Source organism: Dongia deserti (assembly GCF_003574735.1).
GTDB lineage: Bacteria > Pseudomonadota > Alphaproteobacteria > Dongiales > Dongiaceae > Dongia_A > Dongia_A deserti.
In genome coordinates, this window is record NZ_QORW01000031.1 from 1 (window position 1) to 41022 (window position 41022).

The following is a 41022-nucleotide window of genomic DNA, read 5'->3' on the forward strand; positions in this document are numbered from 1 at the left end:
ATGCCAATGCGGATAAGCTTATCCATGGACGGCTCCCTTCAATGAGATCTGCAACGACCTCATTCTGGCACATCGATGCCGCGCGGGGGCCGTCCACACCATCACGAGTTTGCCTGAAGCGACGCGGTCTCTCGCAACGAAGCTCGTAGATGGTCGGACCAAGTCCGACCATGACGGCTGTGCCGTCACTTGATCCACACCGCGCTGCTGGCGCTGTTGCCGTTGCGGTCGGTGACCGTCACGCGCACCTGGCCGCGGCCATCGGGGTGCCATTGCGCCTGGCGGCGGTAGGGCTGTGACTCGATCGGCAATCCGTTCACCAGCCAGCGCAATGGCAATGCGCCGCCATTGGCTTGCAGTGTCAGGGCCGGCAGAGGCTGTTCCCTCGGCGCCAGTTCGAGCGTTGCGCCGTCGACGGGATAGGAAATCTGCACCGCTTTGGTCGATGCGATGGTGTTGGGCGCGGCGCCGGGGCGAACTCGGAACGTGCGCAGGTTGGCCGGCAGGCTGGCATTGTCGGCGGCGATCACGTCGGCAGGCACTTTCTCGGGCAGCGCGGATGGCCCTTGTGGCAGCAGATCGAAGGCCTCGAACAGGATCGGCGCTGCGTTGGCGCGGCCCATGCGCCCGGCCGAGAAGGTGCCGTCCGGCCGGCCTACCCAGACGCCGATCGTGTAGTCGCGCGTGTAGCCGACCGCCCACGCGTCGCGGAAGCCGAAGGATGTGCCGGTCTTGTAGGCGATCGGCTGCGCGTTGCGACGGTTGCCGGCAGCGAGGAAGCTTGGCGGCGGCGGTGTGTCGAGCAGGATCTTCGTGATGTAGTACGCCGACTTCGGCGACATCAGAGGTTCGAGCGCCGGTGCGTCGCTGGGCGACTCGTCGACGCTCAGCGGCAGCGCGCTGCCCCGGTCTGCCACGTCGGCATAGAGCGTCACCAGCCCTTCCAGGCTGATCCCGACGCCACCGAGCGCGACCGGCAGGCCGGGCACCTTCGCCTCGCTCGGGAAAGCCAAGGGCACGCCGGATTCCGATAAGCGCAGAACGAAGCGCAGCGGCCCGACGCGGTCGAGCAATGCGACAGCCGGGATGTTGAGCGACGCCTGCAAGGCCTCGCGCGCGCTGATCTGGCCGCGGAAATGACCGTCGAAGTTCTTCGGTGCATAATCGCCGAAGCGCAAGGCCACATCCGGCATCATCGTCTCGGGATGGGCGGCCAGCTCATCGAACGCCATGGCATAGATGAAGGGCTTGAGCGCGGAGCCCGGCGAGCGGATCGCCGTCACCATATCGTTCTGGCCGAAGCGGCGGTTGGCGAAGAAGTCACTCGAGCCGATATAGGCGCGCACCTTGCGCCCTTCGTTCTCCACCGCCAGCACTGCAATGGTCGCGTTCGGCTCGAGGTGCGCTTGATAGCGCCGGACGACCTCCAGCAAGGCACGCTGCAGATCGTCGTCGATCGTCGTCTCGATCACGCGTGCCGTCGGCTGTTGGCGCGTTAGGCGATCCGCGAGGTGCGGCGCGCTCAGAGGGAACGTCTTGCGCGCTTGCGGCACGGGGTCAGCCAGCGCCGCAGCAAGCGCACGCTCATCCACCAAGCCACGCGCGCCCATCAAATGTAGGACCTTGTCGCGTGCCTTCTTGGCAGCATGCGGGAAGCGATCCGGGCGCACAGTCTCCGGCGCCTGCGGTAGGGCCACAAGCAACGCTGCCTCCGCATCACTGAGGCGAGTCGGCTCTTTGCCGAAATAGGCTAGGCTCGCGGCGCGCACGCCTTCCAGATTGCCACCATAGGGCGCGAAGGTGAGATAGGCGGCGAGGATATCGTCCTTGCTCATCCGCGCTTCGATCTGTAGCGCGCGGCCCATTTCCGCCAGTTTGGCGCCGAGGGTACGCGGGCTCGGCTCCATCAGGCGCGCGAGCTGCATGGTCAGCGTAGAGGCACCGGACACGACGCGGCGGTGGCTGAGGGCCTGCCAGGCCGCACGGCCCACCGCCAGCGCATCGACTCCTGGGTGCGAGCGGAAGCGTTGATCTTCATAGACCAGCAGGAACCGGAGGAATTTCGGATCGACCTCGCTCAACTCCGCAGGCAGTCGCCACGCGCCCTCGGCCGTCGTGTAGGCGCGCAGCACGCGGCCGTCGCGATCCAGCACGACGGTCGAGATCGAATCCAGGCGCTCGAGCGGCGGCGGCAGCATGCGATCGGCGATGAGCGCCGCCCCGGCTATTGCCGCGAGGGCAAGGCCGAGGGCGATCACCGTCGATCGCAAGCGCAGCTTCATCGGCTACTCCGCCATGCCGATCTGCGTCCGGGCGGTGCTGCCGCGGCCGCGATAGTTGGGCTTGTACATGTCCTCGATGGTCGGCGCCGGCACCTTGTAGTCGCCGGGCGTGACCGCGCGTACCAGGTAGGCGAAGGTGAAATCGCGGTTCTGGCCGCCGCTGCCCTCGTCATAGACATCGAAGGCCGCGACGAAGCGGTCATCGCGATATTCGAGATAGAGCGCCTGGCTCAGCTCCGGCAGCCAGGAATAATCCCCAGTCTGCCGCGCGCTGGCGAGGCTCGCGATCTCCGCTTCGAAGCCGGCCGGCAGCAGATCCGTGATCAAGGCCTGATGATCGAGTCCGCTGGTCGCGCGGCCCTTGAGGACGACGACCAGGAGATCGTTCTGCTTCACTTGGCTGAGCTCGGCCTCCGTGCCATCCGGTGTGTAGAAGGTGCGCGTGATAGCGAAGCCTTCGTCCGCCGGCGGCAGATCCGCGCGCGGCACGCCGGTCACCGACGCCTTGGCATAGACCGGCACGCTACCGCTGTTGGTGTAGGTCTTCGCGGTGGGCAGTGACATGGCGGCCGGCATGTAGAAGGTCTTGTCCTGCACCACGCTGACACCGTCGGAGACGTCGAGCTTGAGGCCTGTCGCCTGCCCCGCCGTCGCCTTGGCAGCCAACAGGACCCACACCTGCTCCTGCGTGCTGAGCCAGCGGTTCTGGCCCTGCATGTCGGCAACCCGGCCGATGAGTGGCGTCGGATCGAGTCCGGACTGCTTGCTTTCGGCAATCAGGAAGGCGACCGCTGCCATGTCGCGCAGCCTGGAGCCGTAGTCCCACCAGCCATAGCCGCGTCGCTCGGCCGCCTTTGTTGCGGCATCGAACAACTCGGTCGCGCGCTGCTGCTCGCCATTCATCGCCAGGGCGGCGGCGAGATGCGCGAGCGCCAGAGCCGGCGCAGAGCGCTGCGATAGCTGATCGGCGGCGTAGCGCAGATCAGCCAGCTTCGCCTGTCCCGCGCGCGCCAGCACGTAGTGTGCATAGGCCTGCGCCGACGGCCCGCGGCCATAGCGGTCATCGTCGCTGCTGACGCCGCTATAGCCAGTCGAGAGCTTGCGCAGGCCGTCCATGCCCTGCTCGATCGCGGATGGCGGGATGGCAAATCCCTTCTCCTTCGCGCGCATCAGGAAATCCATGGTGAATGCGGACAGCCAGGGTTCTGCCGGATCGAACGCCGTCCACAGGCCGAACATGCCGTCGAAGCGCTGCCGGTTGAGCGTGCTGCGGATCGCCTTCTCAAGCTGCGCCTTGTCGATCTGCTTGTAGCGATCCTCCAGCGCCCACAAATCGGCCACATCGCCCGCCAACAGCAGCGGATAGGCTCTGGAGATGGTCTGCTCCAGGCAGCCATAGGGATAGTGCTCGAGATTGGCGAGGATGGTCTGTACGTCAAGGTTTGGCGTCGTGCTGAAACTCGCACGCAGGCTTGCGCCCTCGAGGAACGGATCGAGCGCCGCCTGGTTCAGCGTCATCGACTCACCCGGCAAGAGCCGCATGGTGAGCGTCTCGGTCACCGGTGTGTTCGCAGGCCGCACCGGGATCGCGACGCTGCGGTCGAGCACATAGTCGCCCGGCCCTTTCAGGCTGAGCGTGATCTCGCCACTGCCGACCCGCTGCCCCAGCAGCGCGAGGCGCAGGTGTGTGGTTGCACCCTGCGCCAGCTCGACCTCGGCGCTGGCGTTCTCGCCCAGCTGCACATCGCCGCTGGAGCTGAACGCGACCTCGTAGCGACCCGCGGCGCCGTCGAGATTCTGCAGGGTGAGCGACAGGTTGCTCTTGTCGCCTGGCGCCAGGAAGCGCGGTGCGGAGATCTCGGCGATCACCGGATCGCGCACCACCAATCCCGCTTCCGCCCAGCCGACATTCTGCGCGTCATACGCAACTGCCATCAGGCGCAGGCGACCGTTATAGTCCGGGATGTCGAACGCGACGATCGCCTTGCCGTCCTGGCCGACTTCAACCAGGCCGGAATACAGCGCCACCAGTTCGATCTTCTTGGGCGCGCCGCGCTGGGAGAATTCGCTGTCGCCGCCTTCGCGGATCTGGCCGCGCCGCCCGGCCTTGCCGTCGATGAGCTGCCCGTACAGATCCCGCAGTTCGACCTGCAGCCGCTTCTTGCCGAAGAAGTGCTCGACCGGATCGGGCGTTTCGAAATCGGTGAGTGTGAGGATGCCCTCATCCACCGCCGCTACGGTGAGGTAAGCGGCCGCGCCCGTGAAGTTCGACAGCGTAATTGGAATCTCGACCTTCTGGCGCGGCAACACTTTGTCAGGCACTTGCATTGCAACCTGGATGGTGCGCGGCGCGGAATCCACCGCCAGCCAGGCAACGCCGACCGCGCGGCCGGGCCCACGCTCCTGCTCCCGGCCTGGCCGGAAGGCGCTGGCCAGCACATAAGCACCTGCGCCCCACTGCGGATCGACTTCGATCTCGATCACCTTGCCTTCGGCGGGCAGCGAGACGACGCGCGTGCTCAGCACACGGTCGGTCGCGACGGTGATCAGCGCTTCACCGGCGAACGGCGCGCGCAATTGGATCTGCGCCGTCTCTCCCGCCAGGTATTTCTCCTTGTCGCTGACCACTTGCAGGCGGTCGGGCGATTCGCCGCTGCCCGGCTTTGCCGACCAGCCGGCGTGAAAGCGCATGGAGCTGGCGACGCCGGTGGCAGGGTCGTAGACCTCCAGCCGGAAATTGCCCCACTGCACCTGCTTCTCGAGCTTAGCCGGGCCGTTGGCGGTGGCGGCGATGGTGCCGACTTCGGCCGGGCCGTCGTTGATGGAGACGTGGTAGTCCCATGCGCCGCCGGCATAGAACCAGTTGTAGCGCCATTCCTCGCGCACCAGCCTGTACTGCAGTTCCGGGATCGCCTTCTCCTTGCCTTCAGCGTCGAGTGCGATGATCTCGAACTGCGCGCTGCTGTTTTCACTCACCTGTCCCTCGGGGAACAGCGGCTTGATGCCGAGATAGAGCGGCTTCTCCCGGACGGGCAGATCGACGCTCTCGATCACCGGGCGCCCACCAAACTCATAGACCTCGACGCGCAAGGTCGCCTTCAACGGCGCTTGCACATCCGGCACCTCTTCCAGAGCGACCGGCAGCGCAAACGCACCGTTCCCGCCCGTTCGCACGTCGGCAAATGCGACGCGCATCGGATCGGTTTGTTCCTCCTCCAATCCGAATCGGTAGCCTTCCCATTGCGGGAATGGATTGGCGTCAGGCCGCACCACGAGGTCGGACTTGACTTTGAGGTCCGCAGCCGGAGCGCCATAGAGGAACTTGGCATCACCGGTGACAGTCAACGATTCGCCCGGAACGATCTTGGCCGCGGACGCCGTCAGCTTGGTCCCGATGCGCGCGGGCACAACCTCTTCGACCAGGAAGCTTTGCGACGCGATCGCCGGCGCGTGGGGATCGATAAAGGCCTCGACCGTCCACTGGCCGGTGCGCGCCGCTTCGGAAATCGCGATGTCCTGCTGGAACCCGCCCACCTCGTCCTTCAGGTTCTCGAAACGTTGCGCCTCCACGCCATCCGGCCGCACCAGCCGCAAGGTGATCGGCAGATCGGCTACGCTCTTGCCGGTCCAGTCGCGCAGCAGTGCACCGAGATGAACGGTCTCACCCGGCCGGTAGACGCCGCGGTCGGTATAGAGGAACAGGTCCAGGTTGGCCGGCGCCACACGCCCGCCCACGCCGCGGTCGCTGAGGTCATAGGCCGCGCGAGTCAAATCGAGGAAGCTGAAATCGCCGTCCCTGCGGAAGGCCGTGACCGCCGTCGCGGTGCGGCCACCGGCGCCTTCGATCAGGCCGCGATCGAAATGTGCCCTGCCGTCGCGGTCCGTGGCGGTCTCGCTCAGCACTTCGTTGTTGCGGGCGAGCAGTTGCACCCGGACGCGGTTCAATGGCTCTGCCGTCTCAAGCGAACGCACGAAGACATTGAGCCCGTCCTCGCCCGAGAGGGTGGTGAGGCCGATATCGGAAACGACGATCCACTGCGTCGCGTACTGGTCCCAGTAATATTGCGCTTGCTCTTCGGTTTCGTCGGGCTGTGCCGCCCGGGCCATCAGCAAATACACACCGGGCTTGATCTCCGGCACCATCTCGATGACCGGCACAGAAGTCAGAACGCGAACGTTGCGCGCGCCCTCGATGGGCATCGAGCCTTGCCAGATCTGCTCGCCCGATTCATTCGCGACGCGCTGGCGGTCCCAGTCATAGAGATTGCTCAGGAAATTGCCGCGGTTGATCTCGTTGACGAGATTGCGGTCGTTGATGCGCAGCAATTTCAGCTTGGTGAAGCCGACATTCACGCTGGTCAGCGGCACGCCGGTCGATCCGACCTTGGGCAGCACATAGGCCTGCTTCTGGAAGCCGACGCTGGGCTCGCGATCGCCGATCGCGACGTCGATCGCTTCGTCCTTTTCCAGAGCGCCGATTTCACCCGGCATTCCGCTTTTCAGCGTCACCTGGTAGGAGCTGCCGTAGCTCAATCCGTCCAGGCAGAGCTGGCGGCCGAGTGCGCGATAGGCGACTTGAGTCTCGGGCTCGACGCGCACGTAGTCGTCATACGCCAGCTGCCGCGTGCCCAGGACCCGCCGATCGAACTTCAGGCATACTTGCGGCCGGTCGCCGTCGGTCGAGGTTTCCGTCATCTCATAATGGAACGGGATCGAACGGCTCAGGCGCTGATAGGCAGCGCGGGCGTCCGGATTCTGTGTCAACTGGACCGCCTCGTCATAGGCCTCCAGCGCTTCGCTGCCGCGATTGATACCCTCGAGCGTCCGGCCAAGCGCCAGGTAAGCCGCCGACTTCTGCTGCGAATCGAAGGCTGCCTCGGTGGCGATAAAGGCGGCATAAGCCGCCTCGAGCCCCTTGCTCAGCTTGGTCTTGATCTCAATCAAGCTCATCCAGAGCTGATAATCCTCGTAGCCGGCCGGAATCATGCTTTCGGCCAGCTTCTCCGCCGCTGCCTGATCCGGCCCCGCCGCAAGCTCCTGCAGCTCTGCGTGAGCTTCAGCTGCGTCCAGGTCGGTCGCCGGCACGTTGTAGAGCCCGTTGCGGTACTCGTACGCCGCGGAGGCGAGCGAGCGCAGATCGGCGCTTGCCAACGGGATGGCGATGAAGACAAGCAGGAGACAGGCCAAGCGTCGCATGACGGCGGTCATGGCAGGGTTACTCCGAGGAGTTGCAAAGATTTTCACGGTGGGACTAGACCAGAAGGCGCGGCCGTTCTCAATGCTCCAGCCGCATCCCATTACATTCGCTTTGACTTTGTCGTTTTTTGGGCCAAAAGGAGCAGGCAGCCTTAGACCACACAGATTCCCTGCCCGTCAGTGACAGCCATCACGCATCCATCGACCGAACCCGCGCCGCGCCTCTGGCTGCTGTTCGGGGATCGCCGGGGCGACAATGCGCAAGTGCAGGCGCTGGCGGAGATGCTGGGCTGGCCCTACGAAATCAAGCAGCTTCGATGGCAGTCCGATTACACTGTCGATCCGGCCGAGGCCGGCATTTCCCTGGCCGGCCTTGATGTTGGCGCCAGCGATCCGTTGACGGCCCCTTGGCCGGACATGGTGATCGGAATCGGCTTCCGGTCCGCGCCGATCTCGCGCTGGATCGCGCAGCAGGGCGGCCGGATCATCAACATCCGCCTTGGCCGCCCGCGCACCGAGCTCAAGCCCTACGACCTGGTCATCACCACCCCGCAATATGGATTGCCGCCCGCGCCGAATGTGCGCGAACTGCCGCTGCCGCTGGTCAAGGCAAACGAGGCGGAGGTCGACAAGGCGGTGGCACGCTGGCAGCCGGCATTCGAGCAGCTGCCCAAGCCCTGGATCGCTGTCATGCTCGGCGGCCCCACGCAACACATGGCCTTCGACGAAGTGGTCGCCCGTAGCCTCGCACGCGATCTGCAGGTGCTTGCGCAGAGAACCGGCGGATCCTTGCTCATCACCACCAGCCCGCGATCGCCAGCCGGGCTGAAGGCGATCTTCGGAACGCTCGCCGTGCCGCATTTGTTTTCCGAGTTCCACGCGGGCGGAGAGAATCCTTACCTGGCCCTGCTCGCCCTCGGTGATGCCGCGATCGTCACCAGTGACAGCGCGTCGATGGTTGCGGATGCCGCGGCTTTCGAGCGGCCGATCCTGATCTATGAGCTGCCGTGGCTCGGTCGTTCGAAAAAGCCGGGCTTGATCGCCGCCATCAAGCGCCATGTGCGCGAGCGGCGTGAGCGGCGTGGCATGGGAGGCCGTCCCGCCGATCCGCTCGACCGCTTCTACGATATGCTGACTCGCATGGGCCGCGCCCGCCCACGGCGCAATGTGCTCGGACTCAACCAGAAGCTCTATCAATCCGGCATCGCGCGTCCGTTCGACCCCCAGACCGCGGATATCAGCTGGCGCCCTGCCGCGGTCGCGCGCCAAATCCAGGATCAGCTGGTGGCGGAGATCAAGACGCTGTGGCGGGAGCGGCAGTCGTCTCGGTAGCGATCCCTGCCTTTCTCAGCATCTCCAACGCCAACTCCCGCTCGCCCAGGATCGTGTGTGTCGCACCAAGCCGCATCAAATGCTCATGCTCGGCTTCGGAATGAGCTCGCGCAATGATGGGCACGGATGGATTGAGGGCACGCGCCCGCTCGACGATGGTGCCGGCCTCGAATGCGTCTGGAACGGCGACGAAGACACAGCGCGCTGCGGCGGGATTGGCGGCCGCCAGTACCTCCTCATCGGCGGCATTGCCCTTGATGACCTCTACTCGTGCACCGTCGGCTTCGGGGATTGCGGCCAGGCGATCCTCGATCACCAGCATGGGTGAGGCTGCCGATCGTAGCGCTTCGCCGATGACGCCGCCCACGCGGCCATGGCCGATCACGATGTAGTGGTCGCTCAATGCTGTTTGCGCGAGTTCGCCGCGCGTCGCGGTAGCGCTGTCCGGCGCAGCGTCCGCTGCCTTCGGCTCTTCCTTCGGTGCAAACCGATCAAGTAGCACGAAGAATGCCGGATTGATCAGGATCGAGATGATTGCCGCCGCCAGGATCAGATCCTGGGCTTGTTCCGTCAACACGCCGAGCGCCAGGCCCAAACCCGCCAGGATGAAGGAGAACTCCCCGATCTGCGCCAGGCTGGCGGAGATGATGAGCGCCGTCGCCTTCGGATGCCCGAACAGACGCACGATCAGGAATGCCGCCGCCGACTTGCCGAACAGCACGATGATCATCGTGGCGAGCAGCGGCCAGAATTGGCCGAGCAGAACTGCAGGATCCAGCAGCATGCCGACCGACACGAAGAACAGCACCGCGAAGGCGTCGCGCAACGGCAAGGTCTCCTGCGCCGCCTGATGGCTGAGCTCGGATTCGCTCAGGATCATGCCGGCGAAGAACGCGCCGAGCGCGAATGACACGCCGAACAGTGTGGTCGCGCCGAAGGCGATGCCCAAGGCGATCGACAAGACCGCCAGCCGGAACAACTCGCGCGAGGCGGAGTGCGCGATGTAATGCAGGATCCACGGAATGACCCGCCGCCCGACCAACAGCATGATGGCGACAAAGGCGGCGGCCTTGCCCAGCGTGATGATCAAGGCCCGCAGCAATTCGGCGATCTCCGGTTTCGCGCCGGCCTGGTCCATCGTCAGATAGATCTCGGTCAATGGCGGCAGCAGGACGAGCACCGCCACCATGAAAGTGTCCTCGACGATCAGCCACCCGACGGCGATGCGCCCTTGCGTGGTTTCCAGCAGCCGGCGGTCCTGCAGCGCGCGCAACAGGACGACCGTGCTCGCGACCGACAGAGCGAGGCCGAAGACCAAGCCGGCGATGGTCGGCCAGTCGAGCAGCCAGGCCAGCGCCCAGCCCAGCAGGGTCGCGACCGCGATCTGGGCGAGTGCGCCCGGCACCGCGATGGACTTCACCGAGAGCAAATCCTTGATCGAGAAATGCAGGCCCACGCCGAACATCAGCAAGATGACCCCGATCTCCGCCAATTGCGCGACCAGGTCCTGATCCGCGACGAAGCCTGGAGTGAAGGGGCCCACCACCACGCCGGCGAGCAAATACCCGACCAGGGGTGAGATCCGCAGGCGGTGAGCCGCCGCGCCGAGCAGGAAGGCCAGGACGATGCCGGCGACGATCGCGGCGATCAACGGCGTGTGATGAGGCAAGGCCGGCGCTCCCCCTTGGTCGGATGGTGGCACATACTTCGCAGAATTTTGCTGATGGGCAAAGCAGTTAGGTGGCTCCGGCCGGATGCTTGTCACCCCTGCCGGCGCATGTTATAGGCCCGGCCGGCCGCGTGTGCGGCCAAGCCTGGGCCCCTGCCGACTTGCTTCAGCCAGCGGACGCGCCTCGAATTCGGAGTTGGTTTTCTCGATGTTGGTTTGGATCGATGCGGCTCATCCGGCCGCTCGGCTACAGGTTTTCGGTTTGACGGTGACGGAGCGCCACCTGCAGGCGCTGATGCGGCTGGAGCCGAAGCCCACCCAGGTCATCATCGATGTCGGCAGCAAGGATCCCGCGGAGCTGCGGATTCCGGCGCGTGTCCTGAAGGCGCTGCCGGTCGTGTCCTCGCAATCCAGCGCGCCCTTTGCCGAGCGGTTGCGCGCGGTGCAGAAGCTCGCCGGCGATGGGCCGCTGCTGGTGCTGGACGGAACCAGCCTCGCCGACCAGCGCCTTCATGGGCAGCTCGTCCGGGCCGAGCATAATCTCGCGGTCTTCGCGCCCGATGCCAAGGAATCGGCGGCCATGCTGTTCCTCGGCATGGCGGGCTCGGTGGTGGTCCCGGAGGATGCAACCGACATCACGTCTCTCTCGCGCGGCCTAGTGAAGGCGGGTCTGACGCAGGAACTTACGCAGGACCAGTTCGACGGCTTCATCCGCAAGCTGCGGCGCACCGTGCCCTTCTACATGTTTCGCATTCTCGATCGGACCAAGGCGGCGGAGATCCAGCGATTCATGTTCTGGTCCAACTACAAGGGCTCGACCGACATCTTCACGCGCTACGTCTATCCGCCCCTGGTTTGGCTGATGGTGCGGCCGCTGGCGCGGGCGCGCATCCATCCGAACCTGGTGACACTGGTGAGCATTGCTCTCACCTTCGGCGCGGTGCCGTTCTTTGCCAATGGCAACTGGGTCGTGGGTTTCCTGATGGCGTACGGCATGAGCGTGCTGGATTCCGTCGACGGCAAGCTGGCGCGCCTTACCTTCACAGATTCCCGCCTCGGCAATTTCCTCGATCATGGGCTCGACATGGTCCATCCGCCGATCTGGTACGCGGCCTGGGCCTATGGTCTCGGCCTGTCGGAGCAAGGATGGAGTTCGCCGCTCGGCTGGGCGACAGTCGCGATCCTGGTGTTCTACGTGCTGGACCGGTTGATCCTCAAGATCTACCCGCGCTTCTTCCAGCGCGGCTTCCACACGCATTCAAAGCTGGACGCCACGGTGCGCAGCTTCATCGCACGGCGCAACATCAACCTGCCGATCTTCCTGCTGGGCTGCATCTTCGGCGTGGCGCGGGAGGCGTTCTTCCTGATCGCCGCCTGGCAGTTCGCCACAGCGGCCTATCACGGCATCCGCACCTTCTGGATCCTCGCCGTGCAAAAGGCCCACCGCAATCCGCACGCCAAGCCGGTGCACTTGGTCGGGGATTTGGATTAGGCCATGAAGGACAGAGCCGCCCGACCGATCGCGATCAGGGCCGATGCCGTTGCGCCGCGCACCAAGCCATCGAACTACCCAGAGCCATTCTTCAGCCGCATGGCAAAACGGGAGAAACGGGCGCTAGGAGACTTCTTCGGGCTCAAGAATTTCGGCGTCAACCTCACGCGGCTGGCGCCGGGCGGCGAATCCGCGCTGCTGCATCGGCACAGCAAGCAGGATGAGTTCGTCTACGTGTTACAGGGCGAACCGACGCTCGTGACCGAGGCGGAAGAGATTCAGCTCGCGCCCGGCATGTGCGCCGGCTTTCCTGCCCAGGGCATCGCGCATCAGCTAATCAACCGGACCCAACAGGATGTGGTCATCCTGGAAATCGGAGACCGCACGCGCGGTGATGAAGGCAGCTATCCGAAGGACGACATCCAGGCGACCTTAGGTGCCGACGGCAAATGGGTCTTCACGCATAAGGACGGAACGCCGTACTGATCTCTCAGTATTTGTCGTCGCCCAGCGCTAGGTCGACTTCGCTCGCGTACCAGAAGCGTTGCAGGCGGCCGATCTGCTTCGGCTCGAAGGCCTTCACCGGCAGTTCCGCGATGAAATTGATGTAGCGGCGCGGCACGTCCGTGGTGTCGCGCGGACTGACGCCATGCACGGCTTCGGCTGAATTGACGAAGCAGACATAGGAATTCGCCCGATAGGGCACGGTCTTCACCAGCTCGACGTCCCGGTTGAGGGCACGATGCTTTACGAAGCGCGGCTTCCGCCGCCAATCGTACAGGTCGAGGTCGCCGCCTTGGCTCTGGTCGCGGGGATCGCGCATGTAGAAAAGGGCGGAGAAGATCTTGTCGCACAGATCGACATGCGCGGTCTTGACGCTGCTCTTGTGGGTGACTGGCGTGTTCATGACGAACTGGCAATCGAGGCGCACATCAGCCTCGCCCGCAAAGCCGCGCGGCACCACCCGCCAGTCCTCGTAGGCGCGGCCCACCTTCTCCTCCAGGTCCGGGAACTCGCGGCGGAAATGAGTGGCGAATAGGCGCGTGACGTCCCGCCAGTAATCGGCCGAGGTGTGGTACTCGAAGAACTCACGCCAGAGCGGCGAGATGCGCCGATCCCCCAGCACCTGCTTCGCCGTCATGCGCACCGCTTCGTTCGACCCGATATCCGCCCGCTCGTTCACGATCACAGCGAGCGAGGGGAAGCCGGCAGCCAGCTCTTCATAGAGCGGCGCAGGCACGACATCGGCCCGCGCGTAGTGCGCGTAGGGCTCGGTGACGACGTCGCTCGGCTGTATGTCGGACAGCAGCTTTGGCGTGCGCGATGCGACGACGGCGGCGAACATGGAACTCTCCGATGACTGAATATGGCTCATGTTAGCTTCCATGCTAGCCATGAAAGGACCGTCGGCAAAAATTGCCAAACGCCGCTGCGGCGATCGGCCGCGAAGAACTCAAGCGGCCACTCGTGAACACAGTTCAAGGGCGTCATGTCGCACATGGTTCGCCGACATTTCGCGCCGCACCATCTCCTCCGTCACGGTGCCTTGCGCCAGGCATTCGGCAAGCAGCCCGAAGAACAGCCGCTCCTGATTGGGATCCGGATGCGGTAGATAGATCTCCGATTTCGGTTTCCTGGGTGCGAGCAGGTTCTTCACCTGCTTGAACACCGATTTTGGGAACGGGTAACGGCTGTAGTCCTTCACCCGCACCGTGAAGTCGATCGGCAGACCCGTCTTCCAGGGCTGCGTGCGCCGGTAAGTGGTGTGGAGAATCCTCGTCTCCGGCGTCAGGCGATCGAAGTCATTCCACTCATTCTCGAGCAGGCCGACGGTATCGTCCGGTTCGTACTCCAATTTGACCCACTTCAGATAGTCGGTCTTGGACGTGAACAGGTCGTTGAACGTCCGCTCCGCGTCCCAGTGGGTCAGCTTGCCGTTCTCCAGCAGCATCACGCTGGAAGCGCGATAGGCCGGCAGCTCCTTGATTGCAGGACGGATTCGGCACATCAGCGCCTTGCCCTGCATGTCGCGGCTGAGCAGGTCCCAGACGTCGCCGACCGCGAAGCAGTCGGGATCGATCACCACCGCACGCCCCTGATAGTTCATTAGCTTCGGTGGTATGAAGCGGAGCGGCGTGAAGGATTGCAGGTCGTCCCGCTTCCAGGTGCGCTGCTCGACACCGCGGAGGAAGGTCTGGCCTTCCTTGGCGTGGAGCCAGGGGAAATCATTGTAGTGCAGGATCTGGACGTCGAACCGGTCCGCATGCCGGCTGTTGCGCCGCAGCGCATGGGCTGCCACCAACGCCCCCAGATACTGCTCATCGTTGGTCTGGATGAAGACCCTGTAATCCATCTGTCCCTAGCCCTTGGCCGACCGCCGATTCTGGCGACCGTCAGCATAAGAGATAACAGGAATCCACGGCAATCGACCCGCGCGCAATGTGCCGTTTTGCCGCAAATCTCGCAGAAATTCAATTCGTTAGGGGCCTATTCGTTGACTTGCGCCGGAGGAATGCTATCAACCGGCAGCGTGATCGCGGCCCCGCCGGAGATGTGGGTGCCGCCAGCAACCGAGACAGGATGACCGACCTTTCGCCACAAACCTCGACCCTCGCGGGCGCCATACGGATCGTTCGCATCCACGGCCTTGCCCGCCAGGTGCCGCTGGTGTTGGCCATGGTGCTCACCGGGCTGCTGGAGGGTATCGGCATCGCGTCGCTCTTCCCGATCCTTTCGATCGTCACTCAGGGGAACAGCGAGCCGACGCGCCTCAATCAGATGATCGAAGACGCACTGGCCTTCCTCCACTTGCCCCTCAATCTGGAGGTGCTTTGCCTGCTGGTCGGCGTGACCATCTGGCTCAAGGCTATCGTCGGCATGGTCGTTGCGCGCGCCCTTGGTCACATTGGCGCCAAGATCGCCCAGGAGATCCGGCAGCGCCTTCTGCAGGCGTTGGTCGGCGCCAAATGGGCGTATTTCACGATCCAGCCGGTCGGGCGGTTCGTCGCCGCCGCGACCACGGAATCGGGTTGGGCGTCCACCGCCTTCCGCAATTCGTTGCAGGTGATCGAGCAATCGATACGCACGGCGATCTTCTGCGGCCTGGCACTGTTCATGGGCTGGAAGATGGCCGCGGTGGCGATCACCATGGGCGTGCTCATGGGCTTGTCGCTGCGGACGCTGACCAGGGCCGCCCACCTGGCCGGGCGCGAACGGCAGCGCGCGATGCGCAGTATGGTCGTCGAGCTGAATGACGTGCTGGCCGGATTCAAGCCGTTGAAGGCCATGCACCGGCATGCGGGCCTGATCGGCGAACTGATCAAGGATGCCAAGCGCTTGCGAAAGGCCGTCAACGGCTTGGTAGTGACGGAAACCTTGTCGATCGGGCTTCCCGACCTGATCCAGACCTACCTGCTGGCAGCGGGCGCATACCTTGCAGCGCGGGTCCTCGGCTCGCCGATCGATCTGGTGATTGTCGCCGGCGTCATCTCCTTTGCGGTCATGACCAACATCTCGCGCGTGCGCAAGGCCATGACGCAGTTGGCGCAGTCCGACGCGAGCTATTGGACGCTGCTCAGCACGGTCGCGGAGGTGGAAAAGGCGACCGAGCGCTTCGAAGGCACGCGCCCTCCCACGCTTGCCGTCGGCTGCGAGTTGCAGAACGTCAGCTTCTCGTATGGCCGCGGACCCGTTCTGACCGACGTCACGCTCGAGATTCCGGCGGGGCGGATCACGACTCTGATCGGCGAATCCGGCTCCGGCAAGACGACCATCGCCGACCTCCTGCTCGGCCTTTATGCACCGGACAACGGTACCGTCACGGTGGACGGCGTCGATCTGCGCGATATCGACATTACCCGCTGGCGCTCCCTGATCGGCTATGTGCCGCAGGAGATCATCCTGTTCAACGATACCATCATGGCGAACGTCAGCCTCGGTGATCAGGAGATCGACGAAAACCGCGTGCGCGCTGCTCTCGAAGCCGCGGGCCTGGGTGCATTGTTGGCCGAATTGCCGGAAGGGCTCCAGACGCCGATCGGGGAGCGCGGCTTCAAGCTGTCCGGCGGCCAACGTCAGCGCATCGCCTTGGCGCGCGCCCTGGTCCATGAGCCGAAGCTGCTGATCCTGGATGAAGCGACCAGCGCGCTCGACCCGACCACCGAAGCCGAAATCTGCGCGACGGTCGCCGCTCAGGCGGGCCGCATGACGGTGCTGGCGATCACACATCAGCCCTCCTGGGTCGAGCGCGCGGATCGCATCTACCTGGTCGAGAGTGGCAGGGTGCGCGCCGTGGAACGCGCAAGCCTTCATCGCGGCATCCGCGCCGCGAACTAGGTGCAGCGGGATTGCCGTCCGACCGCGGGCGCTCGCCGACGGGACCTATACCGCGTCGGTGGTGACCCGTCCCTGATCCATGCGCAGGATGCGATCGGCGGCATCCATCCAGGTCGACTGGTGCGTGATGGCCAGGATGGTGCGGTTGCCGCGCAGTCCGCGCACGGCATCGCAGATTTCCCGCGCCGTCGCGCGATCAAGAGCGCTGGTTGCCTCGTCCAGGATCAGCAGTTCCGGATTGTGGATCAGCGCGCGCGCGATCGACAGGCGCTGCTTCTGCCCGCCCGATAGCAGGTTGCCACGCACACCGATCACTTCATGCAATCCCCGCGGCAGCGCCGACACGAATCCCCAGGCCCCCGCGAGCCGCAGGGCCTCGATCGCCTGCTCTTCGCTGATCGATCGATCGCCCAGGGTGATGTTCTCCTGCACCGTGTCATTGAATAGGATGTTATCCTGCGGGATATAACCGATCTTGGCGCGCCAGCGCGCCAGGTCCACATCGCTCAACGGCATGCCGTCAATCAGTACCTGGCCGGAATCCGGCTCATGCAGTCCAACGAGCAAGTCGGCGATCGTGGTCTTGCCGGCTCCCGAAGGCCCGATCAAGGTCGCAACTTCGCCGACAGGCAGCGTGAAGTCCGCGGACTTGACAATGCCCTTGTCACCATAGCCGAAGCTCACGTCGCGGAAGTCGCACTGCTTGCCGAGATGGGCGACCTTGCCGCCATGCAGCGTCTCGGCCTCCTCTTCCATGGCCCGTGTCAAGCGAACGATCGACCAGAATGCGACACCGTCGATGGCGATGCGCTGCATGGCGCCGCGCATGGTGGAAACGCCGTTCGAAATCCGGCGCAACAGCCAGACGACGCCGATCAGTTCGACCAGGCCGAGGTTGAAGTAGGTGTAGCCGACGTAGAACCCGCCGATCACCATTGTGGCAAGAAGCGGCTCTTGGAGGGCGCGCACCGCCGTCTCGCTGTAGAACTCGCGCACCGCCGATTTCTTGAGCTCGTCGACCTGCGCAGAAGCGAAGCGCGTGAGATAGGCTTGGCGATTCATCGCGCGCAGGCTCTTGATCGAGGTCAGCAGATCGTTCATCGCGCTCGACAGCATATGGATGCTGCGCCACTTGGCTCGCCCTGCCCGCCGCGCCATGCCGACGAACCGCGCTACCGCCAGCCACAGGATGATCGCAGCCACGATCGCGGCGACCGAGAACTGCCAGGAGATCCAGAGACAGCCGATGAGGTACGTCAGCGTCTCCGTCAAGCGCGCGGCGAAGTTGCCCGCGGCGCGGTAGGCGGACTGCGCGCGTTCCGCTTCGTCGCTGAGCGCGGCAGAGAGACGCCCCGCCGGCGTGCTGATGATGTGTGACCAGCGGGCGCGCACGATGGCCTCGATCAGGCGCAGGCGCATATGCGTCGACATGCGCGCCACCTCGCGCCCGACATAGATGAGGCCAGCGCTCGTCAGGGTGAACTTCAGCGTGATCATCACGCAGAGGAACAGCAGCAGCGCACCCAAGGTCGGCGACAGCCCGATGCCGCTCAGCAAGCCAGTGACGACCTCGGTCGCGGGCGACGGCTTGATCTCCTCGCCGGACGCGACGCCGATGATCGGCCACAAGCTGGCGATCGAGAGATTCTCCGCCGCCACGCCGAACAGCATGGCAAGCAGGATCAGGCACTGCCGCCGCCAGCCGGTATAGAAAAAGAGCCGGAAGATTTCGCCGATCGACTTCATTGCGCCGCTGCTTGGCTTTGGCCCTGACCCTGGAACGGCCGCAGCGATAGCGCAATCGCCTCGAGCGGTCCACCCCTGTTCCGTCGGCAAGCCTGTTCCACCCAGGCCGGATCTGCATGGGTGACCATGCCGGTGACGAACGGCAGACCCAGGAAATGCGCGCTCGCCAGGCGGTGCGTTCCGCGCCGCATGTGGACAATGCCGCCATCCGCCGTGATGCCGAAGCAGATCTCGTCATCGCCGCGATAGGCGTAGCCGTGCTGCTGCAGGCTGCGGAACAGCTCCAGATAGGTGAAGTAATAGTCCAATATCCGCTGCTCGGTGTCACAGAGGACGCCGCGCGCATTGACGGGCATCCCCTCCTCCGCCGATTGCTTCAGCCAGCGATAGAGCCGGGTAGACCGATAGTCATCGCCATGGGCCGCGAAATCCTCGACATCGCGATAGGTCGGCAGCTCCGCGATCGGGCGCAGCTCGCGGGAGCTCCGCAGCGGCACCACAAAGCGCTGTTTGAGTCCCGCCATGGTGCGCGTGCCGAGCTTGCCCAGCACTTGTCGCGGATCGACGGCGATGCGCGCCGCTGGCTCCAGCTCGGCGCGGATGATGTCGCCATAGCGCCATGCGGGATTCCAACTACCCGGCGCAGCCGCCAAGGCAGCCCGCACCAATCGCGCGCGGATCGTTGCAGAGTCGCGGGGCAAGATCGGCTCAATATCCCCAGAGATGCTGCAATCCGACAGCGCCGTCCGGCGACAGCCCGATTACATGCGCGGTGAGGTCGGCATCGGCCGACAGAACCTGCAAGGCGGCAATGCCGCTCTCACCCACATGCTCCTTCAGCCGCGCCATCACGTCGTCGAGCCACACGATCTGGCTGCCGAACGCCGGCAGCTGCATGTAGTGGCTGAGCCGCCGTCCCGCATGGTTGATGGCGGCGATCTCCACCTCGGCCGTCATGTCGTACTTGAGATTGCCGCTGCCATTGGCGACGAACACGCCGGTCCGATATCCATCGCGGCAGCGCACGCGGCCGATCACGTTGGTGCGACCCATGACGCCGATCGACGGATGCAGCCAGTGCGGCAGTGTCGGGACCACCGCGCCCAGGTTACGCCAGCTCGATTGGAATTCGGTCGCGTCCTGATCGCCGGTTTCAAGGTGCCGGGCCACGAGGTCCGCTGTCGTCACAAAGCGCTGCGGCGCGATGCCGATCTTCAGATGGTCCGGGCAGATCATCGCCCCAGCCACGCGGAACCGCTCGGGGCTGCCCCAGGCGTTCAGCACATCCTCGATGAAGGCCGGGCCGACGAAATCCTTGCGCCAGCGCATCTCGCCCAGGAACGCGCCGTCGACGCCGTAGAAGCGCAGCCAATAATGCTCGAACGGCGGGTTGGACGCGTCGAAATTGAAGCCGAAGGTCAGCTTCGATTTCCCGTGCGTGACCGGCACGAAGCACGGCTGGATCATGAAGCCGGCCGCAACCGCCTGCTCCACCACGCGCAGCTCATCCGGGCGGAACGCCGCATCCGCACGATCGTCGACGCCCACGCGGCACAGGTGATTGCCGGCGATGCTGCCTTGCTTACCGGGCTTGCTGAAGCAACCTTCCTCCAAGGCGTACCAGAACGAGGTGCCGTAGCCTTTATAGGAGGCGGCGAAATAGTCGCGCGCGTTGCTGGGCGTCTCGCGCCGCTCGAAATGCACCTCCTCCACGGGCCGCGTCCGCGAGCGCTTCTGCTCCTTCTTGTTGAGACCTGTGCCGATCACGATGATGTCGTCGGCACCCATGTCGAGATCGTAGTTTGGCACCGTCATCGCGACATGTCCGCCGCGGATCGCGGAATCGATCAGGCGGAACGGCTGCTCCTTATTCGGATTCTTGAAGAACTGGTGCGAGCCATGGATGATCGTGAAGGAATCCTTCCAGAACACGTCGGCACACATGCGGAACCGATAGTGCCGTCCGCGCGTCAGGTTCGGGTGGCTGACGTAGACCTTCAGGCAAACGGGTTCCGAGCGCTCCCCCGCGAATTCCTTGAGGTTGATATTGATCGACTGGCTGGGGCCAAGCACCTGGTAGCGCCGTTTGATCCCGTCCTCCGAAATGATCTCGAACCGGAATTGCAGCGGGTCCTTGATACCGAAGAACTCCTCGAAGTGATTGAAGACCAGTGCATCGACGTCTTCGATCTCTTGCGGGATCGCGGCCGTGCCGGCGCAGAACTCCCAATTGTCCGCGATCCAATGCACCGGCACCAGCGGCGCATGCGCCAAGGTGTTGCGCAGCGTCAAGCGGAACTTGGTCGCCACGTCCGGGCCGCCCACAACGACCGCTTGGCAGCTCTTCAAATGCTCGCCGGTGAGCGGCAGCGCGCCGAGCGGCTGATCGACCACGAAATCGTTCGACAGCCACAGGCACTCGATCTCGCCGGCCTGCATCTTGAACGAATCGAAAAATCCCTTGTCGGCATGCACGCCGACTTTCGTAACCTGATCGGCGCGCAGCAGCTTCAACACGTCGGCGATGGACTGGCTGACTTGGGTCCTCTCGCTTGCCGGACCGCCCGCGGACGGATGCGTTCCTGCTTTGAATTTCGTTGCTTTCTTGGCATCGCCGAGTCCAAGCAGTGAACCCAATGACCGGCCGGTCTTGCCAGCTTCCTGTAGTTCTAGATCGGCGGTTTTCATGACCCCAGTTCCATGAACGTTATGATTAAAGCGCGATAAACGCGATAAACGCGGCAAACGGCCGTTCGGCCTTCGCCTTCGGGCAGCTTGCCGATTCGAGGCGCATTTGCTAAGCAGCGCGAAATCCTAACGGCGGCTGCGGCCCCTTTGCAATCAATCGTTTATGCGGCACAAGGTCCCATGAGTCTACAGGCGACCCCCACCACTAGCCAGGGGCTGGCGACGCGACGGAGCGACTTCGACACGATTTGCGAAGCGCTGGACTACGCGGCGCGTGGCGAGACCGGCTTCAACTTCTTCACCGCCAAAGGCGAGCTGGCCCAGGTGCTGACCTACCGCGAATTGCGTGAGCGGGCGCGGGATTTCGCCCAGGGCCTCGTGCGGTTGGGCCTTGCCAAGGGCGATCGGGTGCTGCTGATCGCGGACACCGATCCCGAGTTCATGGTCGCCTTCTGTGGCTGCCAATATGCCGGGGTGCTGCCGGTGCCGGTGGCGCTGCCGATGACCTTGGGTGGCCGTGCCGCCTATATCGATCAGCTTCGGCAGCAAATGATCGGGTGCGGTGCTGCCGCCGCGATGGCCCCGGATGGATTTCTAACCTTCTTGACGGAAGCGGCGGAGGGCCTGGACCTGAAGCTGGTGGGTGGGCCGATGGACTTCGCCGCCTTGCCGCGCACCGGCGCCGATCTGCGTCCCTTCGGCAAGGACGATCAGAGCTATCTGCAGTTCTCTTCGGGCAGCACGCGCTTCCCGAAGGGCATCGACATTCCGCAGCGTTCCATCATGGCAAACGCCAACGCCATCACGCTCGACGGCCTCGACATCAATCGTGGCGATCGCTGCACGTCGTGGCTGCCGCTGTATCACGACATGGGCTTGGTCGGCTTCATGCTGGTGCCGCTCACGACGCAGATGTCGATCGATTACATTGCGACCCGTGACTTTGCCCGCCGGTCGCTGACCTGGCTGAAGCTTATCGCCGATTACGGTGGGACGCTCTCCTACAGCCCGAGCTTCGGTTACGAACTCTGCACGCGGCGCCTGCGCGAAGGCACGGACGTCAGTCTCGATCTCAAGCGCTGGCGCGGCGCCGGCATCGGCGGCGACATGGTGCAGCACCCGATCCTGCAGAAATTTGCCGATGCATTCGCACCCTATGGCTTCCGCCCCACGGCCTTCGTGCCGAGCTATGGCATGGCGGAGACCACGCTCGCCATGAGCTTCGCGCCATTGAACCAGCGCTATGTCGTCGACGAGATCGACCGCGAAGCACTGGCTCATCGGAACCTGGCGGCTCCTGGTCCGAGCGGCCCCAAGACCCGCGCCTTCGTCGCCTGCGGGCGCGCGCTGCAGGGCCACGAATTTCAGATCCGCGATGATGCCGGCCGCATGCTGCCGGAACGCAGCGTCGGACACATCTTCTTCCGCGGTCCCAGCGTGATGGGCGGCTATGACCGGCAGCCGGACCTGACGGCGGAAATTCTGAGCGCAGATGGCTGGCTGCAAACCGGCGATCTGGGGTATCTGCTGGATGGGCAGATCGTGATTACCGGCCGTGCCAAGGATCTCATCATCCTCAACGGCCGCAATATTTGGCCGCAGGACCTCGAATGGTCGGCGGAGGAACTGCCCGACCTGCGGCGCGGCGACGTCGCAGCGTTCTCTGTCGAGGAGAATGACAGCGAGACGGTGGTGATACTCGTGCACTGCCGGATCGGCGATCCCGACCAGCGCGAGAAGCTGCGGCGCGACGTCTACGCCTTGCTCCAGCGAGCGCACGGCGTCGAGGCGCGCGTGGTTCTTGTGCCGCCCAAGGCCCTGCCGCAGACCTCGTCCGGCAAACTCAGTCGCTCCAAGGCGAAGGCCAACTACCTGAGCGGCGCCTACGAGCAATTCGACGCTGCTGTGGGCGCCTAGTGGGAAAACTCGCGGCCGTCACTGGCGCCACGGGCTTCATCGGCCGACAGGTTGTCACCGCCTTGTGGCGTCAGGGCTGGGGCGTGCGCGTCCTTGCGCGCCGGCATCCGGCTGAGCTGCTGTCTCCTCACCACGGCTTCCAGCTGGTGCTCGGTGACCTAGACGACTCGTCGGCCTTGGAGCGGCTGGTCGAGGGGGCCGATGCCATCATCCATCTGGGCGGCATCGTGAAGGCGCCGCGCCGCAGGGATTTCTACAGCGTCAACGAAGGTGGCACCCAGCGCCTGCTACTGGCGGCCGCCCGCGCGGCGCCCGCCGCCATGCTGGTTCACGTCTCGAGCATCGCGGCACGCGAGCCTCGCCTCTCTCCTTATTGCGACAGCAAATACCGGGCGGAACAGGCCGTGCGGGGGCTGGCCGGCGACCGGATATGGACCATCCTGCGCCCGCCCGCGGTCTACGGGCCCGGGGATCGGGAAATCCGGCCGATATTCACGGCCGCCAAGCTTGGCATCGTCCCTTATCCGGCGTCACCCGGCGCCGCCCTGTCCATGATTCATGTCGCCGACCTCGCGGAAGCCATCGCAGCCTGCCTGACCCGCTCCGGGCCTCCACAGGCCACGTTCGAGATCGATGACGGCGTGCCAGGCGGCTATCGCTGGCCAGACATCCTGAGCGCCTTGGGGGAAGCTGTCGGACGCAAGCCGGCAGGCCTGCGCCTGCCCCGCGCCGGGCTTTTGGCCGTTGCCCAGGCCAACCGCTTGATGACGCGGATCGACGGACGGGCCCGCATTCTGCAGCCCCACAAGGTCGCCGAGATCTATTGGCCGGACTGGGTAGTCCACGGAAATCGGCTGGAGCAGGTATCGGACTGGCGGCCGGCATTCGATATCTGGCGCGGATTCCGCGATGCAGCGAAATGGTATGCAGCTGCTAACATGGTTTAGAAAATTAACCGGTTAGCCCTTTGATTCGATTGGGTTGTAACAATCGGTAACAATTTGTCATTTAACCCTAACGCCCAAATGCAAGACATATGTGGCCCGGGGAATCGGCGGGTCTGTCATAGGCATGTCATCGCCGCAGTTAGCGACAGGAAAAGAGTTATAGATCGTGGGCACCGCAGCCATCCAACAGAGTTCAGCTCTGACCAAGGACGGAATTTTCGTCGAGATCGCCCGCCTGCTTGAGCGCTTTCGGGCCGGCGAGGCAACGATCACGTCGGAAACGGTGATCGCCGAGGACCTGACGATGGATTCGCTGCAGGTCATGGATTTGATGATGGAGCTGGAAGACCGCTTCGACGTGTCCATCCCGCTCAATTTAGTACCGGAAATCGCGACGGTCGGTCAGCTTGCCGACACGATCTACGCGAGCAAGACGGGGGCATAGGGGGAGTTATGGGTTTGCTTGATCGCTTTAAGACGATCCGTGAGGTGCACGGAGCCGTAAAGGCGTGCGGCGCCGATCCCTTCGGCGTGAAGATGGATCGCATCGTCTCCGCCACGGAAGCCGTCATCGAGGGCCGTCCGACCATCCTCTGCGGCTCGAACAACTATCTCGGCCTCACCTTCGATCCCGATTGCATCGCGGCTGCGCAGCGCGCGACGGAGGAGTTCGGCACCGGCACCACCGGCTCGCGCATCGCCAATGGCTCCTACTTCTGCCACAAAGCGCTGGAAACCGATCTCGCCGACTTCTACGGCAAGAAGCATTGCATGGTCTTCACGACCGGCTACCAGGCGAATCTGGGCGCCATCTCCACGCTGGTCGGTCCCGGCGACTTCGTGATCATCGACGCCGACAGCCATGCCAGCATCTACGACGCGTGCAAGCTCGGCAGCGCGACTGTCATCCGGTTCCGCCACAACGACCCGGTCGACCTCGACAAGCGCCTGCAGCGCATCGCGCACGAGCCCGGCAACAAGCTGGTGGTGGTCGAAGGTATCTACTCGATGCTGGGCGATCACGCGCCGCTCAAGGAATTCGTCGAGGTCAAGAAGAAGCACGGCGCTTACATCCTGGTCGATGAAGCCCACTCCATGGGCGTCATGGGCAAGACCGGCCGCGGCCTCCTGGAGCAGGAAGGCGTGGACGCGGACATTGATTTCGTGACCGGTACCTTCTCCAAGAGTATGGGCGCGATCGGCGGCTTCCTGGTCTCAGATCATCCGGACTTCGATATCCTGCGCGTCGCGTGCCGGCCCTACATGTTCACCGCTTCGATGCCGCCGTCACTGGTCGCGTCGGTGCGTGCCTCGCTCGCGAAGCTGCGCGCGCATCCCGAACTGATGGTGCGGCTGTGGCGCAACGTCGACACGCTCTACCATGGGCTGGAGGCCGCCGGCTTCAAGCTCGGCCGCCAGAAGGGCCCGGTGGTCGCGGTCCACATCAACGACCCTGCGCTCGCCGCGCGGGCGTGGCATGGCCTGCTGCAGAACGGCGTCTATGTGAACCTGGCGCTCCCGCCGGCGACGCCTAGCGGGACTGCCCTGCTCCGCTGCTCTGTCTGCGCCGCTCACTCGACGGAGCAGCTGCGGCGCGTGACCGACGTCATCACTAAGGTTGGCCTGGAGCTCGGCATCATCGCGGACCGGTCGGTCCGGATCGCAGCCGCCGAATAACAGGCATCTCTCCAGAATTCTGAAGCAGCGCGTCTCGCACGAGGCGTGCTGCTTTTGATTCGTCCATGTGTCGCTACCGAAATGCGCCGCGGCGGTAAAGCTTCCAGGCCAAGACAGGCGCCGAGAGAAGCGGATGGCGCCGCTGCCAGTCCGTTACCGGCAGCACCACGCCGGAGTGCCGCTTCACTTTCCACAGCACGTAGTCGAGCGCACCATCGAAGGTAAACGTCGCTTTGACCAAGCGCGCGAAGTTGAGCAGTTTGCTGATCCGCCGCCTCCGGCGCCAGGCCGCAGTGAACGCCGCTGCGTCGGCTTGGCCTTCTTCGCCGATGATGCCGCGCACCAAGGCATGGACGCGCCGATAGCGCTCCGCATCCGCGTTCACCAACTCGGTCGCGCGATCGCGGCCTTCGGATCGCACTTCGGCGCGATAGGTCTCCTCGAATGCGCGCTGCCAGATCGCGTCGGCAGCCGCACTCCGATCGACCAGCGGCAGTACGCTAGCAAGCATCGTCAGCGTCGCTTCGGTGCAAGCGCCTGCAACGGCTTGCAGGACCTGCGGATTGCGCGACCATACCAGCCGGCTTTGCTGCGAGAATCGCGCCCACAACGACACATTGTCCGTCGTGCGCGACGTGCCTTCCTGAAACTGCGCGAGCGAGATCACCGCATATTTGCACCGGAGCGTCGCGCCTTCGTGCTGCGCCTCGAGATAGAACACGTTGGGCGGCAGGATCCGGTTGGCCAGCGCCGTCATAGCGCCGGCGTAGGCCGTCTTGTAGTCATCGACCAGCAGATAGAAGTCGAGCAGTGAATCCGCGAGCAGGCTTTCCGGACGCCGCAAGCAGGAACCATAGAACAGCACCGCCAACGCTGCGTTGGGATGGCGCGCGCGAACTGCATCCGCCATGGTTCGCACGGCGGGCGCGACCGGCTGTGCCAGTTCTTGCGCGATAAGGGCAGTCAGTTCCGCGCGCGCATCCATGATGGCCGCTTAATACCGGTGAAACTCGATCACGGGCCCGGCGCTCAGCTCGACATGGCCGTGCGGGCCCGGATCGAACACCTCGCCATCCACCACGATCGGACTGGTGAGGTGCAGCGAGATGCGATCGGCCCGCGTGCTGGCATAGCCGGCATGATGCATCCACGGGCGCGGGCGCCCGCGCACCACGGAAAAGGCAGCACGGCCGAAGCGCGGTGCCGGAGAGGCGATGGTGGTGAGCTTGATCGCGCCGTGATCGTGGCCCCAGAACGGCATCACGCCCGGCAGCAGGCGCTCGAGCGTCGTCGCGAGTATGAAGAGATAAGGCGCCTCTTGCGGCGGCGAGCCATTGAGGCCGATTGCCACGCGCTCGCCGCGCAGGCCGGACCGCTCGCCCTCGCCGTGCAGCAGCAGACGCATCACCGACCACACGATGCCGGCCTTGGTGGCCAGACTTTGCCGGAAGCCGACGCGGTGCATATCCCGGCGGGTCAGCCGCGTGCCCTGATAGAACCCCACCGCCCCAGCGAGGAAGCCATACTCGGTGCGACCCCTGCCGCTGCACTTCACGGCGATGGCCGCGCGCCGCATTGTTTCCCCCGGGTCGCCGCTGCGCGTGCGGCTCAGGATGCGCCGCAACGCATCGACCGGTGAATTGGGGACACCGACATCGTGCGCGATGACATTGGTCATGCCGCCGCCGACCAGCGTAACGCGCGGCAAGTGCGAAAAAGGCGAGCGTTCAAACAGCTCGCCGAGCACGGCTTGCACCGTGCCGTCGCCGCCATTGATCACCAGATGCTCGACACCCTTCCTCTCGAGTGCCGCCAAGGCAGCGGGCATCGCATCGATGCACGTAAAGCTCCTGTGCGTGACGTCGGGGAACTCCGCCATCATGCGCTCGATCGCCGGCAATGCGCTCTGATTGCGGCGGCTGTGCGCATTGCTGAGAACGCCCACGCGCATCATGTAGGGGACGACCCTGCGTGCGCCTGCAGCCAGGAGACCGGCGCGCGTCCGCGCAACTGCGCGGCGAAAGCCTGGCCGATCCGGATGCAGTGGAAGATGAAGCTCGCGATCATCCACCAGGCGACCGCCACCAGTCCCGTGTCCGGCGCTTGCAGCAGTGCGGCAATGGTCAGGATCAGCAGGTTTGGATTGCGCCGTGCAGTGATCAGGCGGAACCACGAATCCACCGGCCGCCAGGTATGGATCTCGATGCCGAAGCGCCAGATGAACAGGCCTTCCTGCAGGCGGCCGGCGATATAACCGAAGATCACCACCCACAACGCCCACTCCAGGCTCGGCGCGAGGTACGGCCCAAGACCGAGGAACCACGCATAATACCAAAAGGGCGGATGCAGCAGGTCGATGCCGTGATCGAAGACGTCACCAACCTTGGTGGACGTCAGCGTGCAGCGCGCGAGCTTGCCATCGACCGTATCGAGAAAGCACATCGCCCATGCCGCCAAGAGCCCAGTGATGAACCAGGCCTGCCAGAACAGATAGGTAGCCAGCAGCACGAATCCGAAGCTGACCCAGGTCACGACATTCGGCGTGATGCCATGGCGCGCGCACCAGCGCGTCGCCGCCAACGCCGGCACCGGCCAGACGTATTTCGTGACCACATCGGTCACGCCTTTGTAGGAGCTGCCGAACAAGGCACGCTCGACCGCGGCCGCGTCTGCCCCGTCCAGCGGCAGCAGCACCGGCTCGGCCCGCTTACGCAGCGCCTTCTGATAGGCGCTGGCGAGGGTCGCGGCGTCCTGCATAATGAAGTTCGCGGCGGCGGCTTCATCCAACTCGGCGACGAGCGCGAACGCGGCACGAATATTCTCCGCGCCCTCGCCATGCGCCGCGACGATCTCGCCGTTCTCCGCCTTGAGCGCCACGCCGGGCGCATTGATCATCGCCTTGATCAGTGCCTCGTCGAAGGCGTAGTCGGCGCGGATCGCCACCGCTGACCCCTGGCCCGACTCAAGTTCGCCCGCCGGCAGCTCCGCCTCGACCCCGGCGCGGTGAAAGGCACGGCGCAGGCGTTCACGGGGCGACAGGCTGAATAGAGTGAGGTCGCTGTCGCCGATCAGGCAAAAGGCGATGCTGGCGCGCTCGGCCGACACAAATAGGGACTCCGGTGGGATCGATAAGCGGATGAGGAATATCGGGCGCCGGAGCCGGCGTCCATAAGGAAATTCAAGTACTTCCGGGCAGACGCCAAGGCTTGACGCAAGCTCGAAAATACGGCCAAACAGGCGCCCAAGATAGGGATTCCACGACCATGTTTGCCCTTGCCCATCTATCGGACCCGCATTTGGCTGGCTGGTCGGTTGACCGGCCCTCGGCTTTGGCCAACAAGCGGGTCACCGGCTGGCTGTCTTGGCGCCTGAACCGCCATCGGATCCATCTGCCGCAGGTGCTCGACCTCATGCTGGCGGACATGGCGGAGCAGCCGATCGATCACATCGCCGTGACCGGCGATCTAGTGAATATTTCCTTGCCGCAGGAATTCGAAGGTGCCGCCCGTTGGCTGCGTAATCTCGGCACTGCCGACATGGTGACGGTGATTCCCGGCAATCATGACGCGTATGTGCGCGTGCGCGGCGATGAAGGTATCGCACGGTGGCGCGACTACATGACCGACATGGCATGGGAGCGTGCCGATGGCGCGCCACCAGCCGATCCCTTTCCATTCGTGCGCAAGATCGGGCCGCTGGCACTGATCGGGCTGTCGAGTGCTGTGCCGACGCCGCCCTTCTTCGCCTCCGGTACGCTGGGCTCCTCACAACTGAGCGTGCTGCGCGACATCCTGGCGCAACTCGGCGCTGAGGGCGTGTTCCGGGTCGTGCTGATCCATCATCCGCCGCTTTATGGGAAGGGGCATCGCCGCAAGGCCCTGACGGACGCGAAGGAGTTCAGCGAGGTGGTGCGCGCAGCCGGTGCGGAATTGGTCCTGCACGGCCACATGCACATGGCGAGCCTGGGCCACATCGATAAGATCCCCGTTATCGGAGTTCCATCCGCGTCCGCCCTGCGCTGGCACCATAAGGATGCCGCGGCATACAACATCTATCGAATCGGTCAGGCGAACGGGGCCTGGCGATTAGGTGTTGAAGTTCGCGGATTAACGAATAGCGAAGATCGCTTCGTACCCAGTGGCAGCTACGAGTTAACCATTCCCGCATTGCGGCATTGACATTCCGGCGCAGCACGCGATTGTGCTAGCAAATCAGGGAACCGGTCGTCGGATTTCGGCGCCGACCTGAGCTTAAAAGACAGGGAAGCTGAGGGCAGATGGCAACCCCGAATGCGACGGCCGTCAAGTTCGGCCATCCGGCAAGCTTGATTCGCGAGTACCGGCACTGGCTGGTTCTGGCTCGTCCCCAACAGGTGACCCTGGGGTCGCTCGTGCTGGTGTGCAGCAATGCGGCGCGCGCCTTCTCGCAGATCTCGGTCCGGGCGTTCGAGGAGCTGGCGCAGGTGACGGCCGATCTGGATGCCGCGCTTACCCGCTGCTTCCAACCGGACAAGTTGAACTATCTGATGCTGATGATGGTCGATCCTGACGTCCATTTCCACGTTCTGCCGCGCTATGGAAGCGCGCGCGAGTTTGCCGGACGGAGCCATAGCGATCGCTTCTGGCCGAAGCCGGTCGACCTGACGCAGCCGGTGGACGCGGACGCTGCCCTCAGCACCGCCGTGCGGGACGCGTTGCGCGCCGCCTGGCGCAAGGATTGAGGCGCCGGGCGGGATGTTCAAGCTGTCGCTCATCGATCGGTACATGCTGAAGCGCGTATGCTGGCCCCTGGCAGGCGCGATCGTGATCGGCATGGCGGCATTGCTGCTCGAGCGCCTGATCCGGTTGCTCGACCTGTTCGCCAATCGCGGCGGCCCGCTGACATTGATCCTCAAGATGCTGGGCAATCTTGTCCCGCATTACCTCGCCATCGCAATTCCGGCGGCGTTTTTCGTCGGCATCCTCTATGCGACGCTCCGCCTCTCCAACGATAGCGAGCTCGACGTCATGCGCGCGAGCGGTCTTTCGCTGCGCCGGCTTGCCGCGCCGATGCTGGTGATGGCGGTCGTTCTCACCGTTGCGTCCGCGATCATCCTGGGGTTCCTGCAGCCCTATACACGCTACGCTTATCGTGCGCTGGTCTATCTGGTGACCGAGACATCGTGGAACTCAGCGATCGAACGCGGCGCCTTCTTCAGCGGCTTCGGCGGTAAGACGATCCTGATCGGCGACATTGCCGACGGCGGGCGCACGTTGCGGCGGATCTTCATCCAGGAGACGGACGAGAAGGGCAACAATATCGCGCTCTCAGCCCAGACCGGCGAGCTCAGGAACGATCCTCGGACGTTCTCCCTGACCTTGGTCCTGCGAGACGGAGTACGTGTCGATTCCAAGCCGGACGGCACCGGCGGCAAGGCATCCACTTTCAAAGAGTCCAGCCTGCCTCTGGAGGTGGTCGCGCCCGAGCCATTCCGCGAAAATCGAAAGGAATCGGAGTTGTCGTTGTTGCAGCTCGTTCGGGCTCATGTGGAGAAGTGGCCAGGCGTGGACCGTGAGGACGTCCTGGCCGAAATCAATTACCGCGTCGTTCGAACGTTGACCGTTTTGTTTCTGCCGTTGCTCGCCATCCCGATGGGCCTGACATCCCGACGCCAGCCGACGAGTATCCGGATCGTGGTCGGTATCGCAATCCTGATCATCTATTACCAGCTGCTGCAGTTCGGGAAGGACATGGCGGAGAATGCCCGCATGTCCAGCTTCCTCGCGCTGTGGGTCCCGTTCTTCGTGTTCGCCCTGGGCAGCACATATATGTTCCATGTCGCGAACTCGCGCCTCAATCAGGATCCGTTTGCGGTGCTGTTCGGCAGCATCGAGGATTGCTCGCGCTGGATCAAAGGGCGGTGGGCTTCGCTGTTCCGCCGCAAGCGTACGGCATGATGACCTTCACACGCTACGCGCTTAAAACGTTCCTGTGGAACTTTGGTGTCCTGTGGGTGAGCTTCACCTCGATGCTGCAGATCGTCGATCTGCTCAACAACAGCGACGAGGTCCTGGACCGTCACCCGCGTGATTTCGGCGCCGTGGTGGAATATGCCGTCTGGCGCCTGCCTGAGCTCGCAGTCTTCCTCATCCCCTTCAGCGTGCTGATGGCAGCGCTACTGTCCTTGGCGAAGTTCGAGCGCAGCAACGAGACGCTTGCCCTGAAATCAGCTGGTGCACCCTATTACCAGATCCTCCTGGCCTTCCTGCCCGCGGTCGGTCTGGTCGCGGTCCTGCATTTCGCACTGACGGATCAACTGGTCCCCCGCGCCATCAATCACCTGATGGAACGCGACCTCTACGTCGACAAGAAGAGCAAGAACGACGAGGGAGAAGACCAGCGCGTCTGGGTGCAGGATGGCGACACGATCGTCGAGGTCGGCCAGGTCGAGAATCAGGGGCTTGAGCTCTTCAACATGCGCCTCTATCGGCGCGACGATCTCGGCAACATCACGGATCAGAGGTTCGTGCGCCACGCGACCTTTGACGTTACGACGCGCAAGTGGACCTTTGAGAAGATCGAGGACACGAAAGTCCTGCCCGGCCGCCCGACCGAGATCACGCGGATCGAGACAGATACCTGGGACACAAAGCTGGGCCCGCAAGAGTTCTCGGAGCTGATCGAGCGGCCGCAAGCCATGACCACCGCGCGTCTGTGGAGCTTCGCCACATCCGCGCAGATCGGCGTGCGCCCGACCTACTTCTATGAAACGTGGCTGCAGAAGCGCGTCGCCTTGCCGGTCAGCTCCATCCTGATGATCCTGTTGGCGGCACCGGTGGCGTTGAGCTTCGGCCGGCGTGACAAGGGCGTTGCTTCGGGCATGGCGATCGGGTTCGGCCTCGGCTTCCTCTATTTCATCACCGAAGGGCTCGTGCAGTCCCTGGGTGAGAGCGGGGCCGTGCCGCCCTTCTTCGCGGCGTGGCTGCCGGCCCTCTTGTTCGCCAGTATCGGTGGACTCTGGTTGATCCGGCTCGAAGGTTTCTGACCCCTGATGTTCATTGTTTGGATCGATGCCGCGCGCGGCGCCGGTGAGCGCGTATTTGGATTGACTCTTCTGGAGCGGCATCTGAAGGCGCTGAAACATCGCAAGCTGCAGCCTGGCGAGGTGATCATCGACCTGGGCGAGAGCGCGGCCGATGATCCGCCGGAAGCCAAGCGCAAATGGCCCTTCCCGCTCCGCGTCGTGCGTCATGGCGGCACGATCGCGCAGCGCATTGCGCGGGTTGCCGGTGGCGCCCGCATCCTGGCGCTGGATGCGCAGACTTTAGTGGATGCGCGGCTTTATGATTTTCTCGTCCAGCAGCGGCACGACCTGGTGGCCGAGGATGGAGATGCCGCGATTGCCTGGATCGGCGATCCCATTTTACTCGACGCGAATGCCGCAGATCTGCGCAGCGCGGTGAGCGGCTCCCTGCCGCGACTGACCCAGGCCGAGTTCCCCGGCTTCATCCGCAATCTGCGCCGCACGCTGCCGTTCTACCTGTTCCGCATTGGCAGCGTCGAAGATCGGGCGAAGGTCGAGCGCTTCCTGTTCTGGTCGAACTACAAGGGCTCGACCGACTTCTTTACCAAGTACGTCTACCCGCCTCTGGTCTGGGTGATGGTGCGCCCCTTGGCACATGCTCACGTGCACCCGAACTGGGTGACCATCATTTCCATCATCCTGACCTTCGCCGCCGTTCCTTTGTTCGGCGGCGGCTATTTCCTCGCCGGCTTCCTCTGCGCCTATGGGATGAGCGTGCTGGATTCCGTCGACGGCAAGCTGGCGCGCCTGACCTTCACGGATTCGAAGATCGGAAACGTGCTGGATCACGGGCTCGATCTCGTGCACCCGCCTTTCTGGTACTGCGCCTGGGCCTACGGATTGTCACAGGGCGACGTTTGGTCGCCGGTCTTCCTGGCCTCGCTGGTGATGCTGCTGCTTTATATGGTCGACCGGCTGATCCTGAAAATCTATCCGACGCGCTTCGGACGCGGGCTCCATACCCATGGGCCGATGGATGGCTTCGTGCGCACCTTCATCTCCCGTCGCAACATCAACTTACCTTTATTTACAGTTGGTTACATCGCGGGCTTCGGAATCGAGACGATCTATCTGATCGTGGCGTGGCAGGCTGCCACCTGCCTCTACCACGGGGCCCGGACCGCGTGGATCCTGGCTTATGACCGGCCGGCGCCGGCGGGGTCGGCATAGGCCGCATAACTTGCGATAAATCTTTGATTCGCTTAGATTGCGGTCCACATTCAACGCAGCCATTTCGCGCCGAAAGCTAAAGAGTTCGCATGGTCCGCTGGGGCTTCTGGAAGAACCGTACGCACAACCTCGCCCGCATGTCGATGGGCGATCTGATCGTTGCGTTCTTCAGCTACTACGCTGTGCTGGTCTATCTCGGCTTCGCGGGTGCCAGCCTGTGGCTGACCGCGCTATGGTTCGATGGCTGGTTGGCGCTGATCGCCGCCGGCATCTTTGCCGCTCTGGTCTATCCGCTCTCCTGGTATGTGCTGCACCGCTGGGTGCTGCATGGGCAATATCTCTATCGTTCGCCGCTGACGGCCAAGGTCTGGAAGCGGATCCACTTCGATCATCACCAGGATCCGCACAATCTGGTTGTGCTGTTCGGCGCGCTCTATACGACGATCCCGACCATCGCGCTGGTGACCATTCCGGTTGGATACTTGATCGGGGGCAAGTCGGCTGCCGCCCTCGCGTTCGCCATGGGCATCCTGTCGACGCTGTTCTACGAGTTCTGTCACTGCGTGCAGCATCTCAACACGACGCCGAAGAGCGCCTTCATGCGCCAGATCAAGAAGTACCATCTGGCTCATCATTTCCATAATGAACAGGGCAATTTCGGCATCACCAATTTCCTGTGGGATCGCATCTTCCGCACCTATTACGCCGAGCCGAAGCTGCGCCCAAAGAGCACCACGGTTTTCAACATCGGCTACACCGACGAGATGGCGCAGCGTTATCCCTGGGTCGCGGCGCTCAGCAACGGCACGCGCGGCGATGCCAATCCGCGGCGGTTCCGCTCCGAACAGGGCGAGGCGCCGAGCCCGCGCGCCGGCCACTAACGCCGTATCCGATGTCTCCCGGTCCAGTCGTCGTCCAGCCGGTCGCGAGCGGTCGCGATCTCGATGAGTTCGTCGCGCTGCCGAAGCGGCTCTATCTCGGACAGAAGGGCTACATCGCCCCGCTCGATCTTGAGCGCAAGGAAACCCTGAACCGGAAGAAGAACCCGTATTTCCAGCACGCCGATGCTGAGCTGTTCATCGCCCGCCGCGCCGGCGAGGTCGTGGGGCGCATCTCCGCGCAGTTCTGCCGGCTGCACCAGGAGAAATATAGAAACGATGTCGGCCATTTCGGCTGGATCGATACGATCGACGACATCAACGTGATGCGCGCGCTCTCAGGCGCCGCTGAAACCTGGCTGAAGGCGCACGGCGCCAGGCGCATCCTTGGTCCCTTCAGCTTCTCTTCCAACGAGGAATCCGGCCTGCTGGTGGACGGATTCGATGCCACGCCGATGTTGATGATGCCCTATCACCTGCCCCATCAAGGCAGGTTGATCGAGGCTTGCGGCTTCGCCAAAGCCAGGGACCTGCTCGCCTACACCGTCGATAAGGCGACCTATCACGCGGTCGGCAGTAACCGCATGCTGGACAAGATCCAGAGTGACGGCCGCATCCGCCTGCGCCCGCTCGACATGCAGAACTACAAGCCGGACCTCTCCGCGCTGCTGCAGGTATTCAACGATGCCTGGTCCGGCAACTGGGAAATGGTGCCGTTCGCGCAATCGGAGATCGAGGCGGCCGCAGCCAGCATGAAGCCGCTGATCGACCCCGACTTGGTGGTGATCGCGGAGATCGACAACGAAGTCGCCGGCATGCTGGTATGCCTGCCGAACCTGTTGGAAGCGATCCGTGACCTCGACGGCAGCCTGCTGCCGTTCGGCTTTGCGAAGCTGCTGTGGCGCCTGAAGCGCAAGACACTGAGGACGGCGCGCGCTCCATTGATGGGTATCCGCAAGAAGTATCACGGCACCCTCACCGGCGCGGCGCTGCTGCCGCTGCTGTTCCATCGGCTGAAGGAGCCATTCTTCGCGCGAGGCCTCGAGCAGGTGGAGCTATCTTGGATCCTGGAAGACAATCTGCCGATGCGCCGTGTGCTCGAAGGCATCGGCGCGAAGGTCTACAAGACGTATCGCGTCTACGAAAAGGCGATCACGTGAACGCGCTGATCCTGGCCGGCAGCCGCGGCCCGGACGACCCGATGGCGAAGGCGGCCGGCGTCTCGCACAAGGCTCTGCTGCCGGTGGCCGGTGTCCCCATGCTGCTGCGCGTGGTGACGGCGGTGCGTGCCACACCCGGCATCGAGCGGATCCATGTCTGCATCGAGGATGCACGCGTGATCGCTCAGGTGCCGGAGCTCGAGGCCCTGCACCGCGCCGGCACGTTGGACGTGGTGCCTGCGGCTGAGAGCCCAGCCGCCAGCGTCGCTGCCGCCCTGCGCCGCATCGACCTGTCGCAGCCGTTGCTGGTCACGACCGGTGATCATCCGCTGCTGACGCCGGCGATCCTGCAGCGTTTCCTGGAGGCTGCGCCCGCCGCATGCGACCTCGCCGTTGCGCTGGCGCCTTCGGACGTCGTTTCGGCCGCCTATCCCGGCGCGATCCGCACCTTCTATCGCCTTGGCAAGCGGCGCTTCAGCGGGTGCAACCTGTTCCTGGTGCGCTCGCCCAATGCCGCGCGCGTTGCCGAGTTCTGGCGCCGTATGGAGGCTCATCGCAAGCGCCCGCTGCGCCTGATCTGGGAAATCGGGCCGCTGGCATTGATCAAGGTCCTGCTCGGCCTGATGGATGCCGGGCAGGCTTTCGCTTACCTGTCGCGGAAGGCCGGTGCGACGATCCGCCATGTCGAGCTGCCGATTGCGGAGGCCGCTGTCGATGTCGACAAGCCGGCGGATCTGGAACTGGTGGAGCGGATATTGCAGCGCTAGCACTGCACCCGCTGCCTCAATATAGGCGCGAGTGCTACGCCCACTCCTCGACCAGCTTGCTAACGCGCTCGAGGTCGGCGGGGAAATCCACCTCGCCCCAGGTCAGGCCTTCGATGTTGCAGGTGAGCACGTTGGCGCGCTCGGCGATCTGGCCGATCGCGCGCAGGTACCACCACTTCAGCCCTTCGGGCGTATGCATGATGTCATCGAGATAGTGGGTGAAGAGCTTCGGCCCCTCCCCGCGGAACAGCAGCATGCCGATGGATTCGCCGTCGGTGCGCTCGGGCGGCAGTGTCTTGCCGATATCCAGCAGCTTCTCGCCCTTCAGGTGCACTTTCATGTCGTCGGAATCATAGGATTCCTTCTTGTCGATGGTGACGGTGATGGGCGCCGCCGGGCTCGCCAGCAGCTTCTGGAAGATCCTGGGCTGGATCACGGTGTCGCCGTTCAGGATGACGAAGTCGCGGTCCATCTCGTGGCGCGCCATCCAGCAGCTCGCGAGATTGTCGGCGAGCTTGTAGAACGGATTGAAGATGGTGCGGATCTTGAGGTGCGGCCCTTCCAGGCGCTTCAGCAGCTCCTGCACGTCGCGCGCGTGATAGCCGACGACGACGGCAATGTCGTCCACGCCGCCTTGGGTCAGCGCCCAGACCTGCCACTCGATCAATGTCCGCGGGCCGATCGGCAGCAGGCACTTTGGCCGTCCTTCGGTCAGCGGCAGCAGGCGCGAACCCTGACCCGCGCTCAAAATGATTGCCTTCATGGATTGAACACCAAAGCACCCCGGGTAAGCGGCGCACCATTGTGAATAGTGCCAAATCTGTCAACCCCTTAGGGTGCCGCACCCGCCATTGGCCTAGGGCCGGGCCGGCCCTTGCTGGGCGTGGCAAAAAGGTTTACAGGCCGGAATCACGCGGTTATAAGCTGCCCCCTCAGGCTGCGCGGAGTCCGACCGCGCCGGGACCTGATCCCCGGTAGCTCAGCGGTAGAGCAACCGGCTGTTAACCGGTTGGTCGCTGGTTCGAATCCGGCCCGGGGAGCCAGTTTTATCAAGGGGTTAGAGAGCACATCTCTAACCCCTTGATTGCTTTCCAGGGGGTCAGGACAACGCGGGGGACAACAAACGGCGAATTTCGGCAGGGCCGCCGATCGGCCGCTTGACCAGACGCGAATGAAAAGCCCCGCCGCACGGCCGGGGAGGCAGGTGCGGCGGGGCGGATCCGGCGCAGCGAGGGGCGTTATGCGGCGCCTGGCGGATTGCGCGGCGCGATCGGCGGGGGCGCCTCCAGCCATCGGCGCGCGCGGTCGGCGAGGATGAAACCTAAACTCAGTGATTCCTCATCGCGCGGGCATTCCGGCCCGATCACATCGAAAACCAGAAACGTCAGCACGGCGTGTACGTCTTCGATGTCGTGAATCGCCCCGCGAAGGATGCGCCGCTCGAGCGCCTTCACCTTCTCATGATGCCGGACGCCTTGGAGCTGCGCGCTGTTCGCTCCGATCGGATGGAGCAAACACCCGAGCTCGGCGATCGGGCCGGCCAGGCTTTCCGCCGGTGGCGCTGGCGGCGCCGACCAGACGAGCTGCAGCTTCGCGCGGCGATCGGACTCGAGAAGATCACGCATGGCACACCTGCTCGCCGGCGGCGCGCCTGGCACGCACCATGCGGCGCACGACGCGGTTTGCGCTCTTCCTGTGCATGCCAAACAGCGCGGCGATCTCCGCGTCATGCCGGCCGGCCGCTGCGTGCCGCAGGATGCGCTTGTCGCGAAGCCGGCGCACCGCGCGACGGCCTTCGACGGAGCGCCACCAAGCGGCCAAGCGCACGCAATCCATGTGAAATCGGCGCGCGATCAGGCCGGCGGCTTCGTCGGGCTCCTTGCCGAACAGCACCAACCGGGTGACCAGCGCCGCGAGCTTGCGATAGCGTTCATTTCCTGCCCGCCGGCGCTCGAGCTCGCGCGTCAATTCATCGTCGCGATCGGCAGCTGCAAGCAGCTTGGCACCCAGCTCGGCCAAGTAGCGACCGATCGCGGCCTGCGTTGCCGGATCCGCCTTGGCGAAAATTTCCTCAAGCATGTTATGGCCCTCTCCCGATGGAACCAGGGTGCGGCCCTGGTGCCGGGGGCTTGGAACAGCCGTCAAGCTGCGGGCTTCTTCCCCTTTCGGGTCTTCTATCCGCCGCACCCCCGACTCAGAATCCGGGCATGAAAAAACGCTGGCTATCGGGAGCGCGGCCGTTGACGGTGTGTTCCAAGCACCAGGACGAACAATACGCCGCGCGCGCATAAGTGGCAATGGCATAGCGCCACGGCTTTTGTCATGCCACCTGCTCTCCGCCGATCGAATAGAAACCGCCCGGGTCGTTGACGTTCGAATATTCCGCCGCGATCCAGTCCGCACTGAGCGCACCTGCCCGCAGATAGACAAACCCCACCTTGCCGCGCCATTGCTCGTTGTTGCTGTCGTCCTCGCGGCCGACCAGGACCGTGTCCAGCGTGCTCGGCACGGCGTTGATGGTGGTCTGCGTGTTCTTGAGTGCGCCGTCGACATAGATCCGACGTCGGGTTGTGCCTTCATAGACGGCGTGCACGCGATAGGCTTGGTTGAGCGTCGGATTGATCGCGGGGCTGGGCTCGAGCCAGGAATTGTTCACGTCCCAGATCGCCAGCGATGGCGTCGCGCTGCGATAGGCAATGACTTGCCGAGTGTTGGTCGTGCCGGCCGCCTTGCGCCAGTAGGAAACAGCCGTGCGGTTCTGGCCGGCGGAGCTCATGGCGATGGTGGCGCCCAACGTGTAGGTCTGCAGCGATGCGCGGCCGGTTGCTTCCAGGTTCGCATCCGCCGCGAAATCGACGCCACCGCCAGCGCCACGCGCCATGTCGATCGGCTTCCACAGCGAGACATTCTCCGCCGTGCCGCCGTCGACCAGTTGGGCGAGCGCGTCACCAGCAGACCCAACGCCTTCATAGTCGCCGCTGGTCGCCTGCCCGAACAGCCCACTTTGATAGACCGTGCCGTCCCGCAAGACGCGGAACGTCTCGTCGAATTCGTCCGATGCCAACCAGAATGCCCCGCGCCACCAGGCGATACCCTGCCACTTGAAGCCGCTGAAGTTGGTCGATCCGATCGCGGCCGTCAGTGCAACCGAGCCTTCATAAGAACCGTCGACCGGATCGTATTTGTAGAGGGTCGCGCTGTTGACGTAATCGGTCACGTAGAGCAGCCCGTCGACCGGGCAATAGGCAATGCCGCTCGCCTCGTGCCCCTGAGCATCGATGTTGAAGGCCTGGATAAATGACAGGTCGGAAGCATCGAAGACCGCGATGTGGGGGTGATCGTAGCTTCCGCCCTGGTAGTATTCGATCGGGATGTAGAGCTTGCCATCGTGCACTTCTGGCGCGCCGCAATGGTCAACCTGCGGCGAAGTCGAGATGCCGCTGGCGCTGATCGGATTGGTGTTCTCCGCCACCAGAGTCCACGACAGATCATATTTCTTGATTCGGTTGGTGTCGGTCACGTAGTAGTGCGTGCCATCGGACGTTGCACCTTGGTGCGCGTTCAGATCGGGCGATGTCTCGACCTTCTCGAAGAAATTCGGATCGCTGTTGACCTGGATCGGATCCCCGCCGGTCCTATCGTCCGATGTCTCGCCAAACAGGAACACGGACTCGTAATCCGACCAGACGGCGTTGCGGCCGTTGGTGTCCGTCGCCGGCAGGAGATTGAGCGCGTGGTTGCCGTAGTGGATCTCCCACTCGTTATCAGATGCCGCAAGGACCGATGCGGCCTTGAAAAACAAGACGCCATCGTGATCGTGATAGTCGAACCGCGCCAGATCGATCGGCACTAGGGCGCCGCCGGTCGTTTTCACGCGGATGTCCCCGCCATCTTCCTTGACGCGCGACCAGAAGATCGATGCCATGTCGGATAGGCGGACCATCACAGGAAAATCCGTGAGGTCGGCCGCCACTTCGCCGGATGCGATGGTGATGGTTGCTTTGCGCGGGGTGGCTGGTGCGGCTGCTGTGATTACTGCGCCGGGAATGCCGATAGGGAACGCGCCGAGCCTGAAGGGCGCGCCGTTGTACGTTGCAAACGGCGCCGCAAAGGCCCCCGCCGCAAGCAACCGGCTGTTGACGGTATCGACCAGCGCCCAATAGGCGGCGTCGCCATCGCCAGTGCAGAGGCCGTCATTGAAGCCTGCGATGGTGACCTCGCGGCCCGACGGCGAGCGCGCCGCGGGCGCCGAGATCGATGGCGCAAGCCTGTTCCCCAGGCTGAACGTGCTGGTCGCCGCGAGATAGGTCGCCGGCAGGGCCGAACAGATGTCGATTCGGTTCACCTCGTTGGTGAGGACCTCGAGGCCTTCATCGAGCACACGGTCATTCAGATAGCTCACCTGGTCGACTCCCTACGCCGCTTCAGCGCTTGCGATGATCCGCGCATCCTTTGCCTGGAAGCGGCCGTCAGGCGCGCGCGCGATGGTGAATTCGATCGTGTCGCCGGCGTCAGGCTGAGTGCCGGGCGCGAAGGCGCTGATGTGGCAGAAGGTCTGCGTGCCATCGGGCTGTTCGACGAATCCGAAGCCCCGGCCACTGACCCATCGCACGATCGTTCCTTGATGCTTATCCATGGCGGTCCTTTTTCAAAAAAACTGCCGAGGCGAAAGTCATTCGCCTCACTCGGTTGGACTCGGCCGG

The 41022-nt window shown here is 64.1% G+C and carries 32 protein-coding genes and 1 tRNA gene; 17 read left to right on the forward strand and 16 right to left on the reverse strand.

What is annotated here, in order from left to right; all coding sequences use genetic code 11:
- Nucleotides 1–185: 185 nt before the first annotated feature.
- Nucleotides 186–2282, reverse strand: coding sequence for a penicillin-binding protein 1C (gene pbpC / locus DTX69_RS28675; RefSeq protein ID WP_119305023.1), 2097 nt, complete (start codon nt 2280–2282; stop codon nt 186–188).
- Between the two features lie 3 nt (nt 2283–2285).
- A complete protein-coding gene (locus DTX69_RS28680) occupies nt 2286–7490 on the reverse strand; it encodes an alpha-2-macroglobulin family protein (RefSeq protein WP_162917658.1) in 5205 nt (1734 codons plus the stop codon).
- Nucleotides 7491–7658: 168 nt separating this feature from the next.
- Here DTX69_RS28680 and DTX69_RS28685 point away from each other — a divergent pair, with 168 nt between their 5' ends.
- Nucleotides 7659–8810 (forward strand): ELM1/GtrOC1 family putative glycosyltransferase, encoded by a 1152-nt coding sequence (locus DTX69_RS28685; RefSeq protein ID WP_119305025.1) that lies wholly within the window; start codon nt 7659–7661, stop codon nt 8808–8810.
- Here DTX69_RS28685 and ybaL read toward each other — a convergent pair.
- On the reverse strand, nt 8773–10479 hold the full coding sequence (gene ybaL / locus DTX69_RS28690) for a YbaL family putative K(+) efflux transporter (RefSeq protein WP_119305026.1): 1707 nt from the start codon (nt 10477–10479) through the stop codon (nt 8773–8775). The two genes, DTX69_RS28685 and ybaL, sit on opposite strands and share 38 nt — an antisense overlap.
- A gap of 208 nt (nt 10480–10687) precedes the next feature.
- Between ybaL and DTX69_RS28695 the strand changes: the two genes are divergently transcribed.
- Together DTX69_RS28695 and DTX69_RS28700 are read left to right on the forward strand one after the other, a co-directional pair.
- On the forward strand, nt 10688–11971 hold the full coding sequence (locus tag DTX69_RS28695; protein WP_119305027.1) for a CDP-alcohol phosphatidyltransferase family protein: 1284 nt from the start codon (nt 10688–10690) through the stop codon (nt 11969–11971).
- Nucleotides 11972–11974: 3 nt separating this feature from the next.
- Nucleotides 11975–12457, forward strand: coding sequence for a cupin domain-containing protein (locus DTX69_RS28700; protein ID WP_119305028.1), 483 nt, complete (start codon nt 11975–11977; stop codon nt 12455–12457).
- Nucleotides 12458–12461: 4 nt separating this feature from the next.
- Here DTX69_RS28700 and DTX69_RS28705 read toward each other — a convergent pair whose 3' ends face one another.
- Both DTX69_RS28705 and DTX69_RS28710 read right to left on the reverse strand, forming a co-directional pair.
- A complete protein-coding gene (locus tag DTX69_RS28705; RefSeq protein ID WP_162917659.1) occupies nt 12462–13346 on the reverse strand; it encodes a 2OG-Fe(II) oxygenase family protein in 885 nt (294 codons plus the stop codon).
- Nucleotides 13347–13424: 78 nt separating this feature from the next.
- A complete protein-coding gene (locus DTX69_RS28710; RefSeq protein WP_119305030.1) occupies nt 13425–14324 on the reverse strand; it encodes a glycosyltransferase family protein in 900 nt (299 codons plus the stop codon).
- A 227-nt stretch (nt 14325–14551) separates the two neighbouring features.
- Between DTX69_RS28710 and DTX69_RS28715 the strand changes: the two genes are divergently transcribed.
- Nucleotides 14552–16306, forward strand: coding sequence for an ABC transporter ATP-binding protein (locus tag DTX69_RS28715; RefSeq protein WP_162917660.1), 1755 nt, complete (start codon nt 14552–14554; stop codon nt 16304–16306).
- Between the two features lie 45 nt (nt 16307–16351).
- On the opposite strand, the gene DTX69_RS28720 is transcribed toward DTX69_RS28715, so the two are convergent.
- Genes DTX69_RS28720 through DTX69_RS28730 form a run of 3 tightly spaced genes read right to left on the reverse strand, consistent with a single transcriptional unit; the run spans nt 16352 to nt 20740 of the window.
- Nucleotides 16352–18052: an ABC transporter ATP-binding protein gene (locus DTX69_RS28720; RefSeq protein ID WP_119305032.1), complete on the reverse strand. Its 1701-nt coding sequence runs from the start codon at nt 18050–18052 to the stop codon at nt 16352–16354.
- Nucleotides 18049–18753: a hypothetical protein gene (locus DTX69_RS28725; RefSeq protein ID WP_162917661.1), complete on the reverse strand. Its 705-nt coding sequence runs from the start codon at nt 18751–18753 to the stop codon at nt 18049–18051. Before DTX69_RS28725 ends, DTX69_RS28720 begins: the two co-directional genes overlap by 4 nt.
- Nucleotides 18754–18760: 7 nt before the next feature.
- Nucleotides 18761–20740 (reverse strand): hypothetical protein, encoded by a 1980-nt coding sequence (locus DTX69_RS28730; protein WP_119305034.1) that lies wholly within the window; start codon nt 20738–20740, stop codon nt 18761–18763.
- A gap of 180 nt (nt 20741–20920) precedes the next feature.
- Between DTX69_RS28730 and DTX69_RS28735 the strand changes: the two genes are divergently transcribed.
- The 4 genes from DTX69_RS28735 to spt all read left to right on the forward strand — a co-directional run bounded on the left by DTX69_RS28735 (nt 20921) and on the right by spt (nt 25281).
- The gene (locus DTX69_RS28735; RefSeq protein WP_119305035.1) at nt 20921–22657 is read left to right on the forward strand and encodes a fatty acyl-AMP ligase; all 1737 of its coding nucleotides are present in this window, start codon (nt 20921–20923) and stop codon (nt 22655–22657) included.
- On the forward strand, nt 22657–23604 hold the full coding sequence (locus DTX69_RS28740; protein WP_162917662.1) for an NAD-dependent epimerase/dehydratase family protein: 948 nt from the start codon (nt 22657–22659) through the stop codon (nt 23602–23604). The genes DTX69_RS28735 and DTX69_RS28740 overlap by 1 nt, the downstream gene beginning before the upstream one ends.
- A 166-nt stretch (nt 23605–23770) precedes the next feature.
- Nucleotides 23771–24049 carry an acyl carrier protein gene (locus DTX69_RS30875; protein WP_284736134.1) on the forward strand — a complete coding sequence of 93 codons (279 nt, stop codon included), beginning with the start codon at nt 23771–23773 and terminating at the stop codon, nt 24047–24049.
- Between the two features lie 8 nt (nt 24050–24057).
- Nucleotides 24058–25281: a serine palmitoyltransferase gene (gene spt, locus DTX69_RS28750; RefSeq protein ID WP_119305037.1), complete on the forward strand. Its 1224-nt coding sequence runs from the start codon at nt 24058–24060 to the stop codon at nt 25279–25281.
- Nucleotides 25282–25354: 73 nt separating this feature from the next.
- Here the strand turns inward: spt and DTX69_RS28755 are convergent, their stop codons facing one another.
- From DTX69_RS28755 to DTX69_RS28765, 3 genes are read right to left on the reverse strand one after another with little or no spacing between them, the layout of a single operon-like run.
- Nucleotides 25355–26266 (reverse strand): hypothetical protein, encoded by a 912-nt coding sequence (locus tag DTX69_RS28755; RefSeq protein ID WP_119305038.1) that lies wholly within the window; start codon nt 26264–26266, stop codon nt 25355–25357.
- 9 nt (nt 26267–26275) lie between these two features.
- The gene (locus DTX69_RS28760; RefSeq protein ID WP_119305039.1) at nt 26276–27235 is read right to left on the reverse strand and encodes a diacylglycerol/lipid kinase family protein; all 960 of its coding nucleotides are present in this window, start codon (nt 27233–27235) and stop codon (nt 26276–26278) included.
- Nucleotides 27232–28386 carry a CDP-alcohol phosphatidyltransferase family protein gene (locus DTX69_RS28765; RefSeq protein WP_284736135.1) on the reverse strand — a complete coding sequence of 385 codons (1155 nt, stop codon included), beginning with the start codon at nt 28384–28386 and terminating at the stop codon, nt 27232–27234. The genes DTX69_RS28760 and DTX69_RS28765 overlap by 4 nt, the downstream gene beginning before the upstream one ends.
- Nucleotides 28387–28544: 158 nt before the next feature.
- On the opposite strand from DTX69_RS28765, the gene DTX69_RS28770 reads away from it, so the two are divergent.
- The 8 genes from DTX69_RS28770 to DTX69_RS28805 all read left to right on the forward strand — a co-directional run bounded on the left by DTX69_RS28770 (nt 28545) and on the right by DTX69_RS28805 (nt 36319).
- Nucleotides 28545–29459 (forward strand): metallophosphoesterase family protein, encoded by a 915-nt coding sequence (locus DTX69_RS28770; RefSeq protein ID WP_119305040.1) that lies wholly within the window; start codon nt 28545–28547, stop codon nt 29457–29459.
- Nucleotides 29460–29557: 98 nt separating this feature from the next.
- Complete coding sequence (locus tag DTX69_RS28775; protein WP_119305041.1) at nt 29558–30001, forward strand: HIT family protein; 444 nt, start codon at nt 29558–29560, stop codon at nt 29999–30001.
- 13 nt (nt 30002–30014) lie between these two features.
- Complete coding sequence (gene lptF, locus DTX69_RS28780) at nt 30015–31217, forward strand: LPS export ABC transporter permease LptF (RefSeq protein WP_119305042.1); 1203 nt, start codon at nt 30015–30017, stop codon at nt 31215–31217.
- On the forward strand, nt 31214–32305 hold the full coding sequence (locus tag DTX69_RS28785; RefSeq protein ID WP_162917663.1) for an LptF/LptG family permease: 1092 nt from the start codon (nt 31214–31216) through the stop codon (nt 32303–32305). The genes lptF and DTX69_RS28785 overlap by 4 nt, the downstream gene beginning before the upstream one ends.
- A gap of 6 nt (nt 32306–32311) precedes the next feature.
- Nucleotides 32312–33514 carry a CDP-alcohol phosphatidyltransferase family protein gene (locus DTX69_RS28790; RefSeq protein ID WP_119305044.1) on the forward strand — a complete coding sequence of 401 codons (1203 nt, stop codon included), beginning with the start codon at nt 32312–32314 and terminating at the stop codon, nt 33512–33514.
- Nucleotides 33515–33603: 89 nt separating this feature from the next.
- Nucleotides 33604–34395 (forward strand): sterol desaturase family protein, encoded by a 792-nt coding sequence (locus DTX69_RS28795; RefSeq protein ID WP_284736136.1) that lies wholly within the window; start codon nt 33604–33606, stop codon nt 34393–34395.
- An 11-nt stretch (nt 34396–34406) separates the two neighbouring features.
- Nucleotides 34407–35552 (forward strand): hypothetical protein, encoded by a 1146-nt coding sequence (locus DTX69_RS28800; RefSeq protein WP_119305045.1) that lies wholly within the window; start codon nt 34407–34409, stop codon nt 35550–35552.
- The gene (locus DTX69_RS28805; protein WP_284736137.1) at nt 35549–36319 is read left to right on the forward strand and encodes a nucleotidyltransferase family protein; all 771 of its coding nucleotides are present in this window, start codon (nt 35549–35551) and stop codon (nt 36317–36319) included. The genes DTX69_RS28800 and DTX69_RS28805 overlap by 4 nt, the downstream gene beginning before the upstream one ends.
- Before the next feature lie 34 nt (nt 36320–36353).
- Here DTX69_RS28805 and DTX69_RS28810 read toward each other — a convergent pair whose 3' ends face one another.
- Nucleotides 36354–37082, reverse strand: a complete 729-nt coding sequence (locus tag DTX69_RS28810) for a phosphocholine cytidylyltransferase family protein (protein ID WP_119305046.1) — start codon at nt 37080–37082, stop codon at nt 36354–36356.
- 205 nt (nt 37083–37287) lie between these two features.
- On the opposite strand from DTX69_RS28810, the gene DTX69_RS28815 reads away from it, so the two are divergent.
- Nucleotides 37288–37362 (forward strand) — tRNA-Asn (locus DTX69_RS28815).
- 195 nt (nt 37363–37557) lie between these two features.
- On the opposite strand, the gene DTX69_RS28820 is transcribed toward DTX69_RS28815, so the two are convergent.
- The 4 genes from DTX69_RS28820 to DTX69_RS28835 all read right to left on the reverse strand — a co-directional run bounded on the left by DTX69_RS28820 (nt 37558) and on the right by DTX69_RS28835 (nt 40955).
- A complete protein-coding gene (locus DTX69_RS28820; protein WP_119305047.1) occupies nt 37558–37944 on the reverse strand; it encodes a hypothetical protein in 387 nt (128 codons plus the stop codon).
- Nucleotides 37937–38398, reverse strand: coding sequence for a hypothetical protein (locus DTX69_RS28825; protein ID WP_119305048.1), 462 nt, complete (start codon nt 38396–38398; stop codon nt 37937–37939). Before DTX69_RS28825 ends, DTX69_RS28820 begins: the two co-directional genes overlap by 8 nt.
- Before the next feature lie 241 nt (nt 38399–38639).
- Entirely contained in the window at nt 38640–40721 is a 2082-nt protein-coding gene (locus DTX69_RS28830; protein ID WP_119305049.1) for a LamG-like jellyroll fold domain-containing protein, read from the reverse strand.
- Between the two features lie 12 nt (nt 40722–40733).
- On the reverse strand, nt 40734–40955 hold the full coding sequence (locus DTX69_RS28835; protein WP_119305050.1) for a cold-shock protein: 222 nt from the start codon (nt 40953–40955) through the stop codon (nt 40734–40736).
- Nucleotides 40956–41022: the final 67 nt, after the last annotated feature.

Bases quoted from the DNA above. Each gene is read 5' to 3' on its own strand.
- pbpC (WP_119305023.1), bottom strand. From the start codon at position 2,282: ATGAAGCTGCGCTTGCGATCGACGGTGATCGCCCTCGGCCTTGCCCTC.
- DTX69_RS28680 (WP_162917658.1), bottom strand. From the start codon at position 7,490: ATGACCGCCGTCATGCGACGCTTGGCCTGTCTCCTGCTTGTCTTCATC.
- DTX69_RS28695 (WP_119305027.1), top strand. From the start codon at position 10,688: ATGTTGGTTTGGATCGATGCGGCTCATCCGGCCGCTCGGCTACAGGTT.
- DTX69_RS28700 (WP_119305028.1), top strand. From the start codon at position 11,975: ATGAAGGACAGAGCCGCCCGACCGATCGCGATCAGGGCCGATGCCGTT.
- DTX69_RS28705 (WP_162917659.1), bottom strand. From the start codon at position 13,346: ATGAGCCATATTCAGTCATCGGAGAGTTCCATGTTCGCCGCCGTCGTC.
- DTX69_RS28710 (WP_119305030.1), bottom strand. From the start codon at position 14,324: ATGGATTACAGGGTCTTCATCCAGACCAACGATGAGCAGTATCTGGGG.
- DTX69_RS28715 (WP_162917660.1), top strand. From the start codon at position 14,552: ATGACCGACCTTTCGCCACAAACCTCGACCCTCGCGGGCGCCATACGG.
- DTX69_RS28720 (WP_119305032.1), bottom strand. From the start codon at position 18,052: ATGAAGTCGATCGGCGAAATCTTCCGGCTCTTTTTCTATACCGGCTGG.
- DTX69_RS28730 (WP_119305034.1), bottom strand. From the start codon at position 20,740: ATGAAAACCGCCGATCTAGAACTACAGGAAGCTGGCAAGACCGGCCGG.
- DTX69_RS28735 (WP_119305035.1), top strand. From the start codon at position 20,921: ATGAGTCTACAGGCGACCCCCACCACTAGCCAGGGGCTGGCGACGCGA.
- spt (WP_119305037.1), top strand. From the start codon at position 24,058: ATGGGTTTGCTTGATCGCTTTAAGACGATCCGTGAGGTGCACGGAGCC.
- DTX69_RS28755 (WP_119305038.1), bottom strand. From the start codon at position 26,266: ATGGATGCGCGCGCGGAACTGACTGCCCTTATCGCGCAAGAACTGGCA.
- DTX69_RS28760 (WP_119305039.1), bottom strand. From the start codon at position 27,235: ATGATGCGCGTGGGCGTTCTCAGCAATGCGCACAGCCGCCGCAATCAG.
- DTX69_RS28770 (WP_119305040.1), top strand. From the start codon at position 28,545: ATGTTTGCCCTTGCCCATCTATCGGACCCGCATTTGGCTGGCTGGTCG.
- DTX69_RS28775 (WP_119305041.1), top strand. From the start codon at position 29,558: ATGGCAACCCCGAATGCGACGGCCGTCAAGTTCGGCCATCCGGCAAGC.
- lptF (WP_119305042.1), top strand. From the start codon at position 30,015: ATGTTCAAGCTGTCGCTCATCGATCGGTACATGCTGAAGCGCGTATGC.
- DTX69_RS28785 (WP_162917663.1), top strand. From the start codon at position 31,214: ATGATGACCTTCACACGCTACGCGCTTAAAACGTTCCTGTGGAACTTT.
- DTX69_RS28790 (WP_119305044.1), top strand. From the start codon at position 32,312: ATGTTCATTGTTTGGATCGATGCCGCGCGCGGCGCCGGTGAGCGCGTA.
- DTX69_RS28795 (WP_284736136.1), top strand. From the start codon at position 33,604: ATGGTCCGCTGGGGCTTCTGGAAGAACCGTACGCACAACCTCGCCCGC.
- DTX69_RS28800 (WP_119305045.1), top strand. From the start codon at position 34,407: ATGTCTCCCGGTCCAGTCGTCGTCCAGCCGGTCGCGAGCGGTCGCGAT.
- DTX69_RS28810 (WP_119305046.1), bottom strand. From the start codon at position 37,082: ATGAAGGCAATCATTTTGAGCGCGGGTCAGGGTTCGCGCCTGCTGCCG.
- DTX69_RS28820 (WP_119305047.1), bottom strand. From the start codon at position 37,944: ATGCGTGATCTTCTCGAGTCCGATCGCCGCGCGAAGCTGCAGCTCGTC.
- DTX69_RS28825 (WP_119305048.1), bottom strand. From the start codon at position 38,398: ATGCTTGAGGAAATTTTCGCCAAGGCGGATCCGGCAACGCAGGCCGCG.
- DTX69_RS28835 (WP_119305050.1), bottom strand. From the start codon at position 40,955: ATGGATAAGCATCAAGGAACGATCGTGCGATGGGTCAGTGGCCGGGGC.